General features: G+C 62.0%; 52 protein-coding genes and 3 pseudogenes (1 of these 55 cut by a window edge). 33 read left to right on the plus strand and 22 right to left on the minus strand.

What is annotated here, in order from left to right; all coding sequences use genetic code 11:
- Positions 1 to 510 (plus strand): IS3 family transposase (locus GL286_RS17720; protein ID WP_155096910.1); only part of this gene is annotated, 510 nt, incomplete at its 5' end.
- Between the two features lie 38 nt (positions 511 to 548).
- Here the strand turns inward: GL286_RS17720 and GL286_RS17725 are convergent.
- The 3 genes and pseudogenes from GL286_RS17725 to GL286_RS17735 form a co-directional block, all read right to left on the minus strand.
- Positions 549 to 750, minus strand: a pseudogene (locus GL286_RS17725) (IS256 family transposase); the annotation flags it as partial.
- Positions 751 to 890: 140 nt separating this feature from the next.
- Positions 891 to 1,640: a FadR/GntR family transcriptional regulator gene (locus GL286_RS17730; protein ID WP_155096911.1), complete on the minus strand. Its 750-nt coding sequence runs from the start codon at positions 1,638 to 1,640 to the stop codon at positions 891 to 893.
- A 58-nt stretch (positions 1,641 to 1,698) separates the two neighbouring features.
- Entirely contained in the window at positions 1,699 to 2,664 is a 966-nt protein-coding gene (locus tag GL286_RS17735; protein WP_155096912.1) for a mannonate dehydratase, read from the minus strand.
- A gap of 206 nt (positions 2,665 to 2,870) precedes the next feature.
- On the opposite strand from GL286_RS17735, the gene GL286_RS17740 reads away from it, so the two are divergent.
- The 6 genes from GL286_RS17740 to GL286_RS17765 are packed head-to-tail and all read left to right on the plus strand — an operon-like array spanning position 2,871 to position 9,287.
- On the plus strand, positions 2,871 to 4,478 hold the full coding sequence (locus GL286_RS17740) for an ABC transporter substrate-binding protein (protein WP_211596405.1): 1,608 nt from the start codon (positions 2,871 to 2,873) through the stop codon (positions 4,476 to 4,478).
- 8 nt (positions 4,479 to 4,486) lie between these two features.
- Positions 4,487 to 5,524 carry an ABC transporter permease gene (locus GL286_RS17745; RefSeq protein WP_155096913.1) on the plus strand — a complete coding sequence of 346 codons (1,038 nt, stop codon included), beginning with the start codon at positions 4,487 to 4,489 and terminating at the stop codon, positions 5,522 to 5,524.
- A gap of 34 nt (positions 5,525 to 5,558) precedes the next feature.
- A complete protein-coding gene (locus GL286_RS17750; RefSeq protein ID WP_246185016.1) occupies positions 5,559 to 6,413 on the plus strand; it encodes an ABC transporter permease in 855 nt (284 codons plus the stop codon).
- Positions 6,414 to 6,416: 3 nt separating this feature from the next.
- Complete coding sequence (locus tag GL286_RS17755) at positions 6,417 to 7,268, plus strand: ABC transporter ATP-binding protein (protein ID WP_155096915.1); 852 nt, start codon at positions 6,417 to 6,419, stop codon at positions 7,266 to 7,268.
- Positions 7,265 to 8,020, plus strand: a complete 756-nt coding sequence (locus GL286_RS17760) for an ABC transporter ATP-binding protein (protein WP_211596406.1) — start codon at positions 7,265 to 7,267, stop codon at positions 8,018 to 8,020. Before GL286_RS17755 ends, GL286_RS17760 begins: the two co-directional genes overlap by 4 nt.
- Before the next feature lie 22 nt (positions 8,021 to 8,042).
- Positions 8,043 to 9,287, plus strand: coding sequence for an AGE family epimerase/isomerase (locus tag GL286_RS17765; protein WP_155096916.1), 1,245 nt, complete (start codon positions 8,043 to 8,045; stop codon positions 9,285 to 9,287).
- A gap of 137 nt (positions 9,288 to 9,424) precedes the next feature.
- On the opposite strand, the gene GL286_RS17770 is transcribed toward GL286_RS17765, so the two are convergent.
- From GL286_RS17770 to GL286_RS17780, 3 genes are all read right to left on the minus strand, one after another.
- A complete protein-coding gene (locus GL286_RS17770; protein ID WP_155096917.1) occupies positions 9,425 to 9,712 on the minus strand; it encodes an HU family DNA-binding protein in 288 nt (95 codons plus the stop codon).
- A gap of 218 nt (positions 9,713 to 9,930) precedes the next feature.
- Positions 9,931 to 11,754 (minus strand): relaxase/mobilization nuclease domain-containing protein, encoded by a 1,824-nt coding sequence (locus tag GL286_RS17775; protein WP_170295280.1) that lies wholly within the window; start codon positions 11,752 to 11,754, stop codon positions 9,931 to 9,933.
- A complete protein-coding gene (locus GL286_RS17780) occupies positions 11,747 to 12,301 on the minus strand; it encodes a plasmid mobilization relaxosome protein MobC (protein WP_170295281.1) in 555 nt (184 codons plus the stop codon). Before GL286_RS17780 ends, GL286_RS17775 begins: the two co-directional genes overlap by 8 nt.
- A gap of 646 nt (positions 12,302 to 12,947) precedes the next feature.
- Between GL286_RS17780 and GL286_RS17785 the strand changes: the two genes are divergently transcribed.
- The 3 genes from GL286_RS17785 to GL286_RS17795 all read left to right on the plus strand — a co-directional run bounded on the left by GL286_RS17785 (position 12,948) and on the right by GL286_RS17795 (position 14,611).
- Entirely contained in the window at positions 12,948 to 13,664 is a 717-nt protein-coding gene (locus GL286_RS17785; RefSeq protein WP_155096920.1) for a nucleotide-binding protein, read from the plus strand.
- Positions 13,664 to 14,320 (plus strand): hypothetical protein, encoded by a 657-nt coding sequence (locus GL286_RS17790; RefSeq protein WP_155096921.1) that lies wholly within the window; start codon positions 13,664 to 13,666, stop codon positions 14,318 to 14,320. The genes GL286_RS17785 and GL286_RS17790 overlap by 1 nt, the downstream gene beginning before the upstream one ends.
- Before the next feature lie 132 nt (positions 14,321 to 14,452).
- Positions 14,453 to 14,611, plus strand: coding sequence for a hypothetical protein (locus GL286_RS17795; protein WP_155096922.1), 159 nt, complete (start codon positions 14,453 to 14,455; stop codon positions 14,609 to 14,611).
- Between the two features lie 217 nt (positions 14,612 to 14,828).
- Here the strand turns inward: GL286_RS17795 and GL286_RS17800 are convergent, their stop codons facing one another.
- Positions 14,829 to 15,719, minus strand: a complete 891-nt coding sequence (locus GL286_RS17800) for an ArdC family protein (RefSeq protein WP_155096923.1) — start codon at positions 15,717 to 15,719, stop codon at positions 14,829 to 14,831.
- Between the two features lie 647 nt (positions 15,720 to 16,366).
- Between GL286_RS17800 and GL286_RS17805 the strand changes: the two genes are divergently transcribed.
- Positions 16,367 to 16,615 (plus strand): hypothetical protein, encoded by a 249-nt coding sequence (locus GL286_RS17805; RefSeq protein ID WP_155096924.1) that lies wholly within the window; start codon positions 16,367 to 16,369, stop codon positions 16,613 to 16,615.
- 96 nt (positions 16,616 to 16,711) lie between these two features.
- On the opposite strand, the gene GL286_RS17810 is transcribed toward GL286_RS17805, so the two are convergent.
- From GL286_RS17810 to GL286_RS17825, 4 genes and pseudogenes are all read right to left on the minus strand, one after another.
- A complete protein-coding gene (locus GL286_RS17810; RefSeq protein ID WP_155096925.1) occupies positions 16,712 to 16,972 on the minus strand; it encodes a WGR domain-containing protein in 261 nt (86 codons plus the stop codon).
- Positions 16,973 to 17,221: 249 nt separating this feature from the next.
- A complete protein-coding gene (locus GL286_RS17815; protein WP_155096926.1) occupies positions 17,222 to 17,707 on the minus strand; it encodes a chromosome partitioning protein ParB in 486 nt (161 codons plus the stop codon).
- Between the two features lie 114 nt (positions 17,708 to 17,821).
- Positions 17,822 to 18,703: pseudogene (locus tag GL286_RS17820) on the minus strand (ParB/RepB/Spo0J family partition protein); the annotation flags it as partial.
- A gap of 583 nt (positions 18,704 to 19,286) precedes the next feature.
- Entirely contained in the window at positions 19,287 to 19,871 is a 585-nt protein-coding gene (locus GL286_RS17825) for a tyrosine-protein phosphatase (protein ID WP_155096928.1), read from the minus strand.
- A 61-nt stretch (positions 19,872 to 19,932) separates the two neighbouring features.
- On the opposite strand from GL286_RS17825, the gene GL286_RS17830 reads away from it, so the two are divergent.
- The 6 genes from GL286_RS17830 to GL286_RS17855 all read left to right on the plus strand — a co-directional run bounded on the left by GL286_RS17830 (position 19,933) and on the right by GL286_RS17855 (position 25,081).
- The gene (locus GL286_RS17830; RefSeq protein ID WP_155096929.1) at positions 19,933 to 20,589 is read left to right on the plus strand and encodes a response regulator; all 657 of its coding nucleotides are present in this window, start codon (positions 19,933 to 19,935) and stop codon (positions 20,587 to 20,589) included.
- A 108-nt stretch (positions 20,590 to 20,697) separates the two neighbouring features.
- Positions 20,698 to 20,976, plus strand: coding sequence for a lipid-A-disaccharide synthase N-terminal domain-containing protein (locus GL286_RS17835; RefSeq protein ID WP_155096930.1), 279 nt, complete (start codon positions 20,698 to 20,700; stop codon positions 20,974 to 20,976).
- Positions 20,973 to 22,532, plus strand: coding sequence for an ArnT family glycosyltransferase (locus tag GL286_RS17840; protein ID WP_155096931.1), 1,560 nt, complete (start codon positions 20,973 to 20,975; stop codon positions 22,530 to 22,532). The genes GL286_RS17835 and GL286_RS17840 overlap by 4 nt, the downstream gene beginning before the upstream one ends.
- Positions 22,529 to 23,290 (plus strand): glycosyltransferase family 2 protein, encoded by a 762-nt coding sequence (locus tag GL286_RS17845; protein WP_155096932.1) that lies wholly within the window; start codon positions 22,529 to 22,531, stop codon positions 23,288 to 23,290. The genes GL286_RS17840 and GL286_RS17845 overlap by 4 nt, the downstream gene beginning before the upstream one ends.
- Positions 23,291 to 23,353: 63 nt before the next feature.
- Entirely contained in the window at positions 23,354 to 24,619 is a 1,266-nt protein-coding gene (locus GL286_RS17850) for a histidine kinase dimerization/phospho-acceptor domain-containing protein (RefSeq protein WP_170295282.1), read from the plus strand.
- Between the two features lie 30 nt (positions 24,620 to 24,649).
- On the plus strand, positions 24,650 to 25,081 hold the full coding sequence (locus tag GL286_RS17855) for an EamA family transporter (protein ID WP_155096934.1): 432 nt from the start codon (positions 24,650 to 24,652) through the stop codon (positions 25,079 to 25,081).
- Positions 25,082 to 25,603: 522 nt separating this feature from the next.
- Here the strand turns inward: GL286_RS17855 and GL286_RS17860 are convergent.
- The 6 genes from GL286_RS17860 to GL286_RS17885 form a co-directional block, all read right to left on the minus strand.
- On the minus strand, positions 25,604 to 26,065 hold the full coding sequence (locus tag GL286_RS17860; RefSeq protein WP_155096935.1) for a hypothetical protein: 462 nt from the start codon (positions 26,063 to 26,065) through the stop codon (positions 25,604 to 25,606).
- Between the two features lie 10 nt (positions 26,066 to 26,075).
- Positions 26,076 to 27,881, minus strand: a complete 1,806-nt coding sequence (locus GL286_RS17865) for a site-specific integrase (protein WP_211596409.1) — start codon at positions 27,879 to 27,881, stop codon at positions 26,076 to 26,078.
- Between the two features lie 72 nt (positions 27,882 to 27,953).
- Positions 27,954 to 29,357 (minus strand): hypothetical protein, encoded by a 1,404-nt coding sequence (locus GL286_RS17870; protein ID WP_211596410.1) that lies wholly within the window; start codon positions 29,355 to 29,357, stop codon positions 27,954 to 27,956.
- A 397-nt stretch (positions 29,358 to 29,754) separates the two neighbouring features.
- Positions 29,755 to 30,912, minus strand: coding sequence for a tyrosine-type recombinase/integrase (locus GL286_RS17875; RefSeq protein ID WP_155096938.1), 1,158 nt, complete (start codon positions 30,910 to 30,912; stop codon positions 29,755 to 29,757).
- Between the two features lie 87 nt (positions 30,913 to 30,999).
- Positions 31,000 to 31,587: a ParB/Srx family N-terminal domain-containing protein gene (locus GL286_RS17880; RefSeq protein WP_155096939.1), complete on the minus strand. Its 588-nt coding sequence runs from the start codon at positions 31,585 to 31,587 to the stop codon at positions 31,000 to 31,002.
- 257 nt (positions 31,588 to 31,844) lie between these two features.
- Positions 31,845 to 32,294: a DUF3768 domain-containing protein gene (locus GL286_RS17885; RefSeq protein ID WP_155096940.1), complete on the minus strand. Its 450-nt coding sequence runs from the start codon at positions 32,292 to 32,294 to the stop codon at positions 31,845 to 31,847.
- A 503-nt stretch (positions 32,295 to 32,797) separates the two neighbouring features.
- Between GL286_RS17885 and GL286_RS17890 the strand changes: the two genes are divergently transcribed.
- The 4 genes from GL286_RS17890 (at position 32,798) to GL286_RS17905 (ending at position 38,623) form a co-directional block, all read left to right on the plus strand.
- A complete protein-coding gene (locus GL286_RS17890; protein ID WP_155096941.1) occupies positions 32,798 to 34,807 on the plus strand; it encodes an ATP-dependent helicase in 2,010 nt (669 codons plus the stop codon).
- Positions 34,808 to 35,144: 337 nt separating this feature from the next.
- Positions 35,145 to 36,365 (plus strand): AAA family ATPase, encoded by a 1,221-nt coding sequence (locus GL286_RS17895; RefSeq protein WP_155096942.1) that lies wholly within the window; start codon positions 35,145 to 35,147, stop codon positions 36,363 to 36,365.
- The gene (locus GL286_RS17900; protein ID WP_155096943.1) at positions 36,365 to 37,324 is read left to right on the plus strand and encodes a ParB/RepB/Spo0J family partition protein; all 960 of its coding nucleotides are present in this window, start codon (positions 36,365 to 36,367) and stop codon (positions 37,322 to 37,324) included. The genes GL286_RS17895 and GL286_RS17900 overlap by 1 nt, the downstream gene beginning before the upstream one ends.
- 186 nt (positions 37,325 to 37,510) lie before the next feature.
- On the plus strand, positions 37,511 to 38,623 hold the full coding sequence (locus tag GL286_RS17905) for a helix-turn-helix domain-containing protein (protein ID WP_155096944.1): 1,113 nt from the start codon (positions 37,511 to 37,513) through the stop codon (positions 38,621 to 38,623).
- 156 nt (positions 38,624 to 38,779) lie between these two features.
- Here the strand turns inward: GL286_RS17905 and GL286_RS22640 are convergent.
- Positions 38,780 to 39,261: pseudogene (locus GL286_RS22640) on the minus strand (transposase); the annotation flags it as partial.
- A gap of 541 nt (positions 39,262 to 39,802) precedes the next feature.
- Between GL286_RS22640 and GL286_RS17910 the strand changes: the two are divergent.
- A complete protein-coding gene (locus GL286_RS17910; RefSeq protein WP_155096945.1) occupies positions 39,803 to 41,089 on the plus strand; it encodes an ATP-binding protein in 1,287 nt (428 codons plus the stop codon).
- Between the two features lie 896 nt (positions 41,090 to 41,985).
- Here the strand turns inward: GL286_RS17910 and GL286_RS17915 are convergent.
- From GL286_RS17915 to GL286_RS17930, 4 genes are all read right to left on the minus strand, one after another.
- Positions 41,986 to 42,366 (minus strand): YdhR family protein, encoded by a 381-nt coding sequence (locus GL286_RS17915; RefSeq protein WP_155096946.1) that lies wholly within the window; start codon positions 42,364 to 42,366, stop codon positions 41,986 to 41,988.
- A gap of 192 nt (positions 42,367 to 42,558) precedes the next feature.
- A complete protein-coding gene (locus GL286_RS17920) occupies positions 42,559 to 43,515 on the minus strand; it encodes an MBL fold metallo-hydrolase (protein WP_155096947.1) in 957 nt (318 codons plus the stop codon).
- Between the two features lie 71 nt (positions 43,516 to 43,586).
- Positions 43,587 to 44,675, minus strand: a complete 1,089-nt coding sequence (locus GL286_RS17925) for an autotransporter outer membrane beta-barrel domain-containing protein (RefSeq protein WP_155096948.1) — start codon at positions 44,673 to 44,675, stop codon at positions 43,587 to 43,589.
- 318 nt (positions 44,676 to 44,993) lie between these two features.
- Positions 44,994 to 45,905: a LysR family transcriptional regulator gene (locus GL286_RS17930; RefSeq protein ID WP_155096949.1), complete on the minus strand. Its 912-nt coding sequence runs from the start codon at positions 45,903 to 45,905 to the stop codon at positions 44,994 to 44,996.
- Between the two features lie 131 nt (positions 45,906 to 46,036).
- Between GL286_RS17930 and GL286_RS17935 the strand changes: the two genes are divergently transcribed.
- The 11 genes from GL286_RS17935 to GL286_RS17985 form a co-directional block, all read left to right on the plus strand.
- Complete coding sequence (locus GL286_RS17935) at positions 46,037 to 46,984, plus strand: VOC family protein (protein WP_155096950.1); 948 nt, start codon at positions 46,037 to 46,039, stop codon at positions 46,982 to 46,984.
- Positions 46,984 to 47,355 carry a Rieske (2Fe-2S) protein gene (locus GL286_RS17940; RefSeq protein ID WP_155096951.1) on the plus strand — a complete coding sequence of 124 codons (372 nt, stop codon included), beginning with the start codon at positions 46,984 to 46,986 and terminating at the stop codon, positions 47,353 to 47,355. Before GL286_RS17935 ends, GL286_RS17940 begins: the two co-directional genes overlap by 1 nt.
- A 1-nt stretch (position 47,356) precedes the next feature.
- The gene (locus tag GL286_RS17945; RefSeq protein WP_155096952.1) at positions 47,357 to 48,487 is read left to right on the plus strand and encodes an FAD-dependent oxidoreductase; all 1,131 of its coding nucleotides are present in this window, start codon (positions 47,357 to 47,359) and stop codon (positions 48,485 to 48,487) included.
- 67 nt (positions 48,488 to 48,554) lie between these two features.
- A complete protein-coding gene (locus GL286_RS17950) occupies positions 48,555 to 49,709 on the plus strand; it encodes an MFS transporter (RefSeq protein ID WP_155096953.1) in 1,155 nt (384 codons plus the stop codon).
- Positions 49,710 to 49,771: 62 nt separating this feature from the next.
- A complete protein-coding gene (locus tag GL286_RS17955) occupies positions 49,772 to 50,932 on the plus strand; it encodes an alpha/beta hydrolase family protein (protein ID WP_155096954.1) in 1,161 nt (386 codons plus the stop codon).
- A complete protein-coding gene (locus GL286_RS17960) occupies positions 50,932 to 51,903 on the plus strand; it encodes a fumarylacetoacetate hydrolase family protein (RefSeq protein WP_155096955.1) in 972 nt (323 codons plus the stop codon). The genes GL286_RS17955 and GL286_RS17960 overlap by 1 nt, the downstream gene beginning before the upstream one ends.
- On the plus strand, positions 51,900 to 52,670 hold the full coding sequence (locus tag GL286_RS17965) for a cyclase family protein (RefSeq protein ID WP_155096956.1): 771 nt from the start codon (positions 51,900 to 51,902) through the stop codon (positions 52,668 to 52,670). Before GL286_RS17960 ends, GL286_RS17965 begins: the two co-directional genes overlap by 4 nt.
- Before the next feature lie 120 nt (positions 52,671 to 52,790).
- Positions 52,791 to 53,921 carry an S-(hydroxymethyl)glutathione dehydrogenase/class III alcohol dehydrogenase gene (locus GL286_RS17970; protein ID WP_155096957.1) on the plus strand — a complete coding sequence of 377 codons (1,131 nt, stop codon included), beginning with the start codon at positions 52,791 to 52,793 and terminating at the stop codon, positions 53,919 to 53,921.
- Positions 53,922 to 54,079: 158 nt separating this feature from the next.
- On the plus strand, positions 54,080 to 55,246 hold the full coding sequence (locus GL286_RS17975; protein ID WP_155096958.1) for an ABC transporter substrate-binding protein: 1,167 nt from the start codon (positions 54,080 to 54,082) through the stop codon (positions 55,244 to 55,246).
- 54 nt (positions 55,247 to 55,300) lie between these two features.
- On the plus strand, positions 55,301 to 56,167 hold the full coding sequence (locus GL286_RS17980) for a branched-chain amino acid ABC transporter permease (protein WP_155096959.1): 867 nt from the start codon (positions 55,301 to 55,303) through the stop codon (positions 56,165 to 56,167).
- On the plus strand, positions 56,164 to 56,632 hold the 5' end (the start) of the coding sequence (locus tag GL286_RS17985) for a branched-chain amino acid ABC transporter permease (RefSeq protein WP_155096960.1). It continues 485 nt past the right edge of the window; the window shows 469 of its 954 coding nt (coding positions 1-469); the start codon lies at positions 56,164 to 56,166; its stop codon lies beyond the right edge, outside the window. The genes GL286_RS17980 and GL286_RS17985 overlap by 4 nt, the downstream gene beginning before the upstream one ends.

Consider the following 56,632-nt stretch of genomic DNA (forward strand, 5'->3'; position numbering starts at 1 on the left):
CTCTGGGTTTCGGATTTCACTTATGTCTCGAGCTGGCAGGGCATGGTTTACGTTGCTTTCGTGATCGATGTCTTCGCCCGGAAGATCGTCGGCTGGCGTGTCTCGACCTCGATGACCACCGGCTTCGTGCTCGACGCCCTGAATCAGGCCATCTGCCAGAGGACACCGTCCGAGGCTGACAAGCTGATCCATCACAGCGACCGAGGCAGCCAATATCTGTCGATCCGATACACCGAACGCTTGGCTGAGGCAGGCATCGACCCCTCGGTCGGCAGCGTCGGCGATTCCTACGACAACGCCCTGGCGGAAAGCATCATCGGCCTCTTCAAAACCGAGGTCATCAAGTTCCTCGGCCCTTGGAAATCCGTCGCTCAGGTGGAATGGGAAACCCTCAAATGGGTCGATTGGTATAACAAAACGCGCCTGCACAGCGCCATCGGCTACCTCACGCCGAATGAAGCAGAGGAGGTCTTCTACTCAAACTTGATCGCCGACGAAAATGCGGCCTAATCATTGAACCAGAAACTCTCCGGTAAACCCGGGGCGGTTCAGGGCGAAAGTTGGTGACGCCTAGAGGCGACTCGAAGTTGGCGGAGACCATCTCGGAATTCAACCCTTTGGATGACTGTCCGGCAAGCGGTTTTAGCCATCGAGTTGGCGCCATTTCAGCTGTGCTGACATCATCAGCTTGAAGGCCATAGCCAGTCCGGTCTTGCGGCAGAGGCATCCCTTGGCGCGCTTCGTGCGGTGGCATGGCGGAGAGCATGGCCTCGCGAGTCGCGATCATCGTTGTCAGCATCGGCTTCGCCGAAATCGGGCCGACGCCAATTACCACCCCATCTACGTGACAAGACCGATCCTGCCCCCCTGATCAGTGACCCGGTCCCAGGTCAGAGCGAGATGCCGGGCGGGGAGATCGTGGTGGCGGGGGCCAGTGCCACCTCTTCTCGGTAGCTTGCGAAGGAGCGAACCAGATGGGCCATCATCGCCTCGCGCGCGGCGATGGCATCGCGGGCCGAGATCGCGTCGACGATCCGCGCATGTTCGAGAATAACGGTGCGGAAATAATTCGCTGCCTGATCTTGCGACAGGTTGGGATAATCGGTTCCGGTCTTCAGATGCGGGCCGAAGCGCACGATCGCTTCCTCGAAGACCATGTTTCCGGTTGCCCGCGCGACGGCCAGGTGGAAATCGTAATTGCCGTTCAGCGGAAACTGGTTGGCCTGAACCGCGCGGCAGACCCTTTCATGGGCGCTGCGAATGGCGTAATCCTGCGTGGCCGACCGGCGCACGGCAGCCAGTGCGGCTGCCTCCGGCTCCCAGGCCTGACGGAACTCGTAAAGGTCGATGCTGCGGGGGATGCTGTCCACTTCCTCGGGCGGGCGCCAGATCGAGGCACCGGGCAACACATCAGTCACGAACATTCCGCGCCCCTGGGTCGAGCTGACTAGCCCGTCATTGCGCAGGGCGGCGATCGCCTCGCGCACGACGGTGCGGCTTACGCCGAACCGCTCCATCAGGCCCGGTTCGGTAGGTAGTTGCGCACCCAGATGCAGACCGCCCGACAGAATCTCGGCCTTGAGCTGTTTGACGACTTTTTCTGAAAGGCGAGGCTTGCGGGTGGTCAGATCTAGCTCCATCGGCTGGGTATTTCGCTTTGTGCCCCAAAGACCTGCGGGGCGCAAAGCGCATTGCGCATCATCCCCTGCGCTCTTGCAGAAGGGCCGCGATATAGCCATAGCAGAAGGCAAATGCGACACCGCGTTCGTTCTCGCCAGACAGGGTGGGCGCATGGTCAGGCATGACCATGTATTTGTAGCCGGTATCGCGCAGCGCATCCATCACTGCGGGCATGTCGATGTCGCCGTCATCGGGCATCGTCTCGCGGAAGGAATAGAGCCCGCCTGCGATGTTGCGGAAGTGGACATTCATGATCTTGCCGCGCGCCCCGAACCAGCGGGTGATCTCGGGCACCTGCGAGACATCTTCCAACATCTCGCCCAGCGTGCCGATGCAAAAGTTCATCCCGTGGATCGGGCTTTCGTGCAGCGAGACGAATTTCTTCATGCCCTCGACCGAACCCAGAACCCGGGTCACGCCCTTGTAGCCGGGCGGGGTGGCAGGGTCATGCGGGTGACAGGCGAGACGGATGTTGCTGCGTTCGGCCACCGGAACGACGCGGCCGAGGAAATAGTCGATCCGGTCCCAGATCTCGTCCTCGCTGATGACGCCTGCCGGGCCGGCCTCTTCCTGATCCATCAGATCCCAGCGGAAGGCCTCGGCCATGGCGCCGCCCCGTCCTTTTTCCATCGGGCTACGCGGGATACCGATGTAGTTGAAATTGTATTTCACCGAAGGGATGCCCGCCGCGGCGCAATTCTCAATCAGCTGGCAGATCAGGTCGATCTGTTGGTCCCGGTCGGGCCCGGCCAGCAAGATGTCTGGGCATTGCGCACGGCCCACCGGCACCGAGGCCAGCGGCAGTTGCAGCATGTCAAGTTTGAGGCCGAATCCCTCGATCTTTTCACGAAAGCGCGACAGATGAGCGCCGTCCCAGCTGCGCCAATCACCATCGGGATCGGCGCAGATATTGTCCACGCCAAGTTGCTTCATCACCCGGTAATCATCGTCGTTGCGGGCGGGGAGTTGAGTCCCGAGATACATTCATCTTCTCCAAGGCCTATTCGTTCTATAATTAGTAGTACGAATTTTCACCCAGTTCCAAGTCTGTTTATGGCAATCTTAGTGCAAATTTTCAAAATATAACGAAATGACTGGCAAAATCGTCAAGGTAACACATCTGGACAGGCTGAAATTATCATAGTATGGATTTCCAGAATTCATCTTACGAGCATCTGGGGAGGATCGCTTTGTTCGGATCAATCACACGGCGTGCAACTCTGGCAGCATTTCTGGCAGGCACGGCATTTGTTCTGCCGATGGGCACGGCGGCCTTTGCCGAAACCCCCAGCGACACGTTGGTCTACGGTACTTCGCTGGCGCAGGTGATCTCGCTTGACCCCCATCAGGGGCAAGAGGCGACTTCGCTCGAGATCATGGCCAACCTTTACGATCGACTGGTCGGCAGCATGCCCGACGGCAGCCTGCCGCCGCAGTTGGCCGAAAGCTGGGAGATCAGGGAGACCTCGATCACCTTCAAGCTGCGCGAGAATGCAGTCTTTGCCAGCGGGCGCCCAGTCACGGCCGAGGATGTGGTCTGGTCGCTGAACCGTCTGATGGCGATGGATCAAGCACCGTCTTCCAAGCTGAAGCCCGCAGGCTACACCAAAGAAAACATCGGCGGGATGCTGCATGCCATAGATGCGCGCACCTTCCGCATAGACCTGACCGGCAACATCGCCCCCGATCTGCTGCTTTACCGTCTCTCCGAGGTCGCAGCTTCGATTGTTGACCGCGAGGCTGTCGAAAGTAATGCCGTCAATGGTGACAATGGCAACGAATGGCTGCGCACCAATGGCGCAGGGTCGGGCCCCTTTGCGTTGAAACGCTGGTCCCCCAATGACATCGTACTGATGGAAGGTCGCGAGGATTACTGGGCCGGTGCGCCCAAGCTCAAGCGCGTGATCATGCGCCATGTGCCCGAAAGCCAGGTCGAGCGGCTGATGCTTGAGGGAGGCGATATCGACATCGCAGGCGCCCTGTCTGCCGGCGACACGCTGCACTTCCAGGGGTCAGACAGCGTGACCATTCAGCAGGTTCCAACCGGCGGCTTCTATGTTCTGGCGATGAACATGGAGCGCAAGGAGCTGGCCGAGCCCAAGGTGCGCGAGGCGATCTTCAAGTCGATCGACTATGCCGGGATCGCCAGTGCTATCCTTGGACCCTATGGCCGCGTGCGCCACATTCCGGTGCCGGAAAACTATGCCAGCGCCATTCCCGACCCGGAGGGTTGGTCGTATGATCCCACGGCTGCCAAAGCCATTCTGGAAGAGGCCGGCTATGGCGACGGCTTCACCGTGAACATCAAGACCATCGCTCAGACCCCGCGGGTCGATCTGGCGACCAGCGTGCAGGCCGCACTGGCCGAAATCGGCATCACCGCCAATGTGGTGCAAGGGTCGGGCGCCGACATCATCTCCGCCCACCGTGCCCGCGACTTCGACATCCTGATCCCGCAGACCGGCGCCTACATGCCCAATGTTATGGGCTCGATGGAGCAGTTCTCGTCGAACCCCGACAACTCGCGCGAGGCCAACAACGCCGGGAACTTCGTCTGGCGTTCGGCATGGGACATCCCCGAACTGACCGAGGTCACTGCCGCCGCGCTGCGCGAACAGGATACCACCAAGCGCGCCACGCTTTACACCGAAATGCAGGAGCAATTCGTGAGGGCGGTTCCCGCCGTCTTCCCGATGTTCGAACGCTTCCTGCCGGTGGCGGTGTCGAACCGCGTCGTCGGCTACCAGGGCCATGCGCAGAACGTTGTGCGGCTTGAGAACGTAACCAAGGCGGATTGACAACAGGCATGGCCAGCAATTCAGAAACCTCCGTGGCCGCCGCCTGGGGCGGCCGCATCGGGCAACTCGTCCTCAGCCTTTTCGCGCTCATCGCGGTGACCTTCGTGATCGGGCGGCTTCTGCCGACCGATCCGGTCGGGGCCATCGTGGGCGAGTTGGCCAGCCCCGAAGCCTATGCCGCCATGCGCGAAAGGCTAGGGCTGGATCAGCCGGTTGTCGTGCAGTTCGGCCGCTACATCTGGAATCTTTTGCATGGTGATCTCGGGGTGGCTGCACTTACCGGGCGCCCGGTGACCGAGGATCTGGCGCTGGCTTTTCCGGCCACGCTGGAGCTAGCGACGCTGGCCGTGATCATCTCATTTGTTCTGGGCGTTCCCCTGGGCCTGGCTGCGGCGTTGAACCGCGACAGCTGGATTGATCAGTTCGCTCGGATCATCTCGCTGGTCGGGCATTCGATTCCCGTCTTCTGGTTCGGGATTGTCGGGCTGGTGATCTTCTACGCGGGGTTGGGCTGGGTGGGCGGGCCGGGCCGGGTGGATGTCTATTTTGAAGGCCTGGTGCCTTCGGTCACGGGGATGATCCTGATCGACACGCTGCTGGCGGGCGAGACTGAAATCTTCTGGAACGCGCTGTCGCACATCATCTTGCCCGCCTTAATGCTGGCCTATGCGGCGATGGCCTATATCACCCGCATGACCCGCGCCTTCACGCTTGAACAGATCGGGCAGGACTATGTCACTGCGGCCAAGGCCAAGGGCGCATCGCCGGCCCGGCTGCTGTTCCGCCACATCCTTCCCAACATCTCGGTCCAGCTGGTCACGATCCTTGCCATTTCCTATGGGGGGCTGCTGGAGGGGGCGGTAGTCACCGAGATCGTCTTCTCGTGGCCGGGTTTGGGCCAGTACATGACCTCGGCCCTGCTGATCGGTGACATGAACGCCGTCCTCGCTTCGACCATCATGATCGGCGTGGTCTTCATGACACTGAACTTCCTGTCGGACATCGCCTATTCGATGCTTGACCCACGCACGCAGGAGAAGCGCTGAGATGAACGGCACCACCTTGTCCCGTCCGCGACCCATGGCCAATGCTTGGGGCACCCTCCACAGCTTCTTTGGCGAATTGCGGCGCGAGCCTCTGGGCTTCATCGGCCTGATGCTGATCGTCGCACTGATCCTTGTGGCGATCCTGGCGCCATGGATCGCGCCCTATTCACCCAGTCGACAATCCTTGTCGGAAGTACTGCAGCCGCCTTCGGTCGCGCATTGGATGGGGACCGACGAATTCGGCCGCGACATCCTCAGCCGCCTGATCTGGGGCGCGCAGATCACAATGCGCACTGTGCTTTCGGTCACCGCGATCGTGGGGCCGATCGGCCTGCTGATCGGGGTCACCGCCGGCTATTTCGGCGGGCGGGTCGATGCCGTGCTGATGCGCATCACCGACATTGTGCTGTCTTTCCCCTCGTTGATCCTTGCGCTGGCTTTTGCCGCGGCATTGGGTGCGGGGTTGGGAACGGCGATCATCGCCATCTCGCTGACCGCATGGCCGCCCATCGCGCGGCTGGCCCGGGCCGAGGCGCTGATCGTGCGCAATACTGATTACGTCGCCGCGGCCCGGCTTTACGGGGCATCGAACCTGCGCCTCCTAACGCTTTACATTGCGCCGATGTGCATCCCTTCGGTGGTGGTACGGCTGACACTGAACATGGCGACCATTACGCTGACCGCAGCTTCGCTGGGCTTTCTGGGCCTTGGCGCGCAGCCGCCGATGCCCGAATGGGGGGCCATGATCTCGGCCGGGCGGCGTTTCATGCTGGATCAGTGGTGGGTTGCAGTCATGCCTGGCTTTGCCATCCTGTTCACCAGCCTAGCCTTCAATGTGGTCGGCGACGCCCTGCGCGACGTGCTTGACCCGCGCCATACGAAGAACTGAACCATGACCGACACAAAGGAAATCCTAACGGTCCAGAACCTTGATGTGACCTTTGCCCGCAGCGCAATGAAAGCAGTCGCCGGCGTCAGCCTGTCGCTGGGGCAGGGCAAGGTCGGCATCGTGGGCGAAAGCGGGTCCGGCAAGTCGACCCTTGGCCGTGCCATCATGCGGCTACTGCCGCCTTCGGCCACCGTCACGGCTAGCAAGCTGACCTTCGACGGCAACCCGCTGCTGTCGCAGTCGGAACGCGAGATGCGCGCCCTGCGCGGCAACCGCATGTCATTGATCATGCAGGATCCGCGCTATTCGCTGAACCCGGTGCTGCCCATCGGACGTCAGGTCGCGGAGACGGCCATCCTGCACAAGGGTCTGTCAAAATCGGCCGCGCGCGCCGTTGCAGCCGAGATGCTGGATCGCGTGCGCATCAAAGATGTGGCCCGGGTGATGGAGTCCTATCCGCATCAGATTTCGGGTGGGATGGGCCAGCGCGTGATGATCGCGGCAATGCTGCTGTCGCGGCCGCGCCTTGTGATCGCCGACGAGCCGACCTCGGCTTTGGACGTCAGCGTGCGGGGCGAGGTGCTGGAGCTGCTCAACGAGCTGGTGACGGCCGATGGCTCCAGCCTGCTGCTCATCAGCCACGACATCCGCATGGTCGCGTCCTTCTGCGACCGGATCGTGGTGATGTACAAGGGTCGCATCGTAGAAGAGCTGTCACGCCTATCCGATGCACGCCATCCCTATACGCTGGGCCTGATCGCGGCGATGCCGGATGCGCGCCACCCGGTGCACCGTCTCCGGGTGCCGGACCGCGCCACCTTTGACGCCACCGAAAGAAGCGGGTCGCCGGCATGAGTATGATCGAACTGCAGGACATCAATGTCCGTTATCACAGCGGCAAATCCGAAAACCATGTTGTGCGGGGCGTGAACCTTTCGGTCGCGCGCGGCGAATGCGTGGGGATCGTGGGCGAATCCGGTTGTGGCAAGTCAACCTTGCTGCGCAGCCTCGTGGGACTTGAAGGCCACTGGACCGGTAGTATTTCTATCAATGGCGAGGCTCTTGGCCCGATCCGCACCAAAGACCAGCTGCGTTGCGCGCAGATGGTATTTCAGGACCCCTTCGCCTCGCTGCACCCGCGGCACCGGATCCGCCGCGCGCTTTCTGAACCTGCGCGCTGCATGGGCCTGCCAGTGGATGACGCTCGCATCGCCGCGGCGCTGGAGGAGGTGGGCCTGCCTGCAAGCTTTGCCGACCGTTTCCCGCATCAGCTGTCGGGGGGACAACGCCAGCGCGTGGCGATCGCCCGTGCGCTGATCGTCGAGCCGCCAGTGCTGCTGCTGGACGAGCCGACCTCGGCCCTTGACGTGTCGGTTCAGGCCGAAATCCTCAACCTGCTGTCCGACCGGCGCGATGAACGCGGCCTGACCTTCGTTCTGGTCAGCCATGACCTGTCAGTCGTCGCCCATATGTGCGACCGCATTTTCGTGATGCAGAACGGCGGTTTCGTCGACGAGCTCAGCCCCGCCGACATCGGAGCCGGCGAAGCCCGCGACGCTTATGCCCGCCAGCTTTTAGCCGCCAGCTTTCTTGAAGAGCTCGCCTGACCCCTTGAAGGACCACCCCTCGATGCCACTGCCCGAAGTGCCCCAAGACCGTACGATGCGTCAGGACCCCGAACACCAGCAATGGCTGCGCGCCGAAGTGGCGCGGCAGGTGGATTTCTTCCGCCCCAGCCTGCAGACCGACGGTAGCTTTGCCGTGCTGGATTTCGCCGGCGTGCCGCTGACAGGCAGCCTGCAGGAACTGCATACCACCACCCGGCTGGTGCATTCTTTTGCGCTGGCCAAGGCGGCGGGCCTGCCCGACTGCGACCCGGTGATCTGCGCGGGGATGGATTTCTTGTGGAACCGGCACCGGGACGCCGAACATGGTGGCTATGTCTGGTCGGTCGACGCGGCGGGCGTGGCCGATGGCACCAAACTGGCCTATGGCCATGTCTTCGTGCTTCTGGCGGCGGCTTCGGCCAAAGTGGCGGGCCACCCGGATGCCGACCGGCTGATCGCCGATGTTTCGGCCTTGATCGACAGACATTACTGGGATGAAGAGGCGGGTCTGCTGCGCGACGAATTCACCCGCGACTGGCAGCCCTTCTCAACCTATCGCGGAATGAATGCCAATATGCACGGGATCGAGGCGATGCTGACCGCCTACGAGACCACGGGCTCCGCGATCTATCTGACTCGGGCGCGGCGGATCCTCGATTTCTTCACCGGACGCATCGCGCCCCGCTACGGCTTTCGCCTGCCCGAGCATTACACCGCCGACTGGCAGGTGGACGCGGATTATCAGGGCAACCCGATGTTCCGCCCACGCGGCACTACACCGGGCCACTCTTTCGAACTGGGCCGGCTGCTGCTGCAATGGTGGGACCTAGCTGGCCGCCCCGAAAGTGACGCCCCTGAGATTGCACGCCGACTGATCGAGACGGCGCTGGCCGATGCATGGGTGCCAGGAGCATGGCCTGCGGCAGGAGGCTTTGTCTATACGCTCGAACTCGACGGGGCAGTGTCGGTCTCCGACCGCTACTGGTGGCCGGTGTCCGAGGCGATCGGGGCGATGGCCGCGTTGCAGAACCATGCTGCTCAGCCGCAGGACGAGGAATGGTATCGCCGGCTCTGGGCATTTGCCGATCTGGCGTTGATCGACCATGCGCGCGGTGGGTGGTTCCCTGAACTTGATGCCGATGGCAAACCCGACGCCCGCCAGTTTGCCGGCAAACCCGACATTTATCATTCGGTGCAGGCAGCGCTGCTGTCGCAGGTGGGTTGTCTTTCGCGTCTTCCCGCCTCTCTGCGCGCCGCGCGGGCCTAATCCGGCTTTTCCATACGGCGCCTGCGGCCCAGAGCCTTGAAGGGTGTGGCCTTCGACGGCGCTGGGAAGCAGACGCAGATTCCGGGTTCGAAAGGCGCGCTGATTGACAGCGCGCCGTACAAGTTCTCAGCCAGATCTCAGGCGTTCACCTTGTCCTTGATCATCTTGGCAAACGTCATCTTCACCGCCCGGTCGGCGTCTTTCTCGATTGCTTCCCCAGTCGAGGGGTTTCGGACTGTGCGTGCGGAACGCTCACGGCAATAAATCTTGCCAACCTCCGGGATGGTGACTGCGCCCCCGGCGGCCACCTGATCGTGGATCAAGCCACTAAGCGCCTCGATGATCGCGGTTGCCGCCTTCTTTTCTGTACCTGCACGACTGGCAAGCTCATTGATCAGTTCAGCCTTGGTCAGGGACTTCGACATCTGGAAATTTCCTCCTACTTTCCGCACATCTTGCTATCCCAATCGAACGACCAGCATCTGGCAAGATAAAAGGCACCGCTTCCGTCGCGATGCATTGATGGCATATGACAGCGACAAGGGCCGGGCCAAATAGCTCGAGACGAACGGGCCAGCAATCATTCGCCGATCTTGCCCTCAGCTATTTCCACAGCCCTGCCCTCCTCTCCTGCGCCTTGGTCCTAGCGTTCCCGGTCGCGATCCTCACGGTTTTTCGTTTGCGAGGGCTCCGCTTCGCGCGTTGTCTGGCTATCACCCAGATCCTGCAGCCGCGCCTTGGCTTCCTGAACCTGTTTCAGGTTCATGCCCATGCTCTCATGCTGCTCGGCTGCAGTAACGATGGCACGCGCGAAGTCGCGCCTTTGCGCAGGATCCGGAATATCGAGCGCCAAGGCCCGATCGTCGCCCTTGACCAGCCGCGCCATCAGGTCCTCGCCATAGCGCTGGGTCAGATCCCTGGCGAAGCGCCCGGCATGGTCATCACTCTGGAAGGCCACCTGCCCGTCTTGCTTCAATGCCTGCGCTATGGTCTGCAACGTGCGTGACAGACGGTCATGCTCGCGGCGCGGTTCAAGGGCGCGATCGAGGAGTTCCGCGGTCTTGGCGTAGAAGCTCTCGACGAGGCTCGCCGCCTTGCCGCGATCCTTCTGGCGCCCGAGATCGAGATGCCGGCTTTCGGCCACGGCCTGGATATCCTGCCGTGTCCAATCGCGTTCCTGCCAGGCATTGGCCGCGCCTTGGCCCATGCGGTTCTGGATCTGGGCCGGATCAAGCCCGACGGATTTCGCCGCCTCGGAGATTTTCTCGCGGATCTCGGCAATGCCGTCATTGCCGATTTCACGGGTGGTGCCATCGCGGATAAGCGCGGTCTCTCCCATCTGACTGCGATGTAGCGCCTCACGCGCCGGGCGCTGCATTAGCGTCGCGCCTCGGTCATCGCCCAATTCGCGGGCGACATCGGATGCCGCCGCATAGAATTCGCGCCGCATCTCGCTCTGCTCGGATTGCGGCAACTGCCGGATGCCGGTCTCGACCCGGTCGATCCAGGCATCGTAATAGCGGCCGAGATCGCCTCGGGTCTGAACATGTTGTGCCTGCATGAACTCCTCCGTCGATTGAATGATTCCGCCGCGCGCGAGGATCTGCGCCACCGCCTCAAACTTGCTGGCCAATTCCGCCTCGCGGCTCTGCCGCGCCATTGAGGAGAAGAGCTGCAAGGTGGCGACATTCTCGCGGATCTGCGCCATGGCATCGCGCACCGCTGGGCCCTGCAGCGGCACTTCCCGGACCTCGCGGCCCTCGCGCAAAGCCCGCTCGAGCTCGGCACGCGAGGGGCCGTAGGTCAGTTTGCCGCGCTCGATGCGCGAGGCGCTGTCGAGAAAAAGCCCCTGCTCGGCGGCGATCTCGACCATGCGTTCCTTCATCGTGAGCACGTCAAAGGCATGGCCTTTGGCCATGTAGAACCAGCTGTCGTTCTCCAGCCCGCGATTGTTGAGGACGATATGGACATGGGGATGGCTGCGATCGGTATGCAAAGCCGCGATATAGGCCCATTCATCCTCGACATGCATGCCGCTCTGGAACATCTCCGCGGCCCAGATCTCGGCGACCTGCAATGCGCGATGCGGTGCGACATCGGCCGGGAAGGACAAAAGCAGATGCGTGGTATGGCCGTTTTTCGGATCACCGGTCCAGGCATCCTCCCAATCCCCGGCAATGGTCTTGCGCTCCTCGCGGCTCAAGGTGCGGCGCTCCGGATCATGCTCAACCATATTGCCGAAGATCGCGCTGGCCTTGGAGAAGAGATAATCGAACTGATTGCCGAGCTGCTTGCGGCTATGGGTGCCGCCATTATGGATCTTCTTCAGCACTGCGGCATTCGAGCCCTGGGCCAGACGCCAGAGATTATTGGCCCGGGCGGTGAAACGCTGCCGCGTGGATCCGCTGCCGCCGCGCAAATAACGCAGGCGCAAGTCCTCGAGGACCCCTTCCGTCGCGCTAGCCATCAGCGCGTTCCGAATAGCTGCGGAAGAGCCGCACACCACGGCGGCGCTGTTCCTCGACCACGGCATTGAGCCAGGTCCGAAGCTTCGGCAGCGTGAGGCGCAACTCGTTCAGCGCCTGCCATTCGACCCGGGCAAGATCGACGCGCCCGCGATTGGCCGCCAAGGCGATCTGGTTCACATTCACCCCGATCTTATGCAGCTCGGATTTGATCTCGCTGAGCTTCGCTGCTTCCTCCGGCGGGAATTCCAGCAAACCGACACTGGCGCGCAGGACCGAGCGCAAGGCATCCGAACGCGATCCCGCCCCCATGCGGGTCTGCAACCGAGAAAGCGCTTCGAGCTCTTCCGGCGAAAGCCGCACCGTCACCGCCTTGCCCGAGGTCGTGGTCGCCCCGGCTTCCCGGATGCGCCGGGCCTTGGCGCGCTTCAGCTTGGTAACGTCCATCCCTGCGACGGTGGTACCTACCACCTCTCGCCTGTGATCTGAGCCCTGCGTGATACCCGTCACTGCCCCTCCGATCCGGCAGGGCGCGCGCTTTGTACACATTCTGCATTTCCTGCCATAGCCCTTTGCTGCCAGATGAGACTCCATGTGTCAACGCAACCGGAGCTTGCGAAGGGCGCTTTGACCGGGAGTCCGTCGGTGCGGCGCAAAGGGTCCGTTTGCTTCCAGGTACCAGGCTTCGGGCCAGAGGCCCGGCCGTTTCGGGCGCCTGCGCCCTGAGGCTGCCCAGACGGGCAGCCGCTGCCGTGAGGCAGTCCCAAAGGCCTGCGGGCAGTGTTGTGGCGGCTGCCTGGCACCTGTGAGCATGGCAGAGCGGCGGCCCGGCCTTCACCGCAGAAACCGGCGTAGCTGACGCGAGGGAGGGAGCAATTTGCCCAGAAACTAGCGATGAAGCGGATGGCGTAGCGTGCGGGTATCTGAGCTCGAGACATTGGCGGCACCCATTGGCGCAGTCTCAGCGTGTCGCAGCAGAGAGATCGCAGGCGTCGGAGGTCCCGGAGTTGGCGCGGGGAGACGAGCGTTCTCCAAACGCAAGCCCCGCATGCCGCGAAGCGGGTTCCGCGTCACGTGTGCCGCTTTCCGCTTATCGGTTCACGCTTCGTGTTTCGTGTGTTCTGTGTCGCGCTATGCGGGTATTGTCTTGTGGAAGGTGCGTTGAACTTCGCGCGGCGGAAACGAAGGAGAGCTGATGCAGAACGGCATTCGTGTCATCACCGCGATGAACCGCAAGGGCGGCTGCGGCAAGACCACGCTGATCATGGGGCTCGCCTCGGCCGCTGCCGAGCGTGGCGAGAGCGTCACCATCTTCGACACCGACGAAAGCCGCAGCAGCTGGAAATGGATGGAACGCGCCAAGGCGCAGGGTCATTGGAATGATCTGGTCCGGGTCATCCCGACGCTTTCTGCGGCTGCGGTGATCGAGGAGATCAGCGCGATCTTCGCCCAACCTGATCAGGAACACCTGATCCTGGTCGACACCTTTGGCGGCGGCTCGGAGGCGCAGGATCATCTCGCGCAGATCTCGCATCTGCTAATCGCGCCCTGCATGCTCTCGGCGAATAATTACGAGGAGAGCCTCGAGACCGGGCTTTGGTATATCCGGCTCAAATCCCGCGTCGAAGATCCGGACGAATTGCCACCCTTCCGGGTGCTGCTCAATCGCGTACCGCTTTCCCGCTCGGCCGCCGAGCATGAAATCTATGAGAAGGTGATCCGCAATATGCCGGTGCTGGGCGAGGTGGTGATGAACCGAGCGATGTATACCCGGCTCGACGGTCAGGGGCTCTTGGGCGAGATCCGCCGCAAGACGAAGAACCCCGGCGTCGCCAGCCACCTTGGGACGGCGCTGCAGGAAATGGACGAGGTCCTGGCCGAGCTCGACCGCACCATCCGGGAGGAGGCGTAATGGCCAAGCTCAAGCTGCCGGGCCGGATCTCGGCCCCCGATCCCGGTTTCAGCCGGCGGTTGGAATTCGAGGCTCCGGCAGAGCTGGTGGAAGATCCGGTGCCCGTACCGCTCGCGACCGAGACCGAGACCGAGACCGAGACCGAGACCGAGAAGGCAGTTGGATCCAGCATCGCGCCGCAATCAACAGAAGCGGAAGCGGTAAAAGCTGCGCCGAGGCGCAAGCGCAGCGTAGCCCCGCGACCCGGTGCCACCCCTGCCCCGTCGCGCGGGCTGCGGCCCTCAGGCGAGGACATGGTAACAATCCGGGTGCTATATCGCTTGCCCGATGACTTGGTCGCCCGCGCGGCAGCTTGGGCCGAAAAAGCGCGCTGCCCGATCGGCACGGTGCTCCGCCGCGCGATGACAGAGTTGCGCCCCGAGCTTGTCGCGGCACTCGAGGCCGGGATCGACTATCGCGACATCCCGGCGGAGCGCGCCAAGCAATCGGCGCATCGGTTCGACAGCTCGATCACCTTGTCCCGTGCCACCCATGCCCGCCTGTGCGCCGAGATCGATCCCGAAGGTCTGGCCGGGCTGACCCCGGCCCTGTCGCGCTGGGTCCGGGCCAAGGTGATCGCGCATCTCGACAAATTCCTGACCCGGGCGGGATATTGACCACGACTCCGCACATGGGGCACCCTCCAGGACCTGCATCGAGACGACGTCAACCGCCGTCATCAAGGAAGGTGAGTTGTCGCCCGGGTCAGTGACCGGGCGCCCTCACGCCCGCATACAAAAAGGAAGCTCATGACCAAATACAGCCTCGTCCTCGTCATCATGGCGATAAGCGCCTGCTCATCCGGTGGATCGGTCAAAGGCAAAACCCCGTCGGAACTGCGTGCGTCATGCCAGGACGGCCGGACGGCGGCCTGCCGCGCGGTGCGCCAACACGATCAGCTACTGTAACGACAAGTGGCAGCCTAACCGAGTGACGCCTTTGATCGGGCGCGAACACGCGAGGTCCCCGAAGTCTACCCCAGCGGGTTATTGACCGCGATCGGCTCGTCTAGAGCCCGGCGCGGGTCTCACAGGAGCAAATCCGGCTCGACCGCATTTTCCGCTTCCCTCCAGAGGCCCGCCGCTGGACGCGACGGGCTGTAAATCGGTGGGAGCTCGCGGGCCGCTAGGCGGCCTCGCTTGGTTCGACCGGCTTGGCCTCTCCGGCGCAGGCCAGCAGGAAATCTGCCGCCTTCTGCGCCTCGGTCGCGGCCTTGAAGATCAGCCGCCTGTCATCCTGAAGTGCGCGCAACCAGCCTTCAAGGTAAGCCGCCGATTGACCAAAATCCGGGGTCAGGCCGAGCTGGGCGCAGAGCATGCAATTGCCAATCTCCGCAATCAGTTCCTCGAAGGCATAGGCCTTGCGCTCGGCAAAGCGGCTGAGCCGGTCGAGACGCGAGCCGTGGCCAGACCAGTGGATTCCTTCATGGGCAAGGGTCCCATAAAACCCGGCTGCGTCATAAAAACTCGAGATCGGCGGCATATGGATGTAATCCGCCTGCGCATCGTAATAGGCCTGCGGCTCGTCACTCACGCGGATCTCCGCCCCGGTCGCCGCGAAGAAAGCCTCAAGGCGTGGATCGGGTTTTGTACCAAGATCGCGGACCGGCTCAGCGGCTGCAGCGTAAAACTCCTCGGGCAAGCCGTCGATCTGATCGGCATTGAAGACGCGGTAGCTCTTCAAATAGGGGATGCGCTTCTCGGCTCCGCTGTCTTCATCTTCCCGCGCGAGGGTGCCATATTTGACCACGGAAGCGCTTTTCTCGCCCTTGCGGACCTGACCGCCTACGGCCTCGGCCTGCTTATAGGTGAACCAATAGGCGCTGCCATAGCCTTGCGCCGATGCGGCCAGCCAAAGCATCAGCACATTGATGCCGCGATAGGCCTCGCCATTGGCGCGCAGGGGCATCTGCGCTGCCCTGCCCTCGCCGGTCCAGGGCTTGCGCCATGCCGGGCTGCCCGCCTCGAGGCTGGCAATGATGCTGTCGGTCACCTGCTGATAAAGATCGAATGCCATGTTCGGCCCTCCAATGCTGTCGCGGCCTCAGAGCTCTCGCCCCCTCGTCCGCTTTGGGCGGAGCCTTTCCGTCTGGTCTCTGGAAAACCCCCGTGTTTTCCGGAGGGCAGAGCGGGAAGGGCAAAGCCCTGCCCGTGGCCCCGGCGCGGGCGGTCATGGGTCGCGGAACCGGGGTGGTGCGGCCCGCAGGCGCTTGCGCCGAGGACACGGCCCGGTCGCGCGACGACGCGCGACCGCGCGGCGCTTGCCCATTGATCCGACCGCGCCGGGGATGCGAGGCGGACAGATCAGGATTGGAAAAGACCGCGGTTCGGCGGTGAGACGGGCCCTGCCCGGTCGATCCGCCGCACCGACAATTTCCCGGCTCGGGCCGCGCCTCTGGCGCGGACCTCATTCGATCATGAAAGGATCATCCGATCGCTTCCGCCGCCAATGCGGCAGGCCTTCGTTAGGTTACGCAGAAATCGACGCCTCTCATGGTCTTCTCTGGTCACTGGTCGCCGAGACCGCGACGCACGGGGCAATTCTCCGCCGGTTTCAACGAAAACTTGCCGCGATAAACCGCCGAAGCTTACCTAGCGTCATGGTCACCCTGCCCTTGCGCGACTATTTGCCGCCCCCAGAGACTAAAGAAAGGAAGCCAAGCGTTGCCACTCGACAGCCAGACCCGCGCCGACATCCTCACCGGCATCACCAGCGCTGCCCGCGCGCTGAGCGAACTCGATGCCGCGCTGCATGGCCCCGATCTCGCCAATCTGCAGGGCAAGGTGGCCTCAGTGATGGCCACCGAGATCGTGCTTCTGCGCCAGCTCGCCGCCAAGCTCTTCGGCGTGGATCTGCCGCAGGATCCGGTTCAGATCACCGAAGCCTTGGCAAAACTGAAAGTCGAAGCCTGAGCCAGACCTGCAGGGGCGGTTAAGCCTTCCTGATGGGATGGGCCGCGCGCGGTTTGCCCTGCGCCTGCGACCACGTCAGCACCAACCGCGCGGTGTTCAGGCCTGATAGCCGCGCCTGCGCTTGGCGGCGGCCAGTCGCAGCAGAGCATTGATGGCCTGGCCCTCATCCGCATGCGGCTCGCTCAGATGCTGTCCCGGCCTGCCGATGCGGCCCCATTCCCGCACCAGGCTGGCACCACCGAAGAGATCAGGCTCGACCGAGAGGCGATAGAAGCGCCACATATTGCGGTCAGGATCGATCCGCCGCAGCACCATCTCGCGCGGAAACACATCGATCTGATCTTCAAGATCGCGCATCTGGATCCTGCTCCCCTCGTAGGGCCAGAATAGCAGCAGCAGGCATTTCTCGCCAAGGGTCTGAAATCCTTCCCTTACATTTTGGGTGCGGGGTAAGCGCAAGCCGCGCACTAAAAAAATGGCCCCGCAAGATGCGGGGCCAAGGCGCGCTTCACCACGAAGCCAGGTTCCAACCTTCCTGATCGCGGTGGCGCCTACGCGCCGCCGAACCAGGAAAGACATGGCGGGGCGCTCTGCCCCGCCGCGGTTTCAGGACATGCCTTCAGGCAGCCAATTGGCGATGCGGCTCGCCTGTTCCTCGGTGACCCCAAGCGCCTCGCGCGTGGTGGCATCAGAAAAGAGGCTTTCCAACTGCGCCGCCTTCTCGGATTTTTTGAGCTTGTCGAATGCCGTGGCGCTCGGCGCATCTTCCGCAAGATCCAAGAGCTCGCGCCAGATTTGCGAAAGGTAGGGGCCTGAGACGCGCGAGAGGAAATTCGCGGCATTGGGGGTCCAGATCTCGCGGGTTCGGGGCTGCACCTCCTTCTCGATCAGCGCGGCAAGCTTGGCATCTCCACCCTGATATTGCGCGGCGAGAAAACGCGTGAGTTCGCCCCGGATATGCCCGCCGCCCTTTTGGCGAAAGGCGCGGAAGCTCTTGGCGAGATCCTTGCCCTGCATGTCACGGGCAGCGCTTTCCGAGAGCCGCGGATCGAGCGCATAGCCCTCGGTCCCGGTCGTTGGCCAGTTCGGCACTTCGCCCGGAGAAATCCCGAAAGGCTTTTGCCAATGCAGCGCATGGCTGAGTTGGAAGGCCAAGAGGTCGAGGAGCAGATCCGGATCACGCAGGACCGCATGCTGCCTTGCGCCTTACGCGACCCGGTCGAGATCCTCGCGCAGCTTCTGCGAGATCGGCGATTTCGGGGTCTCGTCGCGCTCGTGCTGCGAAGCGGTCAAAAGCCCGGCGGCAATGGCTGCTGGCTTGTCTTCCTTGCGGACCAGCCCGGCGCAAATCTGCGCCGCGCCGCGCGGATCTACATAGAGGATCAGGCCTGAATGCACCTTCTGCGCTGCGCTATAGCTGCCTTCGAGGATGGCTTGCAGCGCGGCTAGTTCCTCGCGGCCTGCCGCATCCAGCGCCTCGGCCACGTCCAGTTCGGTGAGTTCATCAAGACGCGCGGTCTCATCTTCCGAAAGCGCACCCTCCTGCTTGTAAAGCCGCGCGAATTTCCTCTCCTCAATCTGGTAGTAACCGATATAGTTCTCGAAGCTGGTTTCGACCCATTTCCAGCCCTCGTCCCGATAGGACTCGGCAAGCGCGGCCAGCGCCTCGGCAAAGACCGCATCGAGGATCTCGGGATCATCGAGCAGGACATCCTCGGCAAATAGATCGCGACTGAGGCGTCCTCCGGCGGCTTGATAGGCCTCAAGCCCGACAAAACAGGCGCGTCGGTCGCTCGACTTCACCGCCTCGGGTTTCAGCGCCTTTCTGATCTGATGCTCTGACCAATCCCGGCTCTTGCAGAGGTCCAGCACCTCGAGGCTGCGCGCCTCATCCCTGCTGATGGTGAAGGCCGCCGCCATGCCGAGGCTGATCTCATTGGCGGCCAGGGCGGCAAGCACCGCTTCCGGCAATCCCGCCAAAGCAAGGCGGCGCTGGACATGTTTTTCGCTAACGGCAAAGGCGCGGGCGATGCTGGAAACTGGTGCGCCGCTTTGCGCCATTTTGCCATAGGCGCGGATCTCGTCCGCCGGGTGGAGATCTTAGGTTATGCGTCAAGTGTCCTTTTAACCGAATAACGCTGATATTCTATGCTTTTTCGCCATGAGCCGCGACTCGCGTGTATTTTTGGATTCGAAGCTCGCAGAGGCGGTCAGTTACTTTTTTTCGGCGAAAGCGATAGCCACCCTTTGATATGCACATGTCCTTGGCGATCGCCTTTGTTGATGTCGTCGAGAATGCAGGTTTTCGGGTAGTACTTGCGGTCCGCCCAACGGAGCTGAACGGTTTGATAAGGTGTGCCGCACACCGTCGAGGTTTTGCCACGGCCACGGTGACTGTCGCTCGGCGGTTGGCGATCATCCCTGCATCGGAGATGGGTGAACGGACCTGGTTTCGCTGAGAAGGCCGACACGGCCCCTCTCGCCGGGGGAGCGGCAAGGTCAGCGGACCGGACATTGCTGCCGTTCGCAGGTGCAGCATGCGGGCGGCTCCCATCGGCGACATGAGTGATCCGCTGGGCGAGTAACGGCCTGATGGCGGTGCGGCACAGCGACCGCCCTAACCTGAAGAAGCGACCGTTCGGTCAGTTCCTAGTATGACGGCCCCTCCGGTTCAGCTTTCAAAGCCCAGCGAGGGCTCCAGCGCCTCCCAGCTTTGATCCATCGGCCATGCGGCAGTCAGCGGCAGGCCGACATGGCCATAGCGGAACGAGATCTGGCCCTCGGCCTCATCCTCGCCCGCACCGCGTGCCGCCAGATATAGCGCACTGGCTAGCCCGGTCCGGTCCGCGCCCTGTTTGCAATGGATCAGCAGCGGCTTCGTCAGGCGCTGCATCAGGGCGATCAGCTGATCCGCGCGATCCTGCGACAGGGGTTTTCCGGCGCTCATGCCGAAATCGGCATGCTCCAGCCCCAGCCGTTGCGAGGTCGCGATTTCTTCGGCATACCACGCCCCGTCCGAGGCCCCGCGCAGGTTCAGCACGCTGCGAAAGCCGTGCTTTTGCGCCCAATCCGCCAGTTGCACCCCGTCAGGCTGGGCCGAGCGATAAAGCTCTCCCTTGATGACCTCGTGAAAATTTCCGCTGGCCTGCAGATGCATGGCCCAGACCACGGCAAGAATGATGGCTTGCAGGACAAGGATTGCGGCGATGAAAAGGAAAGGGCGAAAAGGGCGGGGAGGGGCGGATGATTCTGTCATGCCGCGTCCTTGAAGCGCGAAGCTGAAGGCAAGCTGAACGGCGGTCACAAAAGGGGTGATCATGCGGATCCTGCTAATTGAGGATGATGCGGGGCTGGGTCCCGCCGTCCGCGAACAGATCGTCGCCGACGGTCATCTGGCCGATTGGGTGCGTGAGCTGGCCGATGCCGAGGCCTGCACCGCCACCGTCGATTACGACCTGATCCTGCTGGACCTGATGCTGCCCGATGGGCGCGGGATCCCCTTTCTGCGCGCCTTGCGCGGGCGCGGGGCGACGACCCCGGTGATCATCCTGACCGCGATGGACCGGATCTCGGACCGGATCGAGGGGCTGAATGCCGGGGCCGATGATTATCTGGTCAAACCCTTTGATCTGTCCGAACTTTCGGCCCGGATCGGGGCCGTCGCCCGACGCTATAACGGCAACCCCAATCCGCTGATCGCGCTTGGCGCGTTCCGCGTCGATCTGGCCGCGCGACAGGTAACCCGGCCAGAGGGGCCGGTCGATCTGGGCCGCCGCGAATGGATCGTGCTTGAGACGCTACTGCGCAATGCCGGGCGCTATGTCTCGCGCCCCGAGATCGAGGACCGGCTTTACAGCTTCGAGGAAGGCGTCGAGAGCAACACGGTCGAGGTCTATGTCAGCCGGTTGCGCCGCAAGCTGGGCCGCGACAGCATCCAGACCCAGCGTGGCTTGGGATACCGCATCCCGAAATAACCTGTCCGGCGTTCAGCTTCGCTTCAGCTTCGCCGTCTAACCCCGCCGCAGAAACGATGATCCGGGCCGCACCAACGGCAACCGGAGCGGAACTGCATGGACGGGAACATGACCACATCCAACCTTTGGCTTGGCATCGGGTTTTTAGGCCAGATGCTGTTCAGCGCCCGATTTCTGGTCCAGTGGATCACCAGCGAAAGGCAGGGCCGCAGCGTCATCCCCTTGGCCTTTTGGTGGCTTAGTCTTGCGGGCGGGGTCACGCTGCTGGCCTATGCGGTGGCGCGGCGCGATCCGGTGTTCATCATTGGACAGGCCTCGGGGCTGGTCGTCTATCTGCGCAATCTGCGCCTGATCCGGGCCGAAACCGCAACCAAGGCCACCGCATGAGCGACCAGATCTCGCAGATCCGCCGCGACACGCTGGTAGTTCCTCCGCTTGCGCTGGCGATGCTCCTGTTTGCGGGGCTTTCGGTGCTGGGCGTCCTGCTGCGCCCGGCCATGCCCATCGACGAGACCCGCTACCTGACTGTCGCATGGGAGATGCGGCTGTCCGGCGACTGGCTCGTCCCGCATCTGAACGGGCTGCCCTATAGCCACAAGCCGCCTTTGCTGTTCTGGCTGATCAACCTGATCTGGCTGGTCACCGGTCCCTCCGAGATCGCGGCGCGGCTGGTCGCGCCGGCTTTCGGGCTGGCCTCGATCTGGGCGACGGCGCGACTGGCGCGCCGGCTAGTGCCGGACGCGCCCGAAATCGGCGGCCATGCCGCGCTGGTGCTGTCGGGAATGCTGGGCTTCAGCTTCTTCGCCGGGCTGACCATGTTCGACGCGATGCAGGTGCTGGCCACGGTGCTGGGCGTCACCGCGCTGACCGGGGTCGCCACGCGCGGGCGGGCGGCATGGCTGGGATGGGGCGCGGCGCTGGCGCTTGGCGCTTTGGCCAAGGGGCCGGTCATCCTGATCCATCTGCTGCCCGTGGCGCTGACCACGCCGCTTTGGGCCGGGATCGGCTGGCGCCAAGCCAGCAAGGGGCTGGCGTTGGGACTGCTGACGGGTCTTGGCATCGTCCTGCTTTGGCTGGGTCCTGCGCTGATCGCAGGCGGGTCGGAATACCGCACCGCCGTCCTGTGGACGCAAAGCGCGGGACGCATGGTCGATTCCTTTGCGCATCAAAAGCCGATCTGGTTCTTCCTTGCGATGGCTCCGCTGCTGATCTGGCCTTGGGGTTGGTCCCTTGCCAGCTGGCGCGCGGCACGACTGCCGGGGCCTCTGGCGGTCTGGACCTTTGCAACTTTCGCGATCTTCAGCCTGATCAGCGGTAAACAAGCGCATTACCTGCTGCCGATGCTTCCCGCCGTGGCCATCGCTTTTGCCCCGGCGCTGGCTTTGCCACGCCTGCCGCTGGGGGTGGCGGCGCTGGTGCCTATGGCTTTGGCCCTGCTGCTGGGTGCAATCATCCTTGGCTTTGGCCCCAAGGAATGGGGCGTGGCGGCCCAGCCGCTTGCGCCCGCGCTTCTGGCGACCGCGCTTGCCCTGACCGCCGCGCTGCTGGTCTGGCGTGGCGGGCCGCTTGCCGCCCTTGCCAGCAGCGCGATCATCTTGTCGCTTTCGGTCCTGTTTCTGGGCCGCATGACCGAGATCTATGACGCCGGCAGTCTGGGTCACCGCCTTGCAGTGCATGACGCGGCGGGCGTGGGTCTGGTCGGCGGCAATTACGCGGGCGAGTTCAACTATGCCGGACGCCTTCGCAACCCTGTGAAGCTGTTCGACGCGCCCGAGGCCGGGCTTGCATGGCTGGCCGAATGCCCCGCGCGCATCCTTGTCATGCCCACCGCACGCGCGCCGCAAGAGCCCGCGCCCTCGGACATCATCACCTTCCGCAGCCAGACCTATGGGCTGTGGCTTTCCCCCGACCAAGACCAACAAAACAACGAGGCATGCAAATGAGCGTCACTTCTCTCTCCGTCGTCATTCCCTGCCATAACGAGGAAGGCGCGATTGCCGGGCTGATTGCCGAATGCTTCGCCTCCCTGCCGGGGCGCGAGGTCGAGGTCATCATCGTCGATGACGGCTCGCAGGACGCCACTGCCGCGCGGGTGCTGGAACTGGCCGCGGTTGAGCCGCGCCTGCGCCTGATCCGCCATGCGCGGTGCTGCGGGCAGTCGGCGGCGATCCGCAGCGGCGTCTCGGCGGCGCGGTATGACTGGATCGCAACTTTGGACGGCGACGGGCAGAACCCGCCCGACCAGATCCCGGTGCTGATCGCGGCCCTCGCCATCGCGCCCGCAGCAAAGGTCGGGCTGGTGCAGGGCCAGCGCCTGGGCCGCTGCGACACGGCCAGCAAGCGCATCGCCTCGCGACTGGCCAATGGTTTGCGCAACTCGGTGCTGCAGGACGGGGTCGCCGATTCCGGCTGCGGGTTGAAGCTGTTCCGGCGCGAGGCATGGCTGGCCATGCCCTTCTTTGACCATATCCACCGCTTCACCCCGGCGATGATGCGACGCGACGGCTGGGAGGTGCTGGTCGCCCCCGTCAGTCATCGCGCGCGCCTTTCCGGCCGGTCGAACTATTCGAACCTGCAACGCGCGCTGGTTGGAGCGGTCGATCTGCTGGGCGCGGCATGGCTGATCCGGCGCAGCGGCCGGCCCCGCCCGGTGCGGACGGAAAGCCCGGCCAGCGAACCCCTTCTGCTGGGCCGCGAATAGAAATTGCGGCTGGACGTGGCGCGGAATCCGGCCTCAATGAAGGGGCCCAGCGATGGAGTCCCCATGTCCCGCCCCCGCAGCCTGCGCCGCGATCTTGCCCTTGGTTTCGGCGCGGGCATCGCCCTGACATGGCTGATCGCGTTGCTCGTCGGCTGGGCTATCCTGCGCCGCGAGATCGACGAGGTCTATGACGCCGCCCTTGGCCGCACCGCCGACCGGCTATTGGCGATCGAGGGCATCCCGGGTGGCACGCCCCGGCGCAGCGATCTGGTAGCCCGGATGACCGGCCCTGAGGGGCAGGTGCTGTTCCGCTCGCGCAATGCCGATGATGCGCTGTTCGCGAGCCATCGCGACGAGGGGTTTTCCGACGCCGGCGACATGCGGGTTCTGACGATCAAGACCGAGGGTGGCGGGCTGTTGCAAGTCGCGGCCCCGCTTGAGGAACGCGGAGCCGCCGCGCGCGAGACGTTGGCGGGGATGCTTCTGCCCTCAATCCTGCTGCTGCCGCTGGCCTTTCTGGGCGTCAGCTGGTTCACCCGCCGCCGCCTTGCGCCCGTCGAGGTTCTGTCGCGCGAAGTGGCCGGGCGCGATGCCCGCGATCTGCGCTCGCTGGGGTTGAACGACCTGCCCGCCGAGTTGGAGCCGATCCAGAAGGCGGTCGATCAATTGATGGCACAGCTGGACATGGCCCTGACTGCCGAGCGGGATTTTTCCTCGAATGCAGCACATGAGCTGCGCACCCCCATCGCCGCCACCTTGGCCCAGACCCAGCGCCTGATCGCCGAAACCAAGGACGCTGAGAGCCGCAGCCGCGCCGAAGGCATCGCCACCTCGCTGCGCCGCCTGTCGCGGCTGTCGGAGAAGCTGCTGGATCTGGCCCGCGCCGAGGGCATGTCGGGCCACGATCACGGGCTGCATGACATGGTCCCGGTGCTGCGCCTGCTGGCCTCGGATTTCGACGGGCGGGTGCGGTTGGAGCTGCCCGACGCGCCCGCGCCGATCGCCATGGATATCGACGCCTTCGCCGTTCTTGCCCGCAACCTGATCGAGAACGCTTTGGTCCATGGCACATCACCCGCGACCGTGCGCCTGTCCGCGTCGTCACTGGTCGTGGAAAACTCCGGGCCGCCTGTCGCCCCCGAAGCATTGGCCAAGCTGACCCGGCGCTTTGAACGTGCGGGCAGCCAGAATCTGGGCTCGGGCCTTGGCCTTGCCATTGTCGAGACCATTGCCCGCAATGCCGATGCCGCGTTGCACCTGACCTCGCCCGCGCCGGGCAAGCTCGACGGGTTTCTGGCCGAGGTCAGGTTCGATTGTTCAAAGACCTGACCCTATTGAACACAACAGACTGGAGAAAACATGAAGATGTTAGACAGTTGGCAAATATGGGCCTTGCTTTCCGCAAGCTTTGCGGCCCTGACTGCGATTTTTGCCAAGGTCGGCATTGAGAACGTAAACTCCGACTTCGCGACGTTCATCCGCACGATCGTGATTCTGGTCGCGGCGGGCGTCATGGTCTTCGCGACAGGGCATTGGATGGACCCATACCAGATCTCCGGCAAGACATGGCTGTTCCTGATCCTCTCCGGCCTGGCCACTGGGGCATCGTGGATCTGCTATTTCCGAGCATTGAAACTGGGGAATGCGGCTCAGGTCGCACCAGTCGATAAGCTGAGCGTCGTTCTGGTGGCGATCATCGCTGCGGTCTTTCTTGGCGAGCGATTGTCGATGACGGCATGGGTCGGCGTTGTGATGATCGGTTTGGGCGCAGTGCTTGTCGTTCTCCGCTGAGGTCATAGGCGATACCTAGACGCCTCAAGTGTTCGTCGAATTGTTGTGCAATGGGCGCGACGGTCGCCTTTGTCCGCTCATCACACTGCAATTCCAAATAGCGAGCGATACCGCGTGCTGCACGATTGTCTGCAATGGGTTGGCCTTGGCCAAGCTTATGAAATTCTAGCTTCAAGGCGTCTGCGAGGCCGCTTCAGGAGTTTATGCAGAGCAGCGTTCGTCACGGCTGGATGGCCGCTATGGAGTAGCCTTTCTTCGCCGCATTTGCGAAGGCAGGCCTACGCCGTTGCCTGGACGAGTGTCGGCGAAGGGCTCTTTGCGCCGATCGGCCCATGCCACAGCGTCTGCGGAAGGTTCGGCTGCGCGACGCTCTCTCCTATAAACATCGGCACGCACAGTGAAGCAATCCGGATCGGAGGGGGCGAGCTTACTGCGGATCATGTTGTGCAGAATGATCACGGCGCGGGTCAGGGCAACTTCTTTCGACGTTCATCGAATCTTCTCTGGTAATCGCAGCCTTCATCAGGATTTCTGCCCTTGCGGCAGGGGCACGGGCTTCACTGCGCGATCACGTTCGGCGATCATGCGAGCGTTATGACGCTTCTGGCGTTCAACCTCCTTTTCGGCTTCGAGAATGCGCTTCAGCAGGACGGCATTTTCCGTCACCATGCGCCGCTCCTCGATCTGCATGACCTGGATCAGGGCGTGCTGTTGGGCGAGTTTGTCTTCCCAGACTGCCAGCTTTTCGGGGATGATCTTACGCTCGCTGGCGCGGTGCAGATCCTCGATGATCGAGCGATGATTGGTGTAGATGGCGTTGCGGCCAACACGCGCCTCTCGGGCGAGCGCCGCAACGGTCAGACGGTAGGATCGCTTTTGCAGGTCCGGATGTGTGGGAATCCCCTTCACAAGGCGCTCTAGAGCCTCCCGCAGCCTGAGGTTTGTGTTGTGCAGGCGCTTTTCGTGCGGCGTCAGCGTCGGCATTTCTCTGGATTTAGGCACCATTGCGACCATCCTTTTCATGATCGAGTTCGCTGAGAATGCGGTCGCATTCTGTAATCCGTGTTTCGGCAAGCCTCCGGCTAATTGGGTCTAGACCTGCTTGATCGAGGAGGGCGGCATTGCGATCGCGACGTGCGTGCCAGACCGGCCTGTGCTTGGCGGTGACGGCAAAGTTGGCGCAGGTGACACAGGTGCTTTCAGTTCTCAGCACGGGGTTCGGCCCCCGCTCGTGACCTAGACAGGCAGCCGTTTCGACGCGATAGACGCAATAGCCCCAGTCGCAAACACCGAGCCGGAGGTCGGTCTCTTCCATCAGAAAACGGACATAGGTCTGGACATCGCCATCGCGGGTGCGTCCGCGAAACTGCGAGCGAGCGGCGATCATGTGACCACCTTTACCTCCGAGAGACGTTGCCGTCAGCATTTCTTCCAGGGCGGCTCGGGTTTCCTCCTGGGCATGCCGGTCGATGAGATCGTCGAGCGCGAAGGCGGTTCCGACATAGCCACGATCGGTCATGGCCCGGGTCACATGCCCGAAGTGCGCCTGAAGCGCATGCAGGCCGGTACGGTCCCGTTTGCCGACAAAGCGCGCGAAGGTCTTGCGGCCTTGATGGGTGTTCAGATGCCAGCGCTCACCTTCATGGTCCGGCAGCCCGATGAACGGTGCGAACAAGTTATTCATTCGCCGTAGGACGGTTGTGAGGACAGGCAGGTCGATGCGGGGGGCAGGACCGACCAGGCCCGTGCTGGCCATCACCAAAAAAAGCTCGGACCGCCCGCTTTGCGCTCGCAAGCGAGCGGTCAGCCTATCCATCACCGCGATTGCCCGCTCGACCGGCACTGGCGCAATCCAGCGATGGGCTTCGCCATCCATGCCGCGCGCCGTCTTATAGATCTGGCCGACGAGATAAGCGAAGGTTTCGCCACCATCGCCGGAAGGGTGATGCTCGATGCAGCCGACCTGAAGGCCAAGGATCTCCGACACCCGGGCGCCGACCAGATAAGCGATCACGACAAAGCAGGCGTCGTAGATGCGGTCGGCAAGATAACGCACCTGCTTGGTGCTGGTGACTGGCGCTTCATGCCAGGGAGCTTCCTCTCCGGGCAGCGCCGAGAAAACGAACGGCGCGATTGCATCGGTGACGAAAAAGCCGGCTTTCGTCTGGCTGATCCCCTTGGCAAGGGCGTCGTCATACTTGGCCTGCGCTATCGCCTGCAAAGCAATGATGTCATCCGCCGGCTCCCCGATCAGCCGCAGCGCGGCCGAGACTAACGGCACCGCGACCGCATCGGGTGTATAGGGCAGCCAGCCGCGATCATGCCGCACGAAGGACGGTGCGCCCCCCGGGAACGGATCGTCGATCGTCACTTCCGGGAACTTCGCGCCCTGGAGATACAGGCACGCCAGCAAACTGGTATAGTTGCGCAACGTCGTGCTCTTCAACGTCTCGCCCGGCTTGCGACCCGGACGCTGCGCCGTCGCCGCCATGAACCGGTCGCAACCATCACGATTGAGGTCCGCGAAGCTATGGTATTTCTGTGCCGCCATCCAGCAGATCAGCTTCCGCAGCATTTTGAAGTCTTTGGCGATCGTCGAATCTTGAACATGACGCCGGCCTGGAGGAGGGTCCAGCTTCAGGCTCCAAAGAAACAGTTTCGCCGCTTCTCGCCAATCAGCCCATTGCGGATCACTGAAGCGGCTGCTGTCAGCGAGGGCAAAGCCCCAGTCAAGCGAGAAGTCGCTCCGGTTTCCGCCGGGACGAACGCCCTCGAGGTGCCAGACCTGATCCGACCACATCGAACGCGCTGATATCCGAAGGGCCGGCCGCGCCTGGAGACTAAGATCGCGCTCAGCAGACGCTTGCATCGTTCACTCCAGCGCCGGAAGGGTTGGCAGGTTCGCGATCCGGCGTTCGGCCTCCGGGTGAAGTGATTGCGGGAAGTCTGGCAGGATGTCGTGCGTCAGAATGCACAGGCTCGACGCATACAGAAGCTCGAAGCGACGCGGATCGATCCGCTCGCGCGCACGCTCCAGTTCCTTCTTAGCCTGAAGAACCCGCGCCAAGTGTTCGGCATCGATAGGGATAACCAAGCCCGGGCAGCGCAAGCATCCGCCGAAATATCGGCACACCCGACCTGCAATCGTTCCAGGCGCGATGCCGGCGACCGGGTTGAGGCAATCATGGCTGAATGGAACCGTCGCATCATTCATCGGCTCAATGCCCTCCTGTCGCATCTGATCTTGTGCGTCTGCCTTCGGACCGGTGATCCAGGCAAGCATCAGTTCCTGCAAACGGGCAACGGTTTCTTGCTGAATGCGATGCGTCTGAGGACCCTTGATGTAAAGCTCCGTCGTGTCGGCGCGGGCGTGGTTGAGCACGTCCTGCGTCGCGACGATGTCACCACCAGATGCCTTGTAATATTCGGTCGCAACGCTGCCCCGCAGCAGCACAGCCGCAAAATCCGGCAAGAGCTGGCGCGCACGCTCCGGCGCGGCTTTGTTCCAGATCGCGATCCGGGCATTGGAGCGTTTGATGAATGGCCTGAGCGCATGGGACAAAGTGTCTTTCGCAATCAGTGTAACCGCTTGGCTCTTCTGGCTCTTTACCAGAAGCAGGCGATTGCGGTCCTGCCGGGTCGCACGGGAGACGAGCGGCTCAGCCATCACCAGCAGCCTATCGATCAGATTCGGGGCCGCATAACGACGCCGACGATCAAACGACCGCCTCTGCGCACGCTTCACCTTCGCTCCGGCCCGGGGTTTGGCCCACTCGACGATGCTACGATGCTCGTCGAGCGGATGCGCCACCTGGCAATCGCGCGTGACCAGCCGCAGCGCGTCCGGATTGCCCGCCGTCTGGATCGAAAGCGCAATGAAGAATGCAGCGATCGTTTCGGCTGTCAGATGCAGATAGCCGCCAAGGTGACGTAGCCCACCATGGCGGTAGACCGCCGCTATTCCGACACCACTGCGGATCGCAAGGGACCGCGCGGGCACGACACCGCCATCTACACCGGCAAGCGCCCGGATCAGTTCGCAAAGCTCGGGATCGACACCATCGACCAGTCCTCGTGCTGCAAGGATAGTCCTCCCCGTCTCGAAGCGATCCCAAGCCTCGTCAATTTCCTCATAGCACGCGCGCAGGATCGCCTTGAGATCAGCGCTGCTCAGGCGCGGCCTGTTAACGGCATTGCGGTTCAGCCAGACCCGCGAAGGGAAGTCGATCCGCGCGGGCAGCCGGGACGGGTGCCGGCGCTTGGTCCAGTCGATCATCTGGCGAAGCTGCATTAGTGCATTTGTCCGCGTGCCATTCGACCATGGCTGGTTTGTCCGCCTTGTGACCTGACAATCAAGCCATGAGATATAGCGCCCGACCATGGCACTGGTCAGATCACCGACCGACAGAACAAGGCCCTCTTCCGCGACGAAGCGCGCGAATGTCCGCAGCCCCATCCAGCAATGGCGCTGCGCGTCATAGCTCGAGGCGGCATGATGATGGCGGAAGGCGTCGGCCAGAAGATTCGCGACGTCAGGCGACAAACCGAGCCTGTCGAGATCATAGCGTTTTGTGACCTCGCCCCAGCCATCTCGGAAGACAATGATGGTGTCGGCCGGCCGGTCCAAAATAGTCGGTGGCGCAGGCGACAGGCGCCGGTCGATGCGCTCGCGTCTAACGGCCATCGGGGATCAACTCGCCATAGAGATAGTCGATGCCTTCGACGAGTTCCCGCGCATTCAGCTCGACGCAGCGCAAATAAATAGAGGTGCTCTGGATCGAACTGTGGCCCAGCAGGACCTGCACGATCTTCAGCGGATTGAGGTCCGGTGTGGTCGCTGCCTGCCGCTGCAGCCGCACTAGCATCGTCATCGCGAATGTGTGACGCAGGTAATGCAAGGTTCCCGTCACACTAGCCTCCCGGAACGCCTCAGCAAACACCGCCGTCAATCGCGCCTTGCTGACTGCGTTTCCCTGATGATTGAGGAAGAGCGCCGAGGGCGGTCGATAGTTCGGCCGTCGACGCCGCAAAGCCCGAACCTGCGGCGTGCGAACCTCGTCGAGATAGCGTTGCGTGCGGTCGACCAAGCGGATCGGCGGGTAGATCGTGCGCGGCGTGTTACCCTTGGTGATCGTCAGCGGCACCCCGATCAGCGGATGATCCTCATCGTCCAGATGCGCCGTCTCCGGAACTTGGAAAACGGCCAGGCCGCAAAGCTCCTTGCGCCGCAATCCAGTCGCCAACGCCCATTCCGCCATCAGGCGGTAGGGCATCTCCAGATGCGTAAACACCCGGCGCAACTGATCGACACGCAATGGTCGAGGCAAACGCTCGTGCTCGGAGACCGTCAGGATATTCGCCGTCATGACACCCGGACGCCCATCCACATGCGCCAGAAACGCTTGCCGTCGGCCAGACCCCACCCGCACATCGACAAAGTGAAACGGCAGGGTCTCAATCCAGCCGCGGCGCTGCGCCCAGGCATAGAATCGGCAGATCGTGCGAACCCGATCGTTCACCGTCGAGCGCGCATAGGGGCGCTTGGTATGCGGGCTCGGCTGTGACAACATGCGATTACGCCATGTTGCAACCTCGGCCTCGCTCACGTCGCGCCAGTCGAGCCCCGATTGCTCCAAGCTGTCGAACCAGTCATGCAGATGCTCGCCATAGGTACGGATCGTCTCGACAGCGTGACTACGTCCCGGGATGGTTGCCAGTTCGTGGAGGTACGCAAACGCGGGCTCGACGATAGCCATGCTCTCGTCGAGGATGACCGGGAAGTTCGCCGGAATGTCGCTATAGCCCGGTAGCGCTTTGACAATACGCACCATCTGTCCTCCGTGGCGCGTCGAGCGCACTGAATCACAGGACAGTTTGGTGCCGTTAAGAGCTGACAGTTACGCTCAAAAGGACAAATTCTACCCCATGTTTATATGTGAAGCGCGCGAGGGCGCGCCGACAAATCCGAAGAGAGGCCCAATGACGGCGTCGTCATCCTTCTTTGCGTATGGGACAATACCATAACCGCCGCGCAAATGCATGTTCCAAGCCACCCACCGCCAGCTCTTTGGGTAAGCGCGACAGGCGGCTTGGAACATGCACACCGCACTCTCGCCCATTCCATCGAAGGACACTTTGGAAACATAACCTAAGAGATCGCGTCTGGCGGCGTTCTCGGCCACGGCCCAAGCCTGCGCGGTGGGGACATCGGGTGCAATCCGCACCGGTGGGTTGGCGAGTTCGGGATGGGTTTGGGCAAGGTCATCATGACGCGCAGCGAGGAATTGCAGCGCCCGCAGACGCCGACCGCCGGCGACGATCTCGATCTCACCGGCCTCCGTCTCGATCCCGGCAAGGTTCTGGATCAGTCCTGCGGTCCAGATGCTCTCGGCCAGCTCCGCGACTTCGGCCTCCTCCACATGCTGGCGCGGGTTGATCGTGGAAAGCACGAGCTGCGCGAGCGGGAAGCGGGTTGCGTCAACCGTGATGCGGCTTTGTTCATTCATCGGGACATTCCTTGTGATGTTGGAAAAGTTTCTGCTAGGCTTGCCCCAGCCCTTATGGTCTGAGGCGTGGGGGCTCAGATCGCCCCGTGCTGGATCAGGAAGCGGCGGCCGAGGCCAAAGCGATCGCCCTTCCTGAGAAGCGCCCAAGCCTCGATCCGGCGGCGCTGCATCATCTCAGCGTGGATTTGTCTCACCTCCCTTCCGGCGCGGGTTGCGCCTTGGGGTCCCGGCCCTGCCGCGCAGGGCCGGGACAGGGATCAGTATTCGCTGGGGAAAAGTAGGGTCAGGACGCGGCGGGTCTGGGTCGCGTCCAAAGGATCAGCGGCACCGAAACGGTAATCGGCGTCATAGATATCGAGCTTCCACCAGATCTTCTTGCCGCTGATGGTCAGAGCGCCGAAAGAGTGATCGCCATAAGGGTCGTTTTCCTCGGTGAAGCTCGAGAAACCCGCAACTTCGATCTGGGCGCGGGCCATGAAGCCAAGGCCTTCGGCGGCGACGCCTTGGGTGCAAACCACCTGGCCGAGCAGCTCGGGATGGCCGCCAAGAATGATCGCGGCCCGAAAGGCGTCATTGGCCTTGGCGATTTCTGCGGTCTGGGCCTCGAGATCGATCAAACCGCTTTCCCCGCAATGGGTGCAAGCCTCGGGGGCGGCGAGTTCCGAGACTTCGATCTCGCCGCAGCTTTTACATTGATACTGAGCCATATCTGGCCTCCTTCGTGGTGAGGCCCCGTTCCGGTCTGTTGCCGAATAATCGGGGCGGTCTGGCAAGTGAGGTCCGCAGAGCGGCGCCTCTCTTGCCGGACTGCCTCCCGGCGAGGGCAGGAGGGGGGCCCGCGCCAGCCCAGCGACAAGGAAGAGGGGGAGGGGGATCACCCGGCCACGCAGCTCGGCCCCCGGCCGAGACCGTGGTTGGGGACACCTCCTCTGACGCCGCTCGCCGGGCTTGCGTGGGGGAACCGGCGGTTCCCAAGCACGAACGCGCCTTGGCGCGGCCCAAGCAGGAATGCGGGCGTTCGGCTCGTCCGAATCCCCGCGCCTCTGAACTTCTTCCTGAAACGAGATCAGGGCGTCCGGATCGGGCAGCCTCCTCCCCTCCCCTGCCCTCCTCTTGCAACGTCAGACCGGACTGCGCGGCCCGACCCAGCCAAATGCGTTCCCTTTCCGTTCCAATTGCGCTAATTCATCTGCAAGGACCGAGGGGCGACATGGGTTATCTACAAAACCTCAATGAGGCACAGCGCCAGGCGGTCGAGCATGGCATGGAGCCGCTGCTGATCATCGCCGGGGCCGGATCGGGCAAGACCAATACCCTCGCCCATCGCGTCGCCCATCTTTTGAAACAAGGTGCCGATCCGCGTCGCATCCTGTTGATGACCTTCTCGCGTCGCGCGGCCTCGGAACTGACCCGGCGGGTGTCGCGGATCACTGAAAGTGTCATGGGCACCGGCTACGGCGCCGAGGCCCTGGCCTGGGCCGGCACCTTTCACGGCATCGGCGCCCGCCTCCTGCGCGATCTCACGCCGCAGATCGGCTTGAATCCGGAATTCACCATCCATGATCGCGAAGATTCCGCCGATCTGATGAATCTCTGCCGCCACGAGTTGGGATTTTCGAAGGCGCAGACCCGGTTCCCGGCCAAGGGCACCTGCCTTGCGATCTATTCCCGCGCGGTGAATTCCGGCGCGCCGCTCAGCGAGGTGCTGATAGACCACTTCCCTTGGTGCGCCATGTGGGAGGCCGAGTTGAAGCGATTGTTTGGGGCCTATGTCGCGGCCAAGCAGGCGCAGAATGTGCTCGATTACGACGACCTGCTCCTGGCTTGGGCACAGGTGATGGACGATCCGGGCTTTGCCGCACATATCGGCGCGCTTTGGGATCATGTGCTGATCGACGAATATCAGGACACCAACCGCTTGCAGTCGCGCATTCTGCTGGCGCTGAAGCCCGAGGGGCGCGGGTTGACCGTGGTTGGCGATGACGCGCAATCGATCTATGCCTTCCGCGCGGCGACGGTGCGCAATATCCTCGACTTCCCCACTGCCTTCACCCCGCCTGCCCGCGTGGTAATGCTGGAACGCAATTACCGTTCGACCCAGCCGATCCTGACAGCGGCCAATGCGGTGATCGCGCGCGCCTCGGAGCGGTTCACCAAGGATCTGTGGTCGGATCGGGCATCCGTCGAGAAACCGCGGCTGGTGAACCTCCCGAATGAGGCCGATCAGGCCCGCTTCATCGCCGATCAGGTTCTGGTCAACCGTGAGACCGGCATGAGTTTGAAGCAACAGGCGGTGCTGTTCCGGACCTCCAGCCATTCCGGCCAGCTCGAGATCGAGTTGACGCGCCGCAATATCCCCTTCGTCAAATTCGGCGGGCTGAAGTTCCTCGACGCGGCGCATGTGAAGGACCTGCTGACGCTGCTGCGCTTTGCCCAGAACCCGCGCGACCGGGTGGCGGGGTTCCGGCTGCTGCAATTGCTGCCGGGACTGGGGCCGGGCACGGCGGCGAAGGTTTTAGACCGCCTTGCCGCCGCGCCTGATCCTTTAGCAGCACTGGCGCAGATGCCCGCGCCCGCCAAAGTGACGGGTTGGGACGAACTGATCGCGGTGCTGCGACCCTGCGGCTGGCCCGAGGCATTGGGTCGCGCCCGCCTCTGGTACGAACCGCACCTTGAGCGCATCCACGAGGATGCCGAATTCCGTCGCGCCGATCTGCTGCAACTGGAGCAGATCGCCTCCGCCTATCCCACCCGCGAGAAGTTCCTGACCGATGTGACGCTCGACCCGCCCGAGGCCACTAGCGCCGAGGCTGGCGTGCCGCTGAAGGACGAGGATTATCTGATCCTCTCGACCATCCATTCCGCCAAGGGGCAGGAATGGAAGGCGGTCTTCGTGCTGAACGTGGTCGATGGCTGCATCCCTTCGGATCTCGGCACCGGGCAGACCGCCGATCTCGAAGAGGAGCGGCGTCTCCTCTACGTCGCGATGACCCGAGCCAAGGACCAACTGACCCTTGGCGTGCCCTTGCGCTTCTATGTCACCCAGCAGACCAAGCGCGGCGACCGGCATCTTTTCGCCGCCCGCACCCGTTTCATCACCAGCGATATGCTAGAGCATTTCGACGTCACGCGTTGGGCACCGCCGATTGTTGGCGAGGCCGCCTCCCCTGCCCCCGGCCGCGTCGATATCCGCGCCAGCATGCGGGATATGTGGGGGTGAAGAATGGGGCCAACAGGCAACCTTAGCAGTGCGGTCACCATTGAGTCGCGAATCTCTAGCGCTTCTCGCTTCGCTCTTCACGCACGCCCTGTTGATGGCAGGCACCTAAGCCTTCATGAACCCACCATCGCGGCTCCCAAGAACCAGGCAAGCAAGTGCGCCGATTTCATGAAAAAATATAAATTTCAACAGCTTAACTAGATGCTAGGAAGCAATATAGTCAAAATTTGAGGCGCGTCTCAAATTGTTGATTTCATGTCAACAAATTGTAGATTTATCCGAGTGAATTGATATAAGCTCCATCAAAAGCAAGAAGTAGAGCAGCCGAGGTAAGTAAGTGGCAGATCTTCTGGCATCCGAACAGCTTATGCGCTTCAGCGGGATCATTGACACCGCGTTGACGCAGCAGAAAGAACTACTCCACTCCCCGGACAAACGTAAGTCCGACCAACCTCTGCGATCCTTTTCGGTGCGCGAGGTATCCCATTTTCTGCGAGTGAAATACAACAGTCTGCGCCAATACCTAAATACCCTTGAGGGAATGCCACCAGGCACAACTGAGACGGGAAATAGGAAGTATTATACGGCGGAAGAGGTGAACCAGATCCTCGAAGTGCTGCTGGAAGAAGGCAAAATTGGCCTTGAGCGCTTCCCGCGTCGCCAACCTGGTGATCCACAGGCTCGTCTGGTGGTCTACAACCTCAAGGGTGGTGTCTCAAAGACATCACTTTCTGCCAACTTGGCACAGATCCTGGCACTACAGGGCTATCGGATCCTTGTGGTTGATCTCGATCCTCAAGCCTCCTTCTCGGACATGTTTGACATTCAGGCTGATGTCGACGACCTGCCATCAATTTACGACGTGCTCAAATACGAGGATCACGCGACCGGGACCGGCCCCATCTCGATTACAGAGGCAATCCAAGGGACCTACGTACCCAATATCGATATTGTGCCGGGATCCATGTCGATGACTGAGTTCGAGTTTGAGACTTCTGCCTCATTCCGTGCGGGAGCGGATGCCACACCATTTCACCGGCGTATCTCCGACGCCCTCGAGACAGTGGATGAGTTCTATGATCTCGTGCTGTTTGATACCCCACCACACCTTTCTTTTGCCGTGATTTCAGCAGTGTTTGCGGCAACTGGTATGCTTATCCCATTGTCGGCTGGCATGCTGGATGTGGTGTCCCTTGCCAAGTTCCTTGAATTGGCCGCCGGCACCATGCAGGTCGTCGAGCAGCATCAAGACAAACGTTACGACTTTATTCGCTTTGTGCTTACCCGTTACTCCGCATCGGATCCCGCTCAACTGCAACTTTCCTCGTTTTTGAGGAGCCATCTGGGCGGAGCTATGCTCAAACACGATTTTGTCAGCTCTACGGCAATCGCCGACGCCGGCAACACAATGAATCCATTGTTGGAAGTTGATCCTTCGAGCTTCCACAGAAAAACCTATGATCGCATCTTTGGCAGCCTTTCTGGCATCGCCGACGAGGTAGATGCCGAGATTATGAAATCTTGGGGCCGGACCCCGTTTGTTAGGGAGGAAAGCTGATGGCTCGCAAGCCACGTACCGCGTTCCCCGCAACGCCCGACGCACCGCAGGACGAGGTTCCGGCGCAAAAATACGCCCGTCGCCCACCCATGTTTGTCAAGGGTGCCGCCAGCTTGGACAAGGCCCAACAGTCCGCCGCTGCCGAAACCCGCATGTACCGCATGATCCCGGTTTCGCTAATCGACCCTTCTCTCATACGGGATCGCATTGATGTAACGGAGGACCTCGAGCCCCTAAAACGCAGCCTTGCGGAAGAGGGCCAACAAATTCCGATCCTCGTCAGGCCTAAGGCCGACGGAGAACGCTTTGAAATAGTCACTGGACGCCGGCGCCTGCAAGCAACCAAGGAAATTGGTCGCGATCAGATCCAGGCTTTCGTCAAACGCATGTCTGACGAGGAGGCATTCATTGCCCAAGGCGTGGAAAATAACGAGCGGCTTGAAACTTCATTCATCGAGCGAGCACGCACGATTATCTCAGCGCTTGATGCTGGGTTCACTCAGGTTCAAGTCGAGAAGTTTCTCGGGGTCGACCAAACCATGATCTCGCGCATGAAATCGATCTATTCCGGCCTTGGTGAGGAACTCGTTCTCGCGATCGGACCGGCTCGAGGAGTAGGTCGCCGTAAGTGGGAGCGTCTCCAGAAGCTTGTAGCTGACAGCGGGAAGCCCGTCGAAGCGCTTAGCCGAGACGTGCCATCTCTTTCCGAAAGTACAGAAAGGTTTGAGGGTTTTCTCACTTTGATGGAGCGGCGCACCATCACCAAGAAGGCCACAGCAAAGCCCCCTGCCCCCATGTCAGGAACAAATCTTGGCTATGGGGTAAAAGCAGCACGGACGGCCCGTTCTCTGACGCTCAAGGCAGGTGCTGAGGCCCCGGAAGGATTACTTGATTTTCTGCAAGACCGGCTTTCGAAACTGATTGCAGAATACGAAAGCACTAAAACTGATCGCGAGTAAACCGCGACAGCAACGAGCCCCAAAAGGGGGGCGTACCTAGAAACCAAAAAATGAGGGAGCAGAGAACAGGCAAATAAAAGACCCCCCAGAACCGAAGCTCTGAAGGGCCATCAAGACGTTTAGCACCTTTTTGATATCCTGAGAGCTGTTCAGTTTCAACACCGTTTTTCGGTGCAGGGTTTCTTATTGTCTTCTGAAACGCTTATGAAACACATGACTGCGGCGTACATCACGCCGGAGACCGGGGATCTATTGCTTGGTCGCCCCCGTCCCGGCAGCTTCGTGATCGACCGCTGGGAAATGCTCCAGCTCGTCAAGGATACGTCGACTCAAACCGGAATTGGTGAACGAGAGATTGCCATCTTGGCCGCTCACCTTAGCGTTCTAACTCCTGGCCCCATCCGTGCCGATCAGCTACTCGTGTCATATGCTCAAGTGAGCGGTATGCTGAACCGTGCAAACTGCATGGATGAACGCCGTTTCCGTCGGGGTGAGGCTCAACTCGAAAAACTCGGCTTTATCTATAGGAACCTGAGTGGCAACGGCCGCCGTTTTCCAGTTAGGGATGCGAGTGGCCGCGCAATTGATGCTTATGGAATAGATCTCAGACCCCTATTCCTTCGTCATCAAGAGCTCTGTGATCTGCGTGAACAAGCAAAACAGGATCGGTGTCGGACAGCCGCGTTACGCTCACGAATTAGCGCCCGATTGTCCGCGATCAAGCGTCAAGCGATGGAGGAGAAAACCTATCTTGCAACCGACCTCGCGGCCGTTCTCAACGAGATCAGAAACGTCCTTCGACGCGTGTCTTCAAAGACAACAGACCTTCTAAGGGCGGAAGAAAAACTACTTAAAATCACAACCTACCGTGAGGCGGTTCAAGAGGACGCTATTGAACCAGCAGCTGTGCCTCCATCGTTGCCGGACAAATCGACCGTCGATGACGGACAATCCAACCGGCACTCAGACAGTAAAAGAAAAGAAATATACCTACTGTCGAGAATGGGACGCACCAACGAGAGATGTTCAACAAACCATCACCGAACTAAGCCTTGGCGGGCTTATACTGAAGTTGCATCCCTCTACCCCGTCGAACCTCGCACAATGACGGACATCCTTAAGATCATCGAAGAGTTTTCAGGTTTTGTTGGTGTCCGAAGACTGACTGTTATTGAACTTATCGAAACAACTGACCCGATGCTCCTTCTTGAAAGCCTAAACCAACTTGCAAGGAACCTCACCAAGGTTAGAAACCCAACCGGGTACTTGCTCTCGAGGGTAAGGGTTACGAATGTGTAGGTAGTGCTCTCGCAGACCAGCGTTGTTCCATAAATCACATGACGGTGTACTTCCCCATTCCCCGACCAGCACAACCCCTGAGCCTCAGTGATAGTTAGACCGAGTGCAGTAAAGCCGTTGAGGACTCCAACACGGATCTAAACTCGGCCTCATGGCGGCGGTAACGGTGCCAATCTCCGGATCGGGTGGAATCTGGTCCACCAGTCCGGGAAGCACGGGGTCATCGTTCCTAGTGAACTCGACCGACCGGATCTCCACCGCTTCCCCTTCTATCCCAATGTGCACCTTGCGCCGCCTTCGCCCTCTACCTTGATCCCGGTGCTGTCGATCCGCAGGTCTGACGGATCTGGTGAGCCACGATCTCGGGTTCTCACGTCCGCGACCTTCTGCCAACAGGGCAGGGTGCTTCATTGAGGATGATTAGCGAGCCTTACAGTAGCAGGAGCGGCCGAGGTCGGGCGCCGACCAGTCCGGCCCGGTCAATTCCAGAAAGCTTTCGACAACCGGTCGTTTGGCGGAGGGTGGTGCCGAAGTACCCTCATCGACAGTCAGGTCTGGATCGCGACATCGTAATAGATGCGCTGTCGACCACGCTTTCCTGTCGGCGTGACCTCCCAGACCATCTTGGGAAAACTCCAATGATCAGGGCTCACCACGTGAATTCTCGTTGGAACTTACACAACAGATCGGGCCTGATTATCCGCCGTCGTTAAATGACCTGCTCCAGGATTATGACCGCGGTCATAATCCTGGAGCGGCAGCTAGATCGAACAGTCGCGCGCGTTGTTGCTTTAACGGACGGCACGTCGTTATGTGATCTGAGGTGGTCGAGACGGCGTTGGCCATTTATGACCGCGGTCATAAATGGAGCTTCTCCCTGCTTCATTCATCAGGGCGAAATGAGTGAGCAGTTCAACTGGCGGAAGGGCAGGGGGTAATGATCCAAATTGCCCATCCAACGCCACCATCGTTTCTCACATTTTTGCTGTCGGTCTCGCCTGGATAGCTCTCATTAATGCCTAAGCTTATCATGCTATTAGAGGTTAAGTTGAGTAAATGATCGGAGTTGTACTGTGCAAACGGTGGATATTCTATTATACATTTGGTGGAGTGTAAGATGATCAGTTCGTGATGGTGGCGCACTACACACCCAAGACATTCGGAACGAGAAGCTATCCTATGAACAGCACTGAAGAGTACTTGCCGAGGCATCTTATTCCTGAACTCGAAGATGCATTGGCAACGGCTCGAGTTGTCAATCTTGTAGGCCCACGACAAGTAGGTAAGACGACGTTGGTACGCGATCTGTTTGGTCACGGAAATTTTGTGACTTTGGATGACGCTGCCGTTTTGGCTGCCCTCGACGCTGACCCCGAAGGGCAACTTGTCAGTCTCACGGCAGGTCTAAAGGATGCTCCGCTCATCATAGACGAAGCGCAACGATCAAAGAAGTTGGCTCTCGCCATCAAGAAGATAGTGGATGCCAATCGTAGGAAGGGACAGTTCGTCCTCACAGGTTCCTCCAATGTGTTTACAACGACAGACGTGGCGGACTCGCTTGCCGGGCGAATGCGCACCCTAAAGCTCTGGCCGCTTTCGACTGCCGAAATCAAACGAGCGCAACTCAACCGCGTGATGGATTGGGCAATGCAAACGAATCCATCGCTTGTTCAGTTGGGAGATCCCGAAGAGCTAACCCGACGTGACTACATAGACCTCATCTTGGCGGGAGGCTTCCCAGAGACCCGGACCTTACCCCTGAGGTCGCGGCAGCGTCAGTACAGAGACTATATCGACGCTGTTGTCGATCGCGATGTAGCTGACATTATGCCAGTCAGGAAACCGGATGCGTTGCGCATTCTTATCGATCAGATGGCCGTTCGTACGGCTCAAGAGATCAACGCGTCGGAGCTAGCGAAGCTCACCAAGTTGCAACGCATCACCGTTGATCAGTACCTTGATATCCTAATCCGCCTATCCTTGGTGACGAAGCTTGGTGCTTGGACTTCGGGGGAGGGAAAGCGGGAAATAAAGCAGCCGAAGTTTCATTTTGTGGACACGGGTGTAAGCTGCGCCTTGCGCCGTTTCACTGAAGCAACGTTTTCGGTAGGAAACTCCCCGGAATCATTGGGCGGCGTGCTGGAAAGCTTTGTCGTTGGCGAGCTTCAGCGTGCTTTGCCGATGCAGGATGGTGATTACAGGCTTTACCACTGGCGCAGCGCAGATCAACGGGAGATAGACGTCCTGATCGACGGAGGGCACCATCTGGTGAACGTGGAGGTTAAGTCGTCAACTTCGGTCACGAATGATGACTTTAAACATTTGAAATGGTTTTCCACTGATGGACCAGGCCGCACTAGGGCATGTACTGGGATCGTTTTCTATTTGGGCAAAGAAAAGCTCACTTTTGGAGATCGAAACTATGCGCTGCCCATAAGTTCGCTTTGGGGCACAGTCGCGCTTTGATCTATGCCTTTGGTGGCATTCTCGCGCACTATGATAGCGCCGGTCTGCGGGGTAGGGCGCAGGTTTGTTGGGAACGCCGTGGCGAGTTTTTGCTGTCGAAGTGCAGAGATGATGAGAGGGGTTAGCAAACAATAACAATGAGTTCGTGTGACATAAGATAGCAAGAAACTGCGTCTTATCTCGAGGCTGTGTTCAGAAAAGACACAGGATATCAAGAAAAAGTAGAGGTACAACATAAAGAGCAACGCGCGCGAGGCCCAAGTTCGTGTCGCAAACGTGAGTTGGGTCAGGTCTCCAGGGCAGTTGGGAATTGGCGGAAGACCTATACCACAGCGATCCTTCGGACGAGGCAGAAGCTGGTACCTGCAAACGGCGGAAACGCTGCTGGCCAAAGCGCGCTTCGCCTCACCGGGCGGGCGCAACGACAAGCACTTGGAGCGTTGATGCGGAGCGGTCTTGCCGGGTAGGTACGCGCAGGATTCTCGTTATCTTCTGCCAGTTTCTCGCTATCTTATGTACCCGCGCGAGCGGGTTTCTCGGCCACTTTTGTCATTTTCCTGCGGAGATGGGCGGCATTCTCGCGATCTTCTCCCCGCGACAGATCGCCTGGTTCGGAGGGTTCTTCATTATTCATGATAAGAGAACCTTAGCGGGGGTAATGGGGCATTGTTTATACTTCTTCAAGCATCCGCAAAGAGTAATATTGGTGCGGATTAACGTCGCGATTTTGAATCATCCTTGGCATCATCGACCGCGTCACCTGGATAGGCCGTGTGCATCTTTCCCGAAAGGTGTGGCTGCTGGCCGGCAGGACGCCATGGATGATGTCATTTGGGAGCAGGCGGTCCGCAGTGCTGAAGTGCATAGCCACAGCGCCCGAACCGAGGGCTATTGCTTCAGGCCGAAGCCAAGGCAGGGGCAAGTGCCGGCCAGGCATTGGTGAGGCTCGAGAGTGCCTGATCGATTAGCGCGATGCTGATCTCGACGCTTTGGGCCGGTCCGTGGCGTAGGCCCGCAATCACCGGTCCTTCGGCATAGGCCTCTGCGCTGGCGCGGTCGCGAAACAGGTAGGCACTGTTGCCACGCCCCGTGGAGTTATCCAGCCCCCAGATCTTCCAGACCAGCCCGTCGGCCGCGACAGTGGCGGGGATTACCTCGTTGACAGCGGATCTAAACTGATCCGAGGGGATCTTGAGCTGATAGTTGACCACAAGCAGCGCTGGCGTGGCCGTCTCTGCAGGCGTGGGCTGCGGGTCGATAAGGTCTGCCGCGGACATGGTTCTCGCTCCTCTCCGGCGCGAAGGTGAAGCTCCGAGCCGCATGTTGGATCCTGAGAATTCGGATGGCCCGACTGTACCACAGTTTAGAAGCGCTGGTGGTGTCGACGCCTTTTTTGCCGCCCGCAAGCCGATAAATCCAGGAGCAATTTCTGCCTCGGATTGCACATGCACCCGAGGCAGGACTTCTATTCAAAACCGATCCAAGTCGTTTGCGATGGTGACCTCGCCGCTGTAGCCGGCCGCTATTTCTGCTGCCAGCTTGGTAGGATCGAGGTGGCGGTGGTCCGTGCCGATATGGGTGACGACCAGCTTCGGGGTGTCGGAGGCGCTGGCGAGCTTGGCGAGGGCCTCGGGCGTCAAGTGGTGCTCGCGGAAATGGCTCTCGAGATGGCCAAGCTGCTCGGGGGTCAGGTTCGGGGCCTGAGCTTTGACCAGAGCCAAGGTCGGTTCGACCTCGAACACCTCAGCCACTAGGAGATCGGCGCCCTTGGCAAAGGCCGCGACCTCGTCCGAGGGACCAGTATCGCCGGTATAGAGGATGCTGCGGTCGGCCATATCGAAGCGTAGGCTGAGGGACTGGAACTTGTCATGTTCGGGGCTGTCCGGGGCGAAGCTGTAATGCGTGTTCGCGGCGGTGCTGACCGTCATGCCCGGAAGCTCCAGCCTGTCGCCGCCATGCAGGTCATGCGCAACGGCCAGATCCTCAGGCCCAAGCTCTGGCGCGCCGGGGGAGCCATAGCCCGCCTCCATCGCAGGTTTCAGCGCGGCGAGCAGGCCCGTAACCATCTCCTCGGTTCCGGGGGGACCGTAGATCTGGATCGGGTTCTCGGGATTTGTCTGGACGCTGAGCGCGAGGATCGCGAACAGCCCGCCGATATGGTCGCCATGCAGGTGGCTGATGAAGATGCGGTCCAACTGGCGCGTCAGAACCCCCGCCTTGAACAGCTGATGCGCCGCATTGTCGCCGACATCGATCAGGTTCTGTGTGCCGTCCACGACAAGCAGATTGGCGGGCTGGCTGCGGCCGGGGATCGGGATCGGGCCGGCCTGAGTACCCAGCGTGGTGAAACTGTTCTCGGCCATGGCCATCGAGGCCAGCGCAGCAAATGCGGCGCAGCTTGCCGCGAACAGGGAAGAAAATCTCATCGTCAGTCTCCGGGGTCGTCCAGATGCTAAATCGCGAAGCCGCCCGCCGGATCAGCAGACGGCCGGGGTCATCAGAAGGGCACGTTGAGCGAGAAGGTCATGCAATCATTCGCGCGCTTGCCGTTCAGCCCCTCGTGGCGGGTATAATTGGCGACGATGCCTGCACCGCTCTTGGTGACCATGGAGGCCCCCAGTGAGGCGACCACGAAATCCGGATCGTCGACATATTTGTCGAGTGTGTTTGTCCATTCATGCTCTAGCCCGATCGAGGCCATGGGCGACCATTGCCCCGGAGCCGCCGCCTTTTGCAGCCCGATCTTGGCCCAGACCGTGCCGTAATCCTCGGTGTCGCCCTCGGGTCCGGAAACGAGTGCGCCAAAGCTGTTGCGTGTCTCTTCGAGGAAGTTGCGTTGGAACTGCGCGCCAAGGATCGGGCGCAGCACCCAGCCTTCGGGGGCCAGCGCGGTCTCGTCGCTGCGATAGGTTCCGATCAGTTCCGCCTGAGTGTAGAAGCGGTTGTCGTCCTGCTTATGGTCCAGCGTGATGCCCGGCGCGATGCGGATGCTTTTGTCCTGATCGCCCAGCACATATTCGGCGCGGGCGGCGATGCCCCAATTGGCGTTGAATTTGCGCAGCATATCACCGCGCAGGCCGAATTCGTGCTTTTCGACCGTGCCCGAGCCAACGACATCGACGGTCGAGCGGCCCAGCACCGCGCCAAAGGCATACATCGTGTCGGCATCGGGGAAGGTCAGGTATTGCACATCGAGCCGGGTGAAGCGCCCGTCCAGTTCGACCGGGTTGGGCTTGCCGTTGCCCAGCGTCGCGGCCAGCGTGTAGCGGATGAAGGATTTCCCGTCCGGCAGCGCCTGCAGGGCGGTCATCGGCATGACCAGCGCGCTAGATGAATCCTCATAGCCCGTTTGGGGCGCGCCGGGAACCGAGGCCGCGCCATAGGTCGCGCGGGCTTGCCCGATCCGGCCCTGCACGGTGCCAAAGACCTCATTCGAATAGAACGAGGGCAGCAGCCCCGCCTCGCCCAGATTGATCTGCGCCATCACGCCCGGCGGCGGGGTGAAACCCTGCGGCAGGCCTTCGGCTGATGCGGCGTTAGCGCAAAGCGCGGCCAAAGCCGCGCAAGGCAGCGTATATCTGTTCACGGTGTTTCCTCCCACCTGTCGGTAGTGTCGGGGAACCAGCGCAGGCGATCACGCCCGCAAGACGGGTGGTGTCGCACCTCTCGCCGGATATTAGGTCAGGCGTCGCGTGCCAGATGCCTCTGGCGCACGGCCTGACGGGCTTCCCCGATCATGCCCCTGAACCCGGTGAAGCGGGTCCGGCACATCACTATCTGTTATCCTCCGTCGGAGCGGCGTATCTCCTCCGCCATCTCCTTCCGGGCAAATTAGGCAGGGGTTGGCAGATTGAAAAATTGATTCTCTTTCCGGCATGTATTCATGGAATTGATGATGAACAATTCATTCCGCCAATACATCGCCCATCGCCTGCATGATCTGGTCACGTAGCCACATCAGTCCCGGATCGCGGCTGCGATGGCTCTGCCAACGGATGCTTTGACGCAGGGGCGGGCAGGGGAAAGGCGCGGGTTTGATCACAAACCCCCCGCGCCGCAAGGCCTGCTGCGCCAGCAATCCCTGAATCAGCGCGATCCGGTCGGTCTTTCGGATCAGCTCTGGGATCGACGAGAAAAGATAGGTCGACAGCACCTTATGCGGCACAACACCGGCCACCCGCATCGTCACGGTGGCAAAGCTCTCTTGGGCGGTGAAGGGTTCCATCACCACATGCGGAGCGGCGCCGAAGCGTTCCTCGGTCATTTCCGCTGTTGCATGGGGGCCGTCATCGGCGACCAGAACGACCAGATGATCCTCGAACAGCAACTCATGGGCATGGCCCTCGGGGTCGATGAAATCTGGCAGGATCACCAGATCGGCCTCGCCTCGGTCCAGAAGCTGGCTGGGATGGGCATGCTGCGGGCGCAGGTTCAACTGGATGTTCGGGGCCAATGCGGCGATCCGCTGCGACAGCTGCGCGCCCATGACCGCTAGTGAGTAATCCGAGATGACAAGGTTGAAGACCCGATCATCGGTCAGCGGATCAAAATGCGGTCGGATCCGGGTCGCGGCATCGACACGGGTCATGATCTCGCGCAGGGGTTCCTGCAGGGTTTCGGCCAACGGCGAGAGTTCCATGCTGCGCCCGACCTGCACCAGTAACGGATCGTCGAAGAATATGCGTAGCCGCCCCAGCGCGTTCGACATGGCGGATTGGGTGATGAACATCTCATCCGCGGCGCGGGTCACGCTGCGGGTCTTGATCAGCACATCCAGTGCAGCGAGCAGGTTCAGATCGAGCTTGTTGAAGCGCATTTTCCATCCATTCAACAATTTGGTAAATGACACCCATTCACCAAAGCAATTTTTTAAATACTGCAGGCAAGGTTAATCCCACTGCAAGCAGGAATTCGCGTGCCCTTGGCGCGCAGCAGGAGGAGAAAGCCATGCGGATCATCGGACCGGATTACCTGGTCTTTGGGGTGGACGATCTTGAAGGGTCCAGGACCTATCTTCAGGATTTCGGCCTGAAGCCCGTGCAACTGGACGCGACCGGCTGGCTTTACGAGGCGCTGGACGGTACCGGCGTCGTCATCCGCCACCGCGACGATCCCAAGCTGCCGCCGGCGCTGCAGACCAAGAACATGCTGCGCCAGCAGGTCTTCGGGGTAGAGGATGCCGCAACCATCGATGCGATCGAGGCCGAGATGTCGAGGGACCGCCGAGTCACCCGTCTGGCCGATGGCGCAATCGAGTTTCAGGACGTGCTGGGCTTCGAGCTTCGTTTTCAGGTTACGCGGCGCCGCACCCTCAACATGCCGGCCGAGAAGATCAATGCCCCGGGCGCCCCGGCGCAGCGCGCCCCGAACGAGTTGGGCGTGACCGATGACGTGCCGGCCCTGCCGCGCAGCCTCAGCCATGTTGTGCTGTTCGTGCCCGATATCGACAAGATGGTCGAGTTCTACACCCGGCGCCTCGGCTTCGTGATCACCGATATCCTGACCGGGGCGGGACCCTTCCTGCGTCCGGCGGCGAATGACGATCACCACACGCATTTCTTTATCCGCACCCCCGCCTATATGCAGGGCTGCGAGCATCTCGCCTTCCACATGGGCGGTCCGACCGAGTTGATGGTTGCGGGCGACCGCTTCACCCGCAAGGGCTATCAAAGCTTCTGGGGTCCGGGGCGGCACAAGTTCGGCTCGAACTGGTTCTGGTATTTCAATAGCCCGCTTGGCGTTCATTTCGAATATGACGCGGACATGGACAAACATGACGATGCTTGGGTCGCGCGCGAAGCGCCGAACGGTCCCGAGGCCTCGCAGGTGTTCCTGCTGCAATGGCGCGAGAAATGGGCCCCCGGTGGCGGCCCCGAGGGAGGAGCCAAGGGCTGATGGCCTCGCTGCCATTGTGCCATCGCGACGATATTCCAGAAGGCGCGGCGCGCGGCTTCCTGCCGCTGCCTGATGCCCCGCGCCGGGTCATCGTGGTCCGGCGTGGCACCCGGCTTGACGCCTATATGGATGCGTGCCCGCATTACACCGGCGGCACGCCCATGGCATGGCGTCGCGACGCCTATCTGAACGGCGAGGGCACGCATCTGGCCTGCCACGCCCATGGCGCGCTTTTCGACATCGATACGGGGGCCTGCGTGTCCGGCCCCTGCCTGGGACGAAAACTGACCCGCGTGGCCCTGACCGAAGATCAGGCCGGGTATCTGAGCGTGCCCGCGCATGTCGCCGGTCGCGCCGCAAGGGAGGAATAAGATGGCTGCAGCACAAAATGTTCTGGTCATCGGCGGAGGCTTTTCCGGCATGTCCGCCGCGATCATGCTGGCGCGAGGCGGGATCGCGACCGATCTTGTCGAGATCGACGCCGGATGGCGCAGCTATGGCGCCGGGATCAGCCTGCATGGTGCGACCCTGCGGGTTCTCGCGCAACTGGGCGTGATCGAGGATTACAAGGCCACGGGCTCCGCCACCGACGGGCTGGTGGTGCGCCTGCCGCATAATGACCATGTCATCGTGACGATCCCGACCCCGCCGATGCCGGGGACCGGCCTGCCGGGCAATGCCGCAATCATGCGGCCGGCCTTGGCCGCGATCCTGTCCAAGGCGACCCGCGCTGCCGGCGTCAATGTCCGCCTCGGCAGCAGCTTCGAGACGATCACGCAGGACGAAGGCGGCGTCGATGTCAGCTTCACCGACGGAACCAGCGGCCGCTATGACGCGGTGATCGGGGCCGACGGGCTGTATTCCAAGACCCGCGAGGTGCTGATGCCCGACGCGCCCCAGCCCGCTTATGTCGGGCAGGCGGTCTGGCGGGCCGAATTGTCGACGCCCGAGGGGATCGACACGCTCAACATGTGGCTCGGCAAGGGCGTCAAGGTCGGGATCAATCCGGTCGCACCGGGACGCTCCTACATGTTCGTGACCGAGGACCGGCCCACCAATGATTGGGTGGACGAGGGGGATCTGCTGCCGCGTCTGCAGGTGCTTCTGGACCGGTTCCCCTCGCCGATCCTGACGGCGGTGAAGCAGGGACTGAGCTTGGACAGCAAGGTGATCTATCGCCCGTTGGAAAAGCTGCTGCTGCCTCAGCCTTGGAATGTTGGCCGCGTTATGCTGATCGGCGACGCGGTACATGCCACCACGCCGCATCTGGGCGCGGGCGCTTGCATCGGCATGGAGGACGGCATCGTTCTGGCCGAGGAATTGCTGCGCTCCGGGACGGTCGCGGATGCCTTTGCCGCGCATCAATCCCGCCGCTGGAAGCGCTGCGAGATGGTCGTGACCAATTCCCTGCGACTCTCCGAGATCGAGATCACCGGCGGCGAGCAGGCTGAACATAACGCGATCATGGGGCGCTCTATGATGGCTCTGACCGAGCCGGTCTGAGCCGCCGCCAGGGCGATCAGGCCAGGAACATCGGCCGGCGGAGGACCGGCCCAAAGGGGGGAGAGACATGAGCGAAACAGGATTTGGCCCGGCGCCGACCGCGGTGCGGGGCATCCGCGGGGCAGGGGCCGCAGCCCTTGTGGTCGGCCATTGTGCGGGACTGGTCGATCTGGTCGCGCTGCCGGTCTGGGTCGGGGCGCTGATCGCGCGCTATGGCTTCGGCCCGCGCGAGGCCGGTGCGTTGGTCACGTTGTTCCTGCTGGGGGCTGTGGCGGCAAGCCTTGTCTCGGCGCGGAATTTCAACCGCGCGCCGCGCCGGGCTCTGACGGTTCTCGGCTATGCCGGGGCGGCGTTGGCTTTTGCCTTGGCCTCGCGGCAAAGCGGGTTCGCGGCGCTGGCGCTGCTGCATCTGTTGGGCGGTGCGGCAAACGGCATGGCGCTGAGCTTTGTTCATGGCACGATGGGCCGCGCGGCCAATCCGCATCGGTTGTTTGCCATCGCGGGCGCGGGGCTGGGGCTGTTCGGGGTCATCTATATGGGCGCGGTGCCGAAGCTGATCGAGCTTCACGGCGGCGCGGCCCTGTTCCTGAGCTTTGCCGCAATCATGGTCGTGGCCGCCTTGGCGTCGCTGCTGGCCTTTCCGGAAGTCTCGCTGGATCTGGGCCAGCAGCACGGCGGGCGTTTCGCGCCGGGCGTGCTGGCCGTCGTCGCGGGGGTCAGCCTGATGACCTTCAATCAGGCGATGGTGTTTTCCTTCGTCGAGGTGATCGGCCATGCGCGGGGCTTCGCCCCGCAGGCCATTATCGGCACGCTGATCGCAATTGGGCTCGTGAACTTCATCGGTCCCGCGCCGCTGGCGGCCTTGCTGGAAAAACACCTCGCTCCGCGTCGGGTGGTGCTGGCCGGACCTGCTGTGCAGGCCGCTCTGGCCTTGGCGCTGACCTTTGCGACGGCCTTCACACTCTGGGCTCCGGTCGCAGCAATCTTCGTGGCGGTTCAGATCTTCACCCATACCTTCGCCTTCGGCCTGCTCGCGCGCATGGATCCTACGGGTCGGGCGGTGGCTGCGACCCCCGCGATGCTGATGACCGGCTCGGCCTTGGGACCGATCGCCGGGGGCATGCTGATCGAGGGCCATTCCATAGCTGCTTTGGGTCTCACGGCTGTGCTGGTCGCCGCCCTGTCCGTCAGCTGTTTCGCGCGCGGCACAAGCCGCGCCTGAGCCAAACACCAACCGGTCGGGGCCACTGTCCCGGCCCGACTGCACTTTCGAAGGAGCCTGCCATGGCCATGTTCAACTATTTCCCCAATTACGTCTGGAACCTGACGGTCTCGATCGCGCTGGCAAGCGGTGCCGAGATCGGCGAGATCATGGACATGTGCGCCCCGCTTCTGGAGAAAGCCAAGGCGGGCGAGGATGCCGGAACCCGTGACTTCATGGTCGAATGGGTCCGTGTCGCCGACCGGCTGAGCGAGGTTGCCGCCGAGGAAGAGGCGCAGGGAAGGCTGTTCTCGGCCGGAGACAAACTCAAGCGCGCGGCACTTTACTATATCCTAGCCGAGCGGATGCAGGGCCAGGGCGATCCGCAGCGCATGGTGACCTATCGCAAGGGTCTGACGAATTTCCTGAAGGGCACGGAATATGCGGGCGAAAAGGTCCGCCGCTTCGAAATCCCTTATGGCGACAAGGTGATCCCGGTCCTTTACACCCCGGCCGAAGGCATCGAGGGCCCGGCCCCGGCGGTGGTCTATCTGAACGGTCTCGATAGCTGCAAGGAACTGCTCTACTGGTCCTTCCTGCCGCATGAGTTGGCCAAACGCGGCATCGCCTCGATCTGCGTCGATCAGCCCGGCACCGGCGAAAGCCTGCGCCTGCAGGACCTGCCCGCGCATTTCGACAGCGAAAAATGGGGCACGCCGGTCTATGAATGGCTGGCTGCGCGACCCGAGGTAGACCCGACCCGGATCGGCATCACCGGCATTTCTTTGGGCGGCTATTACGCGCCGCGTGTTTGCGCGCATGAGCCTCGCTTTGCCAGCGGTGCGGTCTGGGGCGCGAACCACAACTGGGCCGAGGTCCAGCAGAAGCGCCTCAAACGCGAGGGCGAGAACCCCGTTCCGCATTACTGGAACCACGTCCAATGGGTTTTTGGCGCGAAGGATATGGACGAATTCCTCGCCAAGGCCGAAGGGTTCAATCTGAATGGCCAGATGGAAAAGATCCGCGTGCCCTTCCTTGTCACGCATGGCGCGAATGACCGCCAGATCAGCCTCGATTACGCGCATCAGGCCTATGAGCAATTGGTGAATTCGCCGCGCCGCGAGCTGAAGATCTTCACCGACCGCGAAGGCGGGGTAGAGCATGTCGGGGCCGACAACATGACCTATGGCCGGAACTTCATCGCGGATTGGTTTGCAGAAACTCTGGGCGGCAGGCTCTCCTGATGCGTTTCGCGACTTTGCCGGACGGCACCCGCGACGGTAGGCTGCATCTGGTCAGCCGCGACAATGCCCGCTGCATCCCCGCCGAAGGGGTGCAGACCTTGCTGGCCCTGATCGAGGATTGGGAGACCCACGCCCCCGCGCTGCAGGCACAATATAACGTGCTGAACGCGGGGGGCGGGACGGCTTTCGATCCGACCACGGCCCTCGCGCCGCTGCCGCGCACTTGGCAATGGCTCGACGGCTCGGCCTATGACAGCCATGGCGAGCTGATGCAGAAGGTCTTCGGCCTTGATCCGAACCCCAAAGGTCGCCCGCTGATGTATCAGGGCATGTCGGACCGCTTCTACAGCGGCACGGATGACATTCCCCTGCCCAGCACCGATGACGGCATCGACTTCGAGGGCGAATTCGGCGTGATCTGTGATGCCGTGCCGATGGGCGCGGATGCCGCAATTGCCGCGTCCCATATCCGTCTGCTCGTCCAGATCAACGACTGGTCCCTGCGCGCCATCGCGCCCATCGAGATGAAGACCGGCTTCGGCTGGGTGCAGGCCAAGCCCGCCTGCTCGGTCGCGCCCGTCGCGGTGACGCCGGACGAGCTTGGCCCGGCATGGCGCGATGCCAGCATCGACCTTCCGCTGGAGGTCAAGCTGAACGGCGAAACCTTCGGTCGGGCCGAGGGCCATGCCATGAGCTACGGTTTCGATGAACTTGTTGCCCATGCCGCCCGCACCCGCGATCTGGTGGCGGGCACGGTAATCGGCTCGGGGACGGTCTCGAACGAGAATTACCGCGAGATCGGTTCCTCCTGCATCGCCGAGCGCCGCGCAATCGAATTACTGGACGAAGGCGCGCCGCGCACGCCTTACCTGAGCTTCGGGGACCGCGTGGCAATGGAATGCCGCAGCCGCGAGGGCGCGCCGATCTTTGGCCGCCTCGACCAGATCGTCGTCAAAGGAGGCCGCGCATGAGCCGCCGTATCATCGACCTTTCCGTGACCCTGACCGACGAGGTTCCCGCCGATCCGCCGGGCATGGGCCCGCAGATCACCTATATGGCGCATGACGCGGGCGCCTTGGAATACGAGAAGATGTTTGGCGTCCCGGTCGAACACCAGCTGGACGGCGCGGGAGCGGCGGTCGAGCGCCTGACGCTGACCACCCATAACGGCACGCATCTTGACGCGCCCTGGCATTACCACCCGACGATGAACAAAGGCGAGCGGGCGATCACCATCGACGAGGTGCCGCTGGAATGGTGCATCGGCCCGGGGGTCAAACTGGACTTCCGCCATCTGCCCGATGGCCATGTCGTCAGTGCCGCGGAGATCGAGGCCGAATTCGCCCGCATCAACCACGACCTTCGCCCCGGCGAGATCGTGCTGGTCAATACCCGCGCCGGCGCGCTTTACGGCCAGCCCGGCTATGTCGCGGCGGGTTGCGGAATCGGCCGCGAGGCGACTCTGTGGCTGGCCGAGCGTGGCATGAGGATCTGCGGCACCGACGCCTGGAGCTGGGACGCCCCCCTCAAGGCCGTGGCCGAGAAGGCTCGCGCCACCGGGCAATGGGACCTCTTCTGGGAGGGGCACAAGGCCGGCGCTGAAACCATCTATTGCCACATGGAAAAGCTCGCCAATCTCGACCAGCTTCCGGCGACCGGCTTCGAGGTGATCTGCCTGCCGATCAAGGTCGCCCGCGGCTCGGCCGGCTGGTGCCGACCGGTCGCGATCATCGAATAGTGCGACAGGCACGGCGCCCTTTGGCGCCACTCCAGTATCTCTGGCGGCGGCAAGGATGTGCCGCAGCAAGAAGGCCGTCCGCGCCAGGGCGGCCAAGATAATTGAAAAGGAATCGTGCAAATGAGAACACGTGCAGCCGTTGCGCTCGAGGCTGGCAAGCCGCTGGAGGTCATGGAGGTGAACCTTGAAGGCCCGAAGGCCGGCGAGGTGATGATCGAGATCAAGGCCACGGGCATCTGCCACACCGACGAATTCACCCGCTCGGGTGCCGACCCGGAAGGGCTTTTCCCCGCGATCCTTGGCCATGAGGGCGCGGGCGTCGTCGTCGAGGTCGGTCCGGGCGTCACCACGGTCAAGCCGGGCGATCACGTCATCCCGCTTTACACCCCGGAATGCCGCCAATGCGCGTCGTGCCTGTCGGGCAAGACCAACCTCTGCACCGCGATCCGGGCGACGCAGGGCCAGGGGCTGATGCCGGACGGGACCTCGCGCTTCTCGATGCTGGATGGCACGCCGATCCACCATTACATGGGCTGCTCGACCTTCTCGAACTACACAGTCCTGCCGGAAATCGCCGTGGCGAAAGTCCGCGAGGACGCGCCCTTCGACAAGATCTGCTATATCGGTTGCGGCGTCACCACTGGCATCGGCGCGGTGATCAACACCGCCAAGGTCGAGATCGGCGCCAAGGCCGTGGTCTTTGGTCTGGGCGGCATCGGGCTGAACGTGATCCAGGGTCTGCGTCTGGCCGGGGCCGACATGATCATCGGCGTCGACCTGAACAACGATAAGAAGGGCCTGGCCGAGCATTTCGGCATGACCCATTTCATCAACCCGAAAGAGATCGAAGGCTCGGTCGTGCAGGAAATCGTCAACCTGACGAAGACCCCCTTCGACCAGATCGGCGGGGCCGATTACAGCTTCGACGCCACCGGCAATACCAAGGTCATGCGCGACGCGCTGGAATGCACCCATCGCGGCTGGGGCCAGTCGGTCATCATCGGCGTGGCGGCGGCAGGCGCGGAAATCAGCACCCGTCCGTTCCAGCTGGTCACCGGCCGGGTCTGGAAGGGCACGGCCTTTGGTGGCGCACGCGGCCGGACCGATGTGCCGAAGATCGTCGACTGGTACATGGACGGCAAGATTGAAATCGACCCGATGATCACCCACACCATGCCGCTTGATGACATCAACAAGGGCTTCGACCTGATGCATTCGGGCGAGTCGATCCGCTCGGTCGTCCTTTACTGACCTAAACATCTGAGCTCTCGGCGCATTGGCGCCGAGAGTGCCGATTTGCAAGAAATCAAGTTGACATCACAACTCACATTGCAGCATTCTGCGACGAGTTGACGCATCAACTGATAGGCGATCCGGGGAGGGATTCGCCGCGTCCAGGGAGGACAATCATGACACGCATTTCCTGCGCAGCCATAGCGGCTGCGTTGACGGCCCTTTGCGGCCAGATGGCCGGGGCGGACACGATCAAGGTCGGGGTGATCGCACCCTTCTCGGGACCTTTCGCTACCTATGGAACCCAGTATCGCAACGCGATCGAGGTCTATGTCGCCCAGCATGGTAACAAGGCGGGCGAGCACGAGATCGAATTCGTCTACAAGGATTCCGGCGGGCCGAACCCGGATCAGGTGCGCAGCATCGCGCAGGAGCTGCTGATCCGCGACCGGGTCGACTATCTCGCCGGTTTCACCTTCACGCCGAACGCTCTGGCCGTCGCGCCATTGATCGACCAGTCCGAGACGCCGACGGTGATCTTCAACGCGGCGACCTCCTCGATCAACAAGGAGAGCAAGTTCTTCCTGCGCACCAGCTATACGATGTGGCAGGTCTCGGAACCGCTGGCGCAATGGGCCTTTGATCAGGGGATCAAGACTGTCGCGACCACCGTCAGCGATTACGGCCCCGGCATCGATGCCGAGACCGCTTTCCGCGCCGCCTTCGAGGAGCGTGGCGGAAAGGTCGTCGATGCCATCCGCATGCCGCTCTCGACCACGGATTTCACGCCCTTCCTGCAGCGGGTGCGCGACGAGAAGCCGGATGCGGTCTTTACCTTCCTGCCCGGCGGGCCGCCGACCTTCACCTATACCAAGACCTATAACGAGAATGGTCTGGCTCAGGAGGGCATCCGCTTCCTCGGCACCGCAGAAACCGAAGAGGTCAACCTCCAAGGTCTTGGCGAAGCCGCTGTCGGCCTGACCACCGCCTATCATTACTCGGGCGCGCACGATTCCGAAACAAACCGCGCCTTCACTGCAAAGCTCGCCGAGATGTTTCCGGGCGCGGTGGCGAACTGGTCTTCGGTCGGAGCCTATGACGGGGTCGATCTGATCTATCACATGGTCGAGACCTCCGGCAGCGACGGCCCCGCCGCCATCGAGGCCGCTTTGGGTCGCGAATGGGAAAGCCCGCGCGGCCCGCTGAAGCTGGACCCGGAGACCCGGACCGTGGCCCAGAACGTCTATATCCGCGAGGTCGAACGCGACCCGGCCTCGGGCCAGTTAGTCAACCGCGAAAAGGGCGTCATCGCCAATGTCGGCGACCTTGGCTGGACCCGCTAGAGGATAGCGCGGGGGCACGCCCAGGCGGCTCCCGCCATGAGCACAGGTGACGGAATGGGACTTTTTCTCAACATCCTCGTGGATGGTGCCGCCTACGGCATGATCCTTTTCATGATCGCGGTCGGCCTTTCAGTCACTATGGGGCTGATGCGGGTCGTCAACCTCGCCCATGGCGGCTTCGCGCTGATCGGCGGGACGCTTGCCCATTGGGCGGGTCAGGATCTTGGCCTGGCCTTCCCGCTGGCCCTCGCTGTCGCGATGCTTGGCACGCTGGCGATCGCACTGCCGTTGGAGCGTTTGGTCTATCGCCGGATCTACGGCTTCGGCGAGCTGCAGCAGGTGCTGGCGACGATTGGGCTGACCTTCCTGATCATCGCCGCGGTGAACCTGTGGCAGGGGTCGGCGCTGCTGCCAGTGCCGCTGCCGGAAAGCTTCGCCCGTCCCGTCGATCTTGGCTTCCGCACCCTGCCGCTGCACCGGCTGGTGGTGATCGGCAGCGGGCTTGCGGTGATCGCGGGGCTCTGGCTGCTGCTGGACCGCTCGCGCTTCGGCATCCGTCTGCGCGCTGCCGTCGACAATCGTGGCACGGCCTCGGCGCTGGGGATCGACACCGATCGGATCTACATGGTGGCCTTCGGACTTGGCGCACTGCTTGCCGCGTTGGGAGGGATCCTTGGCGCCGAGCTGCTGCCGATCGATGCCTATTATCCCCTGCGCTACATGGTCCTGTTCCTGATCGTGGTTGCCGTGGGCGGGCTGGGCTCGATCGCCGGCTCCTTCGCCGCCGCCTTGGGGCTGGGCATGATCGAAACTGCCGCGCGCTATCTCGCGCCGGATCTCGCCACCATCGCCTTCTTCGCCATCGTCATTCTGGTCCTGGCCCTGCGTCCGCAAGGCCTGATGGGAAAGGTTTCCGCATGAAATCCTGGCTCACGCCTTTTCTGGTGCTCGCCCTTGCCGGGGCCGCCTTCCTGCTCTTCCCGTATAACCTCGCCTTCCTGACCCGCATCCTGATCATGATCCTCCTGGTCCTGTCGCTGGATCTGGTGCTGGGCTTTGCTGGTATCGCGACGCTCGGTCAGGCAGCCATGTACGGGACAGGCGCCTATGCGGCAGGGCTTTTCGCGGTCCATGCCTCGGGTAATCCCCTAGCCGGGCTGCTGGTCGGGGCGTTCGCCGGGGCGGCGCTGGCGTTGGTCTCGGGGTTGCTGCTGATGCGGACCCGCGGCTTGACGCTAATCATGCTGACCATTGCCGTCGCTTCGCTCTGTCTCGAGGCCGCGAACCAGTTGCGTGGCTTGACCGGCGGCGCGGACGGGCTGCGCGGCATTCGCATGCAGCCGGTCCTGGGTCTGTTCCCCTTCGATTTCGCGGGACAGACCGGCT

The organism is Paracoccus aestuariivivens (assembly GCF_009711225.1).
Taxonomy (GTDB): domain Bacteria; phylum Pseudomonadota; class Alphaproteobacteria; order Rhodobacterales; family Rhodobacteraceae; genus Paracoccus; species Paracoccus aestuariivivens.

What these genes read in the sequence shown, in the direction of transcription:
- GL286_RS17850 (WP_170295282.1), top strand. Translation starts at nt 23,354, where the DNA reads ATGTCCCGCCCCCGCAGCCTGCGCCGCGATCTTGCCCTTGGTTTCGGC.
- GL286_RS17790 (WP_155096921.1), top strand. Translation starts at nt 13,664, where the DNA reads ATGGCCAAGCTCAAGCTGCCGGGCCGGATCTCGGCCCCCGATCCCGGT.
- GL286_RS17945 (WP_155096952.1), top strand. Translation starts at nt 47,357, where the DNA reads ATGGCTGCAGCACAAAATGTTCTGGTCATCGGCGGAGGCTTTTCCGGC.
- GL286_RS17915 (WP_155096946.1), bottom strand. Translation starts at nt 42,366, where the DNA reads ATGTCCGCGGCAGACCTTATCGACCCGCAGCCCACGCCTGCAGAGACG.
- GL286_RS17940 (WP_155096951.1), top strand. Translation starts at nt 46,984, where the DNA reads ATGGCCTCGCTGCCATTGTGCCATCGCGACGATATTCCAGAAGGCGCG.
- GL286_RS17950 (WP_155096953.1), top strand. Translation starts at nt 48,555, where the DNA reads ATGAGCGAAACAGGATTTGGCCCGGCGCCGACCGCGGTGCGGGGCATC.
- GL286_RS17875 (WP_155096938.1), bottom strand. Translation starts at nt 30,912, where the DNA reads ATGGTGCGTATTGTCAAAGCGCTACCGGGCTATAGCGACATTCCGGCG.
- GL286_RS17910 (WP_155096945.1), top strand. Translation starts at nt 39,803, where the DNA reads ATGAACAGCACTGAAGAGTACTTGCCGAGGCATCTTATTCCTGAACTC.
- GL286_RS17785 (WP_155096920.1), top strand. Translation starts at nt 12,948, where the DNA reads ATGCAGAACGGCATTCGTGTCATCACCGCGATGAACCGCAAGGGCGGC.
- GL286_RS17745 (WP_155096913.1), top strand. Translation starts at nt 4,487, where the DNA reads ATGGCCAGCAATTCAGAAACCTCCGTGGCCGCCGCCTGGGGCGGCCGC.
- GL286_RS17755 (WP_155096915.1), top strand. Translation starts at nt 6,417, where the DNA reads ATGACCGACACAAAGGAAATCCTAACGGTCCAGAACCTTGATGTGACC.
- GL286_RS17855 (WP_155096934.1), top strand. Translation starts at nt 24,650, where the DNA reads ATGAAGATGTTAGACAGTTGGCAAATATGGGCCTTGCTTTCCGCAAGC.
- GL286_RS17795 (WP_155096922.1), top strand. Translation starts at nt 14,453, where the DNA reads ATGACCAAATACAGCCTCGTCCTCGTCATCATGGCGATAAGCGCCTGC.
- GL286_RS17930 (WP_155096949.1), bottom strand. Translation starts at nt 45,905, where the DNA reads ATGCGCTTCAACAAGCTCGATCTGAACCTGCTCGCTGCACTGGATGTG.
- GL286_RS17845 (WP_155096932.1), top strand. Translation starts at nt 22,529, where the DNA reads ATGAGCGTCACTTCTCTCTCCGTCGTCATTCCCTGCCATAACGAGGAA.
- GL286_RS17765 (WP_155096916.1), top strand. Translation starts at nt 8,043, where the DNA reads ATGCCACTGCCCGAAGTGCCCCAAGACCGTACGATGCGTCAGGACCCC.
- GL286_RS17760 (WP_211596406.1), top strand. Translation starts at nt 7,265, where the DNA reads ATGAGTATGATCGAACTGCAGGACATCAATGTCCGTTATCACAGCGGC.
- GL286_RS17860 (WP_155096935.1), bottom strand. Translation starts at nt 26,065, where the DNA reads ATGCCGACGCTGACGCCGCACGAAAAGCGCCTGCACAACACAAACCTC.
- GL286_RS17970 (WP_155096957.1), top strand. Translation starts at nt 52,791, where the DNA reads ATGAGAACACGTGCAGCCGTTGCGCTCGAGGCTGGCAAGCCGCTGGAG.
- GL286_RS17830 (WP_155096929.1), top strand. Translation starts at nt 19,933, where the DNA reads ATGCGGATCCTGCTAATTGAGGATGATGCGGGGCTGGGTCCCGCCGTC.
- GL286_RS17880 (WP_155096939.1), bottom strand. Translation starts at nt 31,587, where the DNA reads ATGAATGAACAAAGCCGCATCACGGTTGACGCAACCCGCTTCCCGCTC.
- GL286_RS17730 (WP_155096911.1), bottom strand. Translation starts at nt 1,640, where the DNA reads ATGGAGCTAGATCTGACCACCCGCAAGCCTCGCCTTTCAGAAAAAGTC.
- GL286_RS17825 (WP_155096928.1), bottom strand. Translation starts at nt 19,871, where the DNA reads ATGACAGAATCATCCGCCCCTCCCCGCCCTTTTCGCCCTTTCCTTTTC.
- GL286_RS17965 (WP_155096956.1), top strand. Translation starts at nt 51,900, where the DNA reads ATGAGCCGCCGTATCATCGACCTTTCCGTGACCCTGACCGACGAGGTT.
- GL286_RS17770 (WP_155096917.1), bottom strand. Translation starts at nt 9,712, where the DNA reads ATGTCGAAGTCCCTGACCAAGGCTGAACTGATCAATGAGCTTGCCAGT.
- GL286_RS17750 (WP_246185016.1), top strand. Translation starts at nt 5,559, where the DNA reads ATGGCCAATGCTTGGGGCACCCTCCACAGCTTCTTTGGCGAATTGCGG.
- GL286_RS17810 (WP_155096925.1), bottom strand. Translation starts at nt 16,972, where the DNA reads ATGCGCGATCTTGAAGATCAGATCGATGTGTTTCCGCGCGAGATGGTG.
- GL286_RS17920 (WP_155096947.1), bottom strand. Translation starts at nt 43,515, where the DNA reads ATGAGATTTTCTTCCCTGTTCGCGGCAAGCTGCGCCGCATTTGCTGCG.
- GL286_RS17980 (WP_155096959.1), top strand. Translation starts at nt 55,301, where the DNA reads ATGGGACTTTTTCTCAACATCCTCGTGGATGGTGCCGCCTACGGCATG.
- GL286_RS17955 (WP_155096954.1), top strand. Translation starts at nt 49,772, where the DNA reads ATGGCCATGTTCAACTATTTCCCCAATTACGTCTGGAACCTGACGGTC.
- GL286_RS17780 (WP_170295281.1), bottom strand. Translation starts at nt 12,301, where the DNA reads ATGTGTACAAAGCGCGCGCCCTGCCGGATCGGAGGGGCAGTGACGGGT.
- GL286_RS17870 (WP_211596410.1), bottom strand. Translation starts at nt 29,357, where the DNA reads ATGATCGACTGGACCAAGCGCCGGCACCCGTCCCGGCTGCCCGCGCGG.
- GL286_RS17735 (WP_155096912.1), bottom strand. Translation starts at nt 2,664, where the DNA reads ATGTATCTCGGGACTCAACTCCCCGCCCGCAACGACGATGATTACCGG.
- GL286_RS17900 (WP_155096943.1), top strand. Translation starts at nt 36,365, where the DNA reads ATGGCTCGCAAGCCACGTACCGCGTTCCCCGCAACGCCCGACGCACCG.
- GL286_RS17890 (WP_155096941.1), top strand. Translation starts at nt 32,798, where the DNA reads ATGGGTTATCTACAAAACCTCAATGAGGCACAGCGCCAGGCGGTCGAG.
- GL286_RS17885 (WP_155096940.1), bottom strand. Translation starts at nt 32,294, where the DNA reads ATGGCTCAGTATCAATGTAAAAGCTGCGGCGAGATCGAAGTCTCGGAA.
- GL286_RS17935 (WP_155096950.1), top strand. Translation starts at nt 46,037, where the DNA reads ATGCGGATCATCGGACCGGATTACCTGGTCTTTGGGGTGGACGATCTT.
- GL286_RS17800 (WP_155096923.1), bottom strand. Translation starts at nt 15,719, where the DNA reads ATGGCATTCGATCTTTATCAGCAGGTGACCGACAGCATCATTGCCAGC.
- GL286_RS17835 (WP_155096930.1), top strand. Translation starts at nt 20,698, where the DNA reads ATGACCACATCCAACCTTTGGCTTGGCATCGGGTTTTTAGGCCAGATG.
- GL286_RS17975 (WP_155096958.1), top strand. Translation starts at nt 54,080, where the DNA reads ATGACACGCATTTCCTGCGCAGCCATAGCGGCTGCGTTGACGGCCCTT.
- GL286_RS17960 (WP_155096955.1), top strand. Translation starts at nt 50,932, where the DNA reads ATGCGTTTCGCGACTTTGCCGGACGGCACCCGCGACGGTAGGCTGCAT.
- GL286_RS17865 (WP_211596409.1), bottom strand. Translation starts at nt 27,881, where the DNA reads ATGTGGTCGGATCAGGTCTGGCACCTCGAGGGCGTTCGTCCCGGCGGA.
- GL286_RS17775 (WP_170295280.1), bottom strand. Translation starts at nt 11,754, where the DNA reads ATGGCTAGCGCGACGGAAGGGGTCCTCGAGGACTTGCGCCTGCGTTAT.
- GL286_RS17840 (WP_155096931.1), top strand. Translation starts at nt 20,973, where the DNA reads ATGAGCGACCAGATCTCGCAGATCCGCCGCGACACGCTGGTAGTTCCT.